The organism is Aequorivita aquimaris (assembly GCF_001573155.1).
In the GTDB taxonomy this organism is placed as follows: Bacteria; Bacteroidota; Bacteroidia; order Flavobacteriales; family Flavobacteriaceae; genus Aequorivita; species Aequorivita aquimaris.
Map to the genome: position 1 here is coordinate 1 of NZ_JRWG01000013.1, position 46,154 is coordinate 46,154.

General features: G+C 40.4%; 45 protein-coding genes and 3 pseudogenes. 32 read left to right on the forward strand and 16 right to left on the reverse strand.

Going from position 1 to position 46,154, the window contains the following annotated elements; genetic code table 11:
* Both LS48_RS13760 and LS48_RS13765 read right to left on the reverse strand, forming a co-directional pair.
* A partial coding sequence (locus tag LS48_RS13760; protein ID WP_498365782.1) for an FIDD domain-containing protein occupies window positions 1–1,817 on the reverse strand: 1,817 nt, incomplete at its 3' end.
* 34 nt (window positions 1,818–1,851) lie between these two features.
* Window positions 1,852–2,181: a hypothetical protein gene (locus LS48_RS13765; RefSeq protein ID WP_062623079.1), complete on the reverse strand. Its 330-nt coding sequence runs from the start codon at window positions 2,179–2,181 to the stop codon at window positions 1,852–1,854.
* Between the two features lie 141 nt (window positions 2,182–2,322).
* Here LS48_RS13765 and folE point away from each other — a divergent pair, with 141 nt between their 5' ends.
* The 5 genes from folE to LS48_RS13790 all read left to right on the forward strand — a co-directional run bounded on the left by folE (window position 2,323) and on the right by LS48_RS13790 (window position 6,315).
* Complete coding sequence (gene folE / locus LS48_RS13770) at window positions 2,323–3,000, forward strand: GTP cyclohydrolase I FolE (protein ID WP_062623080.1); 678 nt, start codon at window positions 2,323–2,325, stop codon at window positions 2,998–3,000.
* A gap of 43 nt (window positions 3,001–3,043) precedes the next feature.
* Entirely contained in the window at window positions 3,044–4,519 is a 1,476-nt protein-coding gene (gene cysS / locus LS48_RS13775) for a cysteine--tRNA ligase (protein WP_062623114.1), read from the forward strand.
* Window positions 4,520–4,526: 7 nt separating this feature from the next.
* Window positions 4,527–4,760 (forward strand): membrane protein insertion efficiency factor YidD, encoded by a 234-nt coding sequence (yidD, locus tag LS48_RS13780; RefSeq protein WP_045081139.1) that lies wholly within the window; start codon window positions 4,527–4,529, stop codon window positions 4,758–4,760.
* Between the two features lie 63 nt (window positions 4,761–4,823).
* The gene (gene lgt / locus LS48_RS13785) at window positions 4,824–5,759 is read left to right on the forward strand and encodes a prolipoprotein diacylglyceryl transferase (RefSeq protein WP_062623081.1); all 936 of its coding nucleotides are present in this window, start codon (window positions 4,824–4,826) and stop codon (window positions 5,757–5,759) included.
* A gap of 58 nt (window positions 5,760–5,817) precedes the next feature.
* Window positions 5,818–6,315, forward strand: coding sequence for a DUF192 domain-containing protein (locus LS48_RS13790; RefSeq protein WP_062623082.1), 498 nt, complete (start codon window positions 5,818–5,820; stop codon window positions 6,313–6,315).
* Between the two features lie 129 nt (window positions 6,316–6,444).
* Here LS48_RS13790 and secDF read toward each other — a convergent pair whose 3' ends face one another.
* The 5 genes from secDF to LS48_RS13815 form a co-directional block, all read right to left on the reverse strand.
* Window positions 6,445–9,483, reverse strand: coding sequence for a protein translocase subunit SecDF (gene secDF, locus LS48_RS13795; protein WP_062623083.1), 3,039 nt, complete (start codon window positions 9,481–9,483; stop codon window positions 6,445–6,447).
* Between the two features lie 177 nt (window positions 9,484–9,660).
* Window positions 9,661–10,212 carry a hypothetical protein gene (locus LS48_RS13800; protein ID WP_062623084.1) on the reverse strand — a complete coding sequence of 184 codons (552 nt, stop codon included), beginning with the start codon at window positions 10,210–10,212 and terminating at the stop codon, window positions 9,661–9,663.
* A gap of 130 nt (window positions 10,213–10,342) precedes the next feature.
* Window positions 10,343–11,197, reverse strand: coding sequence for a hypothetical protein (locus LS48_RS13805; protein WP_062623085.1), 855 nt, complete (start codon window positions 11,195–11,197; stop codon window positions 10,343–10,345).
* Between the two features lie 12 nt (window positions 11,198–11,209).
* Window positions 11,210–13,249, reverse strand: coding sequence for a TonB-dependent receptor plug domain-containing protein (locus tag LS48_RS13810; protein WP_062623086.1), 2,040 nt, complete (start codon window positions 13,247–13,249; stop codon window positions 11,210–11,212).
* An 82-nt stretch (window positions 13,250–13,331) separates the two neighbouring features.
* Complete coding sequence (locus LS48_RS13815) at window positions 13,332–13,709, reverse strand: hypothetical protein (protein ID WP_131807733.1); 378 nt, start codon at window positions 13,707–13,709, stop codon at window positions 13,332–13,334.
* A 292-nt stretch (window positions 13,710–14,001) separates the two neighbouring features.
* Between LS48_RS13815 and LS48_RS13820 the strand changes: the two genes are divergently transcribed.
* Window positions 14,002–16,554, forward strand: a complete 2,553-nt coding sequence (locus LS48_RS13820) for an adenosylcobalamin-dependent ribonucleoside-diphosphate reductase (RefSeq protein WP_062623088.1) — start codon at window positions 14,002–14,004, stop codon at window positions 16,552–16,554.
* Window positions 16,555–16,716: 162 nt separating this feature from the next.
* Here the strand turns inward: LS48_RS13820 and mdh are convergent, their stop codons facing one another.
* Together mdh and gyrB are read right to left on the reverse strand one after the other, a co-directional pair.
* Window positions 16,717–17,643 carry a malate dehydrogenase gene (gene mdh / locus LS48_RS13825; RefSeq protein WP_062623089.1) on the reverse strand — a complete coding sequence of 309 codons (927 nt, stop codon included), beginning with the start codon at window positions 17,641–17,643 and terminating at the stop codon, window positions 16,717–16,719.
* Window positions 17,644–17,843: 200 nt separating this feature from the next.
* Window positions 17,844–19,784, reverse strand: a complete 1,941-nt coding sequence (gyrB, locus tag LS48_RS13830; RefSeq protein WP_062623115.1) for a DNA topoisomerase (ATP-hydrolyzing) subunit B — start codon at window positions 19,782–19,784, stop codon at window positions 17,844–17,846.
* A gap of 289 nt (window positions 19,785–20,073) precedes the next feature.
* Here gyrB and LS48_RS13835 point away from each other — a divergent pair, with 289 nt between their 5' ends.
* Window positions 20,074–20,616, forward strand: a complete 543-nt coding sequence (locus tag LS48_RS13835) for a DUF2911 domain-containing protein (RefSeq protein WP_062623090.1) — start codon at window positions 20,074–20,076, stop codon at window positions 20,614–20,616.
* A gap of 79 nt (window positions 20,617–20,695) precedes the next feature.
* Here the strand turns inward: LS48_RS13835 and LS48_RS13840 are convergent, their stop codons facing one another.
* On the reverse strand, window positions 20,696–21,325 hold the full coding sequence (locus LS48_RS13840; RefSeq protein WP_062623091.1) for a 7-carboxy-7-deazaguanine synthase QueE: 630 nt from the start codon (window positions 21,323–21,325) through the stop codon (window positions 20,696–20,698).
* A 145-nt stretch (window positions 21,326–21,470) separates the two neighbouring features.
* Here LS48_RS13840 and LS48_RS13845 point away from each other — a divergent pair, with 145 nt between their 5' ends.
* The 8 genes from LS48_RS13845 to LS48_RS13880 all read left to right on the forward strand — a co-directional run bounded on the left by LS48_RS13845 (window position 21,471) and on the right by LS48_RS13880 (window position 26,650).
* A complete protein-coding gene (locus LS48_RS13845; protein ID WP_062623092.1) occupies window positions 21,471–23,000 on the forward strand; it encodes a helicase HerA-like domain-containing protein in 1,530 nt (509 codons plus the stop codon).
* A gap of 41 nt (window positions 23,001–23,041) precedes the next feature.
* Entirely contained in the window at window positions 23,042–23,608 is a 567-nt protein-coding gene (locus LS48_RS13850; RefSeq protein WP_062623093.1) for a hypothetical protein, read from the forward strand.
* Between the two features lie 92 nt (window positions 23,609–23,700).
* Window positions 23,701–23,886 carry a hypothetical protein gene (locus LS48_RS13855; RefSeq protein ID WP_062623116.1) on the forward strand — a complete coding sequence of 62 codons (186 nt, stop codon included), beginning with the start codon at window positions 23,701–23,703 and terminating at the stop codon, window positions 23,884–23,886.
* A gap of 58 nt (window positions 23,887–23,944) precedes the next feature.
* The gene (locus LS48_RS13860) at window positions 23,945–24,184 is read left to right on the forward strand and encodes a DUF7218 family protein (protein ID WP_062623094.1); all 240 of its coding nucleotides are present in this window, start codon (window positions 23,945–23,947) and stop codon (window positions 24,182–24,184) included.
* Window positions 24,184–24,612 (forward strand): VOC family protein, encoded by a 429-nt coding sequence (locus LS48_RS13865; RefSeq protein WP_062623095.1) that lies wholly within the window; start codon window positions 24,184–24,186, stop codon window positions 24,610–24,612. The genes LS48_RS13860 and LS48_RS13865 overlap by 1 nt, the downstream gene beginning before the upstream one ends.
* Complete coding sequence (locus LS48_RS13870) at window positions 24,609–25,649, forward strand: AI-2E family transporter (protein ID WP_062623096.1); 1,041 nt, start codon at window positions 24,609–24,611, stop codon at window positions 25,647–25,649. The genes LS48_RS13865 and LS48_RS13870 overlap by 4 nt, the downstream gene beginning before the upstream one ends.
* A 12-nt stretch (window positions 25,650–25,661) precedes the next feature.
* Window positions 25,662–26,147, forward strand: coding sequence for a thiol-disulfide oxidoreductase DCC family protein (locus LS48_RS13875; RefSeq protein WP_062623097.1), 486 nt, complete (start codon window positions 25,662–25,664; stop codon window positions 26,145–26,147).
* A 62-nt stretch (window positions 26,148–26,209) separates the two neighbouring features.
* On the forward strand, window positions 26,210–26,650 hold the full coding sequence (locus tag LS48_RS13880; RefSeq protein ID WP_062623098.1) for a YkvA family protein: 441 nt from the start codon (window positions 26,210–26,212) through the stop codon (window positions 26,648–26,650).
* Here LS48_RS13880 and LS48_RS13885 read toward each other — a convergent pair.
* From LS48_RS13885 to ffh, 3 genes are all read right to left on the reverse strand, one after another.
* Window positions 26,647–27,525 (reverse strand): bifunctional 5,10-methylenetetrahydrofolate dehydrogenase/5,10-methenyltetrahydrofolate cyclohydrolase, encoded by an 879-nt coding sequence (locus LS48_RS13885; protein WP_062623099.1) that lies wholly within the window; start codon window positions 27,523–27,525, stop codon window positions 26,647–26,649. The two genes, LS48_RS13880 and LS48_RS13885, sit on opposite strands and share 4 nt — an antisense overlap.
* Before the next feature lie 49 nt (window positions 27,526–27,574).
* Window positions 27,575–27,952, reverse strand: coding sequence for a four helix bundle protein (locus LS48_RS13890; RefSeq protein ID WP_045081088.1), 378 nt, complete (start codon window positions 27,950–27,952; stop codon window positions 27,575–27,577).
* A 98-nt stretch (window positions 27,953–28,050) separates the two neighbouring features.
* Window positions 28,051–29,379 (reverse strand): signal recognition particle protein, encoded by a 1,329-nt coding sequence (gene ffh, locus LS48_RS13895; protein WP_045081087.1) that lies wholly within the window; start codon window positions 29,377–29,379, stop codon window positions 28,051–28,053.
* Window positions 29,380–29,582: 203 nt separating this feature from the next.
* Here ffh and nhaA point away from each other — a divergent pair, with 203 nt between their 5' ends.
* The 14 genes from nhaA (at window position 29,583) to LS48_RS13965 (ending at window position 41,709) form a co-directional block, all read left to right on the forward strand.
* Entirely contained in the window at window positions 29,583–30,905 is a 1,323-nt protein-coding gene (gene nhaA / locus LS48_RS13900) for a Na+/H+ antiporter NhaA (RefSeq protein WP_062623100.1), read from the forward strand.
* A 226-nt stretch (window positions 30,906–31,131) separates the two neighbouring features.
* Window positions 31,132–32,874, forward strand: a complete 1,743-nt coding sequence (locus LS48_RS13905) for an FG-GAP-like repeat-containing protein (RefSeq protein ID WP_062623101.1) — start codon at window positions 31,132–31,134, stop codon at window positions 32,872–32,874.
* Window positions 32,875–32,978: 104 nt separating this feature from the next.
* A complete protein-coding gene (locus LS48_RS13910; RefSeq protein WP_062623117.1) occupies window positions 32,979–33,434 on the forward strand; it encodes a GNAT family N-acetyltransferase in 456 nt (151 codons plus the stop codon).
* A gap of 4 nt (window positions 33,435–33,438) precedes the next feature.
* A complete protein-coding gene (locus tag LS48_RS13915) occupies window positions 33,439–34,734 on the forward strand; it encodes an APC family permease (RefSeq protein ID WP_062623102.1) in 1,296 nt (431 codons plus the stop codon).
* A 76-nt stretch (window positions 34,735–34,810) separates the two neighbouring features.
* Window positions 34,811–35,140, forward strand: a complete 330-nt coding sequence (locus LS48_RS13920; RefSeq protein ID WP_062623103.1) for an ArsR/SmtB family transcription factor — start codon at window positions 34,811–34,813, stop codon at window positions 35,138–35,140.
* 42 nt (window positions 35,141–35,182) lie between these two features.
* Entirely contained in the window at window positions 35,183–36,070 is an 888-nt protein-coding gene (locus tag LS48_RS13925; protein ID WP_062623104.1) for an arsenite methyltransferase, read from the forward strand.
* 1 nt (window position 36,071) lies between these two features.
* Window positions 36,072–36,560, forward strand: coding sequence for a GNAT family N-acetyltransferase (locus LS48_RS13930; RefSeq protein WP_062623105.1), 489 nt, complete (start codon window positions 36,072–36,074; stop codon window positions 36,558–36,560).
* A gap of 14 nt (window positions 36,561–36,574) precedes the next feature.
* Window positions 36,575–37,192 carry an arsenate-mycothiol transferase ArsC gene (locus LS48_RS13935; RefSeq protein ID WP_062623106.1) on the forward strand — a complete coding sequence of 206 codons (618 nt, stop codon included), beginning with the start codon at window positions 36,575–36,577 and terminating at the stop codon, window positions 37,190–37,192.
* A gap of 3 nt (window positions 37,193–37,195) precedes the next feature.
* Entirely contained in the window at window positions 37,196–38,257 is a 1,062-nt protein-coding gene (gene arsB / locus LS48_RS13940; RefSeq protein ID WP_076692484.1) for an ACR3 family arsenite efflux transporter, read from the forward strand.
* Window positions 38,258–38,284: 27 nt separating this feature from the next.
* On the forward strand, window positions 38,285–38,653 hold the full coding sequence (locus LS48_RS13945) for a hypothetical protein (protein WP_062623107.1): 369 nt from the start codon (window positions 38,285–38,287) through the stop codon (window positions 38,651–38,653).
* Window positions 38,654–38,848: 195 nt separating this feature from the next.
* Window positions 38,849–39,505, forward strand: coding sequence for a hypothetical protein (locus tag LS48_RS13950; RefSeq protein WP_062623108.1), 657 nt, complete (start codon window positions 38,849–38,851; stop codon window positions 39,503–39,505).
* Window positions 39,506–39,654: 149 nt separating this feature from the next.
* On the forward strand, window positions 39,655–40,065 hold the full coding sequence (locus LS48_RS14995; RefSeq protein WP_117590234.1) for a tyrosine-type recombinase/integrase: 411 nt from the start codon (window positions 39,655–39,657) through the stop codon (window positions 40,063–40,065).
* Window positions 40,066–40,127: 62 nt separating this feature from the next.
* Window positions 40,128–41,411, forward strand: a complete 1,284-nt coding sequence (locus LS48_RS13960; RefSeq protein ID WP_131807734.1) for a hypothetical protein — start codon at window positions 40,128–40,130, stop codon at window positions 41,409–41,411.
* Window positions 41,401–41,709 carry a hypothetical protein gene (locus tag LS48_RS13965; protein WP_062623110.1) on the forward strand — a complete coding sequence of 103 codons (309 nt, stop codon included), beginning with the start codon at window positions 41,401–41,403 and terminating at the stop codon, window positions 41,707–41,709. Before LS48_RS13960 ends, LS48_RS13965 begins: the two co-directional genes overlap by 11 nt.
* Before the next feature lie 42 nt (window positions 41,710–41,751).
* Here LS48_RS13965 and LS48_RS13970 read toward each other — a convergent pair.
* Window positions 41,752–41,994, reverse strand: a pseudogene (locus LS48_RS13970) (transposase); the annotation flags it as partial.
* Window positions 41,995–42,344: 350 nt separating this feature from the next.
* Here LS48_RS13970 and LS48_RS13975 point away from each other — a divergent pair.
* Window positions 42,345–43,265: a hypothetical protein gene (locus tag LS48_RS13975; RefSeq protein ID WP_076692486.1), complete on the forward strand. Its 921-nt coding sequence runs from the start codon at window positions 42,345–42,347 to the stop codon at window positions 43,263–43,265.
* 152 nt (window positions 43,266–43,417) lie between these two features.
* Window positions 43,418–44,206 (forward strand): hypothetical protein, encoded by a 789-nt coding sequence (locus LS48_RS13980; RefSeq protein WP_131807735.1) that lies wholly within the window; start codon window positions 43,418–43,420, stop codon window positions 44,204–44,206.
* A gap of 29 nt (window positions 44,207–44,235) precedes the next feature.
* On the opposite strand, the pseudogene LS48_RS13985 reads toward LS48_RS13980, so the two are convergent.
* Window positions 44,236–44,478, reverse strand: a pseudogene (locus tag LS48_RS13985) (transposase); the annotation flags it as partial.
* 345 nt (window positions 44,479–44,823) lie between these two features.
* On the opposite strand from LS48_RS13985, the gene LS48_RS13990 reads away from it, so the two are divergent.
* Window positions 44,824–45,840, forward strand: coding sequence for a hypothetical protein (locus LS48_RS13990; RefSeq protein WP_062623113.1), 1,017 nt, complete (start codon window positions 44,824–44,826; stop codon window positions 45,838–45,840).
* 184 nt (window positions 45,841–46,024) lie between these two features.
* On the opposite strand, the pseudogene LS48_RS15785 reads toward LS48_RS13990, so the two are convergent.
* Window positions 46,025–46,154 (reverse strand): annotated as a pseudogene (locus tag LS48_RS15785) (transposase); the annotation flags it as partial.

Sequence of the window (46,154 nt, forward strand, 5' to 3'; positions counted from 1 at the left end):
ACGAAATAGGGGTTGGGATGGGCATTGACGCCATTGTCCGCATCGGCCTGGCTGCCATGGTAGGTAATGTTGTAGCCCGAGGAGGGCTCGCCGTCGAGCACCAGGGAGTTGAACTCCACCGCAAGGTCAACGAACTCCCCGCCATCCCCGTCGGAATCGCAGTAGCTCGCGTTCACGGGAACGATCCCAGCGATCGCGCGGCTGAAGTAGATGCGGAAGTCCGTAAGGTCGAAACAGCTCCCGCTGTTGTCCTCGATCCGCGCATAGATCGTCTGCGGCGAGGGGGGGACGATGATGTGCACCCCGCCGAGGATCTCGTTGACATCGTCAAAACTGTCCTGGTAGCTCTGGTAGTACTTTATCGTGAAAAGCGCCGGGTCCTGGGCACCAAGTATGTTCGCGTCGTTGTCCGTCAGGTTGAAGACACCCGCGGTAGTGCCGTAGTCGCACTGGTAAAGATCGACCGCAGGGTTCGCAATGGGCTGGGGTCCCAATATTAAATTAAACTGTGTGGTAGCAAAACATCCAGTACTAATATTATTTTGTACTCGGGCAAAAATGAAAATTGACCCAGTAACTATATAAGGCTGTGGCAATGCGTTAATACCAGCAATAGCATCAGCGGGATTATCGTGATAAGTGACAGTGTATTCCAAGGGATTTTGTCCGTTTAGAATTATAGTGTCAAACGTGGTATTAAGATTAATGGGTTCTTGACCATTTCCACCTATATCACATAATCTATGAGGGCTTGGAGGAGCAGTTGCCGTAGCTGACGCGAAAGTAATTTCAAAAGAATCAATAGCATAACAAGTGGCATTTGGCTCTTCTATTCTAACCCAAATGGTTTCAGAGGAACCAACTATTGGGTAAGCATTGGCTGGAACAATAGGATTTGTTCCGTCCATAGCCTCTAATTGACTATGGTGATAGGTAATATTAAATAAAGGATCCTGAGTACCCCGAACGTCATCATCATTTTCGGTCAAATCGAAAATACCCGGACTTGTACCATCATCGCATATATAAAGGTCTTGAGGAGGACTTGCAATTACGGGCTGCGGATAAAAAATTACATCAAAAAATTCTGAGTCGGTAACACCTAAAGGCAAGTAAATTTCGGCTTTGTAATTGCCAGTGGTTGTAACAGCTAAGGTTGGAGAGGTTTCAGCTGGTACAAAAGGAGAAAAAGTTCCAGATCCTATAGGGTTTTCAAAAAACCATTGATACCCTAGTGCATTTGGATTAGTAGCATCCAATATTTCAGTATCTCCATCACAGGCAACAGTTTGTACAATGGAACAATCAAAAGCATCTGGGTCTCCAAAAGTTAAATTAAAAATATCTGCCGTAGAACTAAACCTATCTACAACAATTATAACTTCATCGCCAGGGACCAAGCTCAAGAATTGAACCTGTCCATCACCTACTGCAGTTTCACAAAAGTCGGTTGCAGTAAGGTTTAATCCTGTATCATATTCGCCCGCGGCTGGGGCATCATAACTTGCTCTATCTGCAACGCCAAGATTATTACAATCGGCATTTACCCAAACCGCAAAATCGTAATCTACATTCCCTGTCGGTTCAATTTGAAAAGTAAAATTAGTAGCTTGAATAATAGCTAACCGAAACCAGATAGTACGCGTACCTTGCAGTGTTTGACAACCCGTATTAATAGTTATTGGGGAAGGGTCTACAGCATTGTTCTGCAAACCATCTTGACTGTCACAAATAGGGATCAAAATATCACAAACCTGTGCTTGTGCAGTGGACAATGTTATTAAGGAGAGTACAAGTAATAGTAATGTCTTTTTCATTGAGGGGATGTTAATTCAAATTGTAGGTTTTTAACTATATTTTACGGAAGGCGATTTTTTTCACTTCCACTTCATCGATCAAAAATCGTATTTCATAGGTTCCGTTTTCCAAAAAAGAAAAATCAGCTTTAACCATTTGAAGACCTTCATTTTTGCTTATTTCTTTTGTGGATACATCAATATCATTACGACTTATTATATATTTAATCGTACTCGCATCTGAAAATTCAAAATTTAAAAGTGCGCTAGAAGAAACCTCAGAAGGTTCCATTGAAATTGTTGAGCTATAATCTGTATTATTGTTTTCCTGCCCATAAACAAAGGAAACTAGTAGAAAGGCAATTAAAGTGAGGAGCTTTTTCATAGTGTTTTGAATAAATTTTTTGCGAAAATTAAGAAAATTTTATGAAAGTAGCTGGTTTAAAGCCTTAAAAATAAGAACTTCGACTTTTCACTACCAAAATGCTATTGCGTATCTTTGCAGGCTTATTACATAATTTATTAGATGGATTTAGAAAAACAACTAAAAGAGATTGAAGCAATGGGAAACGACCACATAGGCAGTTCCACCGAAACCCCTATGCGTACCGATGCTTTTGAGCTAAGTGATATTGAAAAAATTGCAAGTATCAAAAAAGATGTACAAAACATCATGCATACGTTAGGCCTCGATCTTAGTGATGATAGTTTAAAAGGAACACCTACCCGCGTGGCAAAAATGTTTGTACAAGAAATTTTTGGCGGGCTTCATCCAGACAGAAGACCCAAAGCCTCTACTTTTGAAAATAAATACAAGTACCAAGAAATGTTGGTAGAAAAAAACATTACCCTCTACTCCACTTGCGAACATCATTTGTTACCAATCGTTGGCAAAGCACATATTGCCTACATATCTAATGGCACTGTAGTGGGACTTTCAAAAATGAACCGGATTGTAGATTATTATGCCAAGAGGCCGCAAGTCCAGGAACGACTTACAATGCAAATAGTGAAAGAATTACAACAGGTTCTGGGCACTGAAGACGTAGCCTGTGTTATTGACGCCAAGCACCTTTGCGTCAATTCCCGTGGTATTCGGGATATTGACAGCAGTACCGTGACTAGCGAATTTGGCGGTGCTTTTAAAAACGTTGAAACACGTAGGGAGTTTTTGGATTACATAAAGCTTGACACAGAGTTTTAAAAGCCAATTCCAAAGGAAAATCTCTAACCTGAAACCCGAAAAATTGAAACAGCACGAACTTTTTATATACAATTCCCTTTCAAAAAAGAAAGAAAAATTCACTCCAATACATAAAGATGCAGTAGGAATGTACGTTTGCGGCCCTACCGTTTACAGCAATGTGCATTTGGGCAACTGTCGTACTTTTCTATCGTTTGATTTGGTTTTTCGGTATCTAAAACATTTGGGATACAAAGTACGATACGTGCGCAATATTACCGATGCTGGACATCTTGAAAATGATGGAGAGAGCGGTGATGACCCAATCCTTAAAAAAGCGCGAATCGAGCAATTGGAGCCTATGGAAGTGGTTCAAAAATATACGGTAGATTTCCATACCATTATGGCAAAATTCAACGCGTTGCCACCCAGTATAGAACCAACCGCTACAGGCCATATTTATGAGCAAATCCATATTGTTGAAAAAATTATTGAAGAAGGTCTTGCCTACGAAAAAAACGGCTCAGTTTATTTTGACGTTTTAAAATTCAACGAAACAAACAATTACGGAAAACTCAGCGGAAGGCAAATTGAAGATATGATTGCCAACACCCGCGAGCTAGCCGCACAGACCGACAAAAAGAACCCACAAGATTTTGCCCTTTGGAAAAAAGCCGAGCCCCAGCACATTATGCGCTGGCCATCGCCATGGGGGATGGGTTTTCCGGGGTGGCATTTGGAATGTACCGCAATGAGCACCAAATATTTGGGAAACAATTTTGATATACACGGCGGCGGAATGGACTTGAAATTTCCGCACCACGAATGCGAAATAGCGCAAGCGGAAGCCTGCAACCATACTTCGCCAGTAAATTATTGGATGCACGCCAATATGCTTACCCTTAATGGCAAAAAAATGTCCAAATCTACCAGAAACTTTATTCTTCCGATGGATATGTTTACGGGTGACAACGATATATTGAGCAAGCCATTTTCGCCAACGGTTACCAAATTCTTTATGTACCAGGCGCACTACCGAAGTATTCTCGATTTCAGCAGTGAGGCTTTGGAAGCTTCGGAAAAAGGATTTAACCGTTTGATGGATGCGCATAGAATGCTGAATGAAATTACTATATCAGAAAAAAGCACTCTAGATATAAAAAGCTGGGTTAAGGCTTGCTATGATGCAATGAATGACGATTTCAACAGCCCGATTTTAATAGCGCATCTTTTTGAAGCAGTAAAATTTGTAAATTCCCTAAAAGAGGAAAAAGAAACCATTTCGGCAGAAGATTTGGAATTGCTAAAACAAACAATAGACGACTTTCTTTTCGATGTTTTAGGGTTGGAAGATAATGTTTCAGAAAATTCACAGGATGGCGAAAAGCTTACCGCTGCGGTTGAGCTTCTTATACAATTGCGCAATACGGCCCGCGCCAATAAAGATTTCGCAATGAGCGATAAAATTCGCGATGAACTGGCCTCAAAAGGGATCCAGTTGAAGGACGGGAAGGACGGGACTACTTTTTCATTAAATTAATTTGGGTTTGAAAAAAATACTCACATATCCTTTCATTCTTTTGATCAAGGGATATCAAAATTTTATTTCACCCTTAACGCCCGACACTTGCCGCTACTCGCCTACCTGCTCACATTACGCGGTAGAGGCCTTACAGACCCACGGCCTACTGAAAGGCGGCTGGCTTGCGGCAAAACGTATTGCCAGTTGCAATCCTTGGGGTGGCTCGGGTTACGACCCCGTTCCCCCGAAAAAGAATTAATACTATGGCGCTCCATACTTTTTCGCTTTTGCTATCTTTACACAGCTTTTTAAAAACTCCAATATGCACTATCTAAGTTTTACCTGGAATCCTTCTGAAGGGATTGACCTTGGTTTTTTTATGATCCGTTACTACAGTTTAATGTTCGTCGTGGCATTTACACTGGGCTGGATTCTCACCAAAAAGATTTACGAACGCGAAAAACTACCGCAGGAAAAACTGGACAGCCTTTTTATTTATATGGTCGTGGCCGTATTGGTGGGTGCACGATTGGGTCATGTTATCTTTTACCAGCCCGAACTTTTTGTGCAGGATCCGCTTTCGGTCTTTTTGCCGATACAAACCGTGCCCGAATTTGAATTTACGGGCTTCCAAGGATTGGCAAGCCACGGAGCGGCGATTGCTATTGTGATAGCCATGTACTATTACAGTAAAAAAGTAATCCAAAAACCTATTTTATGGATTTTGGACCGCATCATCATTGCTGTGGCCGCAGGCGGTGTTTTTGTACGCATTGGCAATTTTATGAATTCCGAAATCATCGGGAAGCCATCGGGCGATTTTCCATTGGGTGTTCGTTTTGTGCATGAAGGCATCCGCAAGCAAGAAGCGGTGCAGGCCACGGGCATTCAGGACCCGGCAAAGGCTTATGACGCCATTGTGCACAACCCGCAATTTGCCGAACTGCTAAACAGCGTGCCTTTCAGGCACCCGGCGCAATTGTATGAAGCGGCCGGCTATGTAATTGTGTTTTTGGTATGCTGGTATCTGTATTGGAAAACCGAACGCAGAAAGCAGATTGGCTACATTTTCGGGGTGTTTTTGATACTACTTTTTATGGTTCGCTTTTTGGTTGAATTTGTAAAGGAAAGCCAGGGCGGGTTTGAGTCGTTACTAGGACTGCTCTCAACGGGACAGTGGCTAAGTGTTCCTTTTATAATTGCTGGTATTTATATCATGTGGAAAGCCTCAAAAAAACCAATTGTTGAATTAAATTAAGTATAAATTCACGAATACATTATTTTCTGAATTTGTGATGTATTAAATATTTTTTTAAATGAAAAAAATACTTATTTCCGCAGTAATTGCTGCATCCATTCTTTCATTTTATAATTGTAAAGACAAGACTTCTTCCGAAGAAAAAAGTCTTACCAAGGAAATTACTTTCACAAAAGAAGGCGAACTCCAGCTTATGAAGGCTGGCACCGATTCAATCATCGCATCGCTGGACATCGAAATTGCCGACGACGACTATCAAACCGAAACGGGTCTTATGTACCGCAACTCGCTGGGCAAGGATCAGGGCATGCTTTTCGTTTTTAAGGATGTGCAGCGCCGTTCTTTCTATATGAAGAATACAAAAATACCGCTGGATATTATTTATCTGAACGGCGATAAGGAAGTTGTGAACATCCAAAAGAACGCCAAACCGTTTGACGAAACTTCCCTTCCGTCCGAAGCTGCTTCGCAATACGTTTTGGAGGTGAATGCCGGCCTGACCGATGCGTGGAATCTAAAGAACGGCGACCGCATCCGCTTTTCAACTTCAAAATAAATCTCTTCATTTAAAACAATTAACACTTGGGGCCACGCCGCATACTGCCCCAAAGATTGTACTTTTTCGCATAAAAAAAGACCTTTCCAAAAAATGGAAAGGTCTTTTAATATTTCAGAAGAATGAGAACTAGGCTTCCAGCGCTGGCTCAGCTTCCTCTTTCTTATCAATCAGATCCTCAACTTTCTTACGTTTTACGGTATCGTACATAATTGGCGTAGCGATAAACAACGATGAATAAGTACCGACCAAAATACCCACGATAATCGCGAATAACAGCCCACGTATAGATTCTGCGCCCAAGAAGAACATACTCAACAATACGATAAGCGTGGTGAACGAGGTGTTCAACGTTCTACTTAAGGTACTGCTCAAGGCTACATCTATAATTCGGTTCATTTTCCATCCCGGGTGTTCCCCAAAGTATTCACGAATACGGTCGAACACGATAACGGTATCATTCAGCGAGTACCCGATTACCGTTAGAATGGCCGCAATAAACGCTTGGTCTATTTCCATACTGAAAGGCATAAATTTATAGGTAAGCGAGAATACACCCAAAACTATAACCACGTCGTGGAAAACTGCCGCAACAGCGCCCAAACTGAATTGCCATCTTCTAAAACGAAGCAAGATATATAGGAAAACTACAACCAACGAACCAAATACTGCCCAGAAGGAGTCTTTCTTAATATCGTCCGCAATGGTAGGACTTACTTTGTAATACTCCATTCTACCAATAGTTTTTCCTTGGCCGTCGCCCACAAAATCCTCGTAAGTCATTGTGGTTGGCATATCTTTTTTAACGGTTTCAAATAGCATTCTTTCAATTTCCTCATCTACTTCAGTCCCGGTTTCGTCAACCTTGTATTTAGTAGTAATCTTCAATTGGTTATCGCCACCATAGGTTTTTGCCTCGGCACTTCCAAAGGTTGCAATAAGGTTGTCCTGTATTTCCTGCGCATTCACATCCTTATTAAAACGCACAGTATAGGTACGTCCACCCACAAAGTCAACACCTTGGTTAAGACCATTTATGAAAAGTGATGAAACACTTATCAACAGCATGATGGCAGAAATTACGTAAGCCATTTTTCGTTTCTTTAGGAAAGAAACGTGAACATTTGTGAAAAGGTTCTTCGTAATTGAAGTAGAGCAAGGCAATGGTTTGCCATTTTTGGTATAGCTATCAATAAACAATCTTGTGATGAAGATTGCCGTAAACAAGGCTGTGGCAATACCAATCAATAAGGTGGTTGCGAAACCTTGAATAGGTCCGGTTCCGAAAACCAATAGTATCAAACCAGTAAGACCGGTGGTAATGTTTGCATCCAAAATGGAAGACAACGCATTGTTGAAACCATCTTTAATAGCGTCTTTTTGGGCTTTTCCTTTTGCAAGCTCTTCCTTGATCCGCTCAAAGATAAGTACGTTTGCATCCACGGACATACCGATGGTCAATACAATACCGGCAATACCTGGAAGGGTAAGCACGGCCCCAAGGCCCGCCAAAATTCCGAAGATAAACAGGATGTTTACCAATAAAGCAACGTCAGCAAAAAGCCCTGCTTTTCCGTAATAGCCAATCATCCACAACAACACCACGAAAAGAGCTATTACAAAGGACATTACCCCGCTATTAATAGCCTCATGACCTAATGTAGGACCTACTACTTCGCCCTGAATAATCTCAGCAGATGCAGGAAGTTTACCAGCACGCAATACGTTTGCTAAATCCTGACCCTGGTTTACGGTAAAGTCTCCAGAAATCTGGCTACGTCCACCAGCAATTGGTCCAGAGGTTACACCTGGTGCTGAATACACAATATTGTCCAGTACAATAGCAATCTGGCTTTGGTTTTCATAGGCATTGCCAGTCATTTGTTCCCAAACTTTGGCGCCCTGACCGTTCATTTGCATAGAAACTACCACGCGACTTAGATTGTCGTATTCCTGTCTTGCATCTACAACCACACTTCCTCCAAGGGGCGGAACATTGTCGCGGTTGCTCTTTAAAGCATAAAGTGCGGTCACCTCTTCATTTGACTGTGGTTCCACTTCTGGCAAGCCCCAAACAAATTTTGCAAAACGTAATTCATTTGGTAACAATGATTTTATTTGTGGGTTACGGAAATAACCGTTGATAGCAGCAGTATCCTTTAATCTGAAAGTAGCAATTACAGGGCTGCCTTGGTTACCCAAAGAAACCATTTTTGAAAGTATCGGGTTTGCCTTATTATCATCTACCAAAGAATCATTTACATCTTGCCCACCTAAAAGTTTGCTTACATCATCTTCTTCAGTTTTTGAGGTATCGGCAACAGTGCTTGTAGTATCGGTAATCTTTTCGGTTTCTGAGGCGTTCTTTGCCATTGCTATTTCACCTGCTTTGGCATCGGCAGCTTGAAGGAAACCTGCTATTTCCTCAAATTTATATACATCCCAGAACTCTAATTGGGCAGTACTTTGAAGCAATTTTTTAACCCTATCAACATCTTTAGCCCCAGGAAGCTCTACAAGTATTCTTGCAGATTGTCCCAAACGCTGAATGTTCGGCTGGGTTACTCCAAATTTATCAATACGCTTTCTCAAAACTTCGAAAGCGGAAGTAATGGATTCGTCAATTTTCTTAGAAATAATTGGCTTTACTTGATCATTGGTCATCCCCACATTGATCACGTCCTCCAAATTCTTGTTGAAGAAAATATCTGGCGAAGCAAGTTCATTCTCGCCCGGAAGCGCTTCAAAAGCCTTGAAGAAAGACTCTAAATAAGTGTCCTGACTATTCTTCTGTAGTTCCTTGGCATTCTCCAAAGCTTGGTTAAATGCAGGGTCTTTCGTGTTGTTCGCAAGTCCTTTAAGGATATCTTTTACAGAAACTTCAAGAATTACGTTAATTCCCCCTTTAAGGTCAAGTCCTTTGTTAAGTTCCTTCTCTTTGGCGGTTTTGTAGTCTATTCCTAAAAATACTGGATTGTTAGCAACAGAATCTAGGTAACGTGCTTCAGCATCGTCACGCTCGTGTGGTTCATTTTCAGAAAATTTGCTGTTAGCAAATTCCTTGGCGCTGTCTTCTACTTTGTTCGCAACAAACGTAAATGAAAGCTGGTAAATACTCACCAATCCAAAAAGGATAGCGAATACGGTAATCAGTCCTTTGTTTTGCATGTTTATATTTTTTGGTCAGATTTTTTTTAAAATCGGGCAAATATATGATTTGCTGTAATATCTGACAATTATAGGGGTTATTTTAAAATTAGTTTTGTGGCTTTGGGAATAAAGTGACCAAAGCCATTTTTTCAAAGTGTAAACTTTTCACCTTAAAAAATATCGTGAAGATTTGTTTTAAGATAAAGGGCCCGCCCTTACCTCTGGAATTTTGTGTGAAGTAGTGTCTATTAAAAGTGAAACATTGCGATAGTTTTTAAAAGCAACGTTTTCAAAACATTTTTTAAAAGTAAAATTGGCTTCGGGTACACCCAAAGACACAATAGGATTTAAATATTGGTCTGTTGCAGATTTTACTTCAACGGGCAAACCCTGAAGCCCCAAGTCTAGCCTTGAATCTTTTTGGATTTTAACAACATTTACTTTGTAGGTGTTGGGGAATTCTTTGGAAGGTATTTCTGAGGAATTTTTACTTCCGAAAGCCGTTTCGCCCAACTGAAAGTCAATTTGGCCCTCAAACAAGTTTTTGATAATCGCGATATCTTTCGCGCTGTAGTAGGTTACCCTTAGTTTGCCGTCTCGAATTTCAGATATTTGAAAGTCATCAACACCTATAGACCTTAATTGGTTCGTTATATTGGAAATAGCTTGTTTGGCATCAACTTCGCTTACGGAATTTGTATTAAATTCTACAACAATTTCCTGATTGGGCAGGGTTGATTGCTCCAAGCTTACTCCAAAAAAAGCAAGGGCTAATAATAATATAGGTATGTACCATCTCCAGTTCACCCGCCAAATATAAAAAAATAAAGACTGTATCGCTACAGTCTTTAAACAATATAAAAAACAATTGAAAATTTTAAAATTCCAATTCAAAATAAAGGCTGCTCTCCGGATTTCCTTCGTTCACGTCTTCACCTTTTAAAATTTCGCCGTTGGTGTTTATCAATTTCAGATTGATTTTCCAATAGCCGGTCATAGTCAAGGACAGCTTTCCATCATACATTTTTGTGGCCGAGGTATAGGTAAGGTCCACATTATTCGGCGAACTGTGGTTGCCCATTCCCGGCATTCTTGGATCCACCGTTATCCTATAATTTTCAACTATTGGAAAGCTCATCATAGATTCCATTTTATAAAGAACGGCTTGTAGATCGTTCACTGCAACTTTTGGGTCTTTTGGGTTAACATACGCCAAAATATACCGCGTATCGTCGCTGCCCATAAACACTTGTGTCTTTTTCAACCCATCAGCCGGTTGCGATACCGATACGCGCAGGGCCTCTTCCTTTTGCTGGCCGTTTAGGGAGTAATTAAAAACCACTTCCCAATATTCGGTATCGTTACTTGCCATCTGGAAAACAATGTGTCCTTTATAAACGGTGCTCTCTTCGGAATTGGTCAACATACTATGTGGTGCGGAATGCTCCATCGTTTCCATATGCATCATCGGCATCCAGGTTGGAGCTGCATTGGAAACGTACTTATCGTTTGCCATGTCTTTAATTCTAATGGAAATTTCATTGTAACCCACTTCCAGATTTTGTTTTTCCGAATAAATCTGAACGGTATGGTCTGTAGCCGGAATTTCATAAATCATGTTTAAACCTTCCACAGGGTTAACCGCTACCGGCGTGTTTTCATCATCACCCGAACAACTTACGAATGTGGCTGAAAGAAAAAGTAGTGCGAATATATATTTTAGTGTTTTCATAATTTTATTTTATTAATTGATTGAGTAAGAAATTGTTAAGTAAAAATTACGGCCCATCCGGGGAATGTTGTTCCAATCGGTATAGGTCGAATAATTGGTATCAAAAATGTTTTCAATCCCTGCTTTTAGGAAAAGGTCGTTATCATTTAAAAAGAAACGTTTTCCGAAGCTTGCCGAAAGTGTAGCATAAGCCGCACTTTTGGTTTCACCATAGGTAGGATTGTAATTAGTCTGCTCCCCAGCGCCATCAACCGATAGCGATGCGGAGAACTGGTTTTTATAGAAATCAATTGCACTTCGGTATGAGATTGGGCTTATAAGCGGCAAGTTTTCACCTTCATCATCCACGCCTCGGTGGTATGAAACTCTTCCCGTTAATTTAAATGCGTTCGAAATACTATATCTTCCCGAGAGCGAAGCGTTAAAAAGCTGCGCATAATCAAGATTGGTATAAATTTTCACGCCCTCGGCACCAATGGTCATCGTGCTGAGCGAGGAATCAACCTTTCCGATTATATAATTGAAAACGTGGAAGTAATTTGCTCCTGCGGTAATCTCAAAAATTGGTTTTTTATAGGTTACCGAAAGATTCGCATCAGCAGAGCCTTCAGTGTTCAAACCCGGGTCGCCAATGTAATCGTGGTTATCAAAACTGTTGAAAAGGTAAAACCCATATCCTTCCGAAACCGAAGGTGCGCGTTCGCCATAGGAAAGGCCGCCGTTAATATGAAAGTCACTCAGCATTTTGTGATATTGAGCAGAAAAACTTTTCAGGAAACGGGTATTGGTCCTGTCCATTTCGGGATAGAAAATTTTTAGACTGTTCAGTCCAAAATCATCGGCAACCATATTTGAATGGTACGCCAAACGTGTGGAAAGTTTTAAAGAAGCATTTTTCAGCGGAATATGGTCTTCGGCATAAAAACCAACATTTTTAGTACGCACGTCGGGCCACGTAAGCATGAACATCAACGGCTCGTTGCTGTTGGTTGGGTACATGGTCATTTCCGCGTAGCTTTTGTTGTAAAATCCATCCCACTTAAAAAAGAAGTGATGTTTTTCTTTGTTGAGTTTTGCCTGCGTATAAAATCCCGCGGTCTCGCTCCAGCCCGGCATATCCATATGTATTGGCACGTCGGGGCGTTGGGTATCGTCCATTACGTGCTTAATGGTATTGTAATACATTTTGGATTCCCAATTGCTGAAATTTCCAAACAACGTATCCTGATTAAAACTCACAGAAGCAATCACGGCACGCGCCAAGGAAACGTCCATCGTCAGGGCGGGATAGCCCACATCGTTTGCTTCATCGTATATTAAGGTAGCAGCAATTGATTTGTCCTCGGCAAGTTTATAGCCCGAATTTATTGAGAAGTTATACTTTTCAAACTGTGAAAATTTCACTTCTTCATCGCCACCGGCCTTGTAATTGTCAGCCTTGCGGAAAATTCCATCCAGATTGAAATAGAATTTTTCTTCGGAATAATTGAGCTCGCCTCCAAAAACGCGCATGGCATTGTTTGTTTCAAAAGCACTTTCCAAAGAACCCGACCATCCAGTTGATTTAAAATTGCTTTTGTCCAATTTCAAATTGATACCGCCGCCTATAGTATTCCCAAATGCAGTGCCCTGCTGGCCCGAAGCTATTTCCGCCTCCGAAAGATTGGAGACATCAACATAGGAAGTTATCGGGTCCATTTTATCGGTACACGCGCCAAATATCTGCATGCCGTCTATGGTTATTGCCAATCGTTCGGAGGCCATATCGTTCATTGTTGGCTCCCAGGCGTAGGCGCCACGCTTTACCATTTTGATACTGCGGGACGACTCCAAAAACTCGTCCAATGTGGACAATGGTTTGCGCTGTTTTTGATGGTCCAATTGTCTGCCTGCGGAAATAACCACCACTTCATTGAGTTGAATTAATTTCAGACTGTCCGCCGGGGTTTCCTGGGCATAGACTTGTGTGGTAAAACTGCCGCAAATAAGCGCACACCAAAGCCAGCCCATAAGCATTCCCTTTACGGGGAACACAGGTATAAATGCTTTCATTTTGAATATGTTTTGATAATTAAAAGAAGTATCTAACTGATTTTTTTTCGGAGAAAATTTCAGAAAGAATCGTTGCTGAAAATTATCCCAACTGCGGCGGATGTAGAATTTTTGAGATATAAAGGGAAGAATTCAAATTTGGCTTGTAGCCGATATTTTCAACTGAAATTAATTCGTCGGCCGAAGCAAAGCTATATTCCGCGATATTTTCAGAAATAATAAACTGCGGAATCTCAGTCTTGGATGTTTTATTATTGAACGGATTGTCATCCTCTGCCCCTGCTTCCTTTGCCAATTCCTTGGTGAGATGGCATTTCCCGTTACATTGCATTTCGGGCTTGTCTTTGTTCTCACAAAGCACGTTCACTATGTAATCATAATTTGCTACATATTCCACCACGGGCCACAAAGGTTTTGTGAACATGATTAGCGAAACGAGGATGAGGATTATGTTTTTCACAGCACAAAGATAGCACCCATACGGACTGTCAAAAAATGACTTTTATCACATTCCTTTAAATATATTTAAGACTAAGGTATCTGTAATAGTGAAAAATTTCCGACAAATCATTTTAATATTCAAAATTTGTCAACTTTTTGCTGTTGATAAATTTTTATAATTCTGATTATTAATATATTAACAATCCATTCTTGACAACTTTAAAAATTAAAATTATAATGGGATTGCTATTTTGCTATATTTACATACTTTAAAAATCCGAATTTAATTAACCAAAAATCTTTTCAAAAATATGCAAGTAAAAACCGCCATCCCCACTCCCCAAACCTACACACAGGATGAAGCTTTTGAAGCTTCGGTTGAATATTTCAAAGGTGACGATCTTGCTGCCCGCGTTTGGGTAAACAAGTACGCCCTAAAAGATTCTGAAGGCAATATTTATGAAAAAACGCCAAACGATATGCACCGCCGTATCGCAAAGGAAATTGCGCGTATCGAGCAGCGCTATGCCAACCCAATGACCGAGGAAGAAGTTTTTGAGGCTATCAAAGATTTCAAGTACATCGTGCCCCAAGGCAGCCCTATGGCGGGAATAGGCAATCCGTACCAGATTGCTTCACTATCAAATTGTTTCGTAATAGGAAACAACGGCGATTCCGATTCTTATGGAGGCATTATGAAAATTGACCAAGAACAGGTTCAATTGATGAAGCGTCGCGGCGGTGTGGGCCACGATCTTTCGCACATCCGCCCGAAAGGGTCTCCGGTGAAGAATTCAGCGTTGACCTCAACTGGGATTGTTCCGTTCATGGAGCGCTATTCAAACTCAACCCGCGAAGTGGCACAGGACGGCCGTCGTGGCGCGTTGATGCTTTCGGTGTCCATAAATCACCCCGATTCCGAAGATTTTATTGATGCGAAAATGGAGCAGGGAAAAGTTACCGGCGCCAACGTTTCCGTGCGAATGGACGATGCTTTTATGCAAGCCGTAAAAGATGGAAAAAGCTACATCCAGAAATACCCAATATTTAGCGAAGACCCAAAAAACACAAAGGAAATCGAAGCTGGAAAGCTTTGGAAAAAAATAGTGCACAACGCTTGGAAATCTGCCGAGCCGGGCATTCTTTTTTGGGATACCATTATTAAGGAGAGTGTGCCGGATTGTTATGCCGATTTGGGCTACAAAACCGTATCCACAAATCCATGTGGCGAAATCCCGCTTTGCCCTTACGATTCCTGCCGTTTGCTTGCAATAAACCTATTTTCGTATGTGGAAGAACCTTTCACCAAAAATGCTTCTTTCAATTTTGAGCTTTTCAAAAAACACATCGGTATCGCCCAAAGAATAATGGACGATATTATCGACCTGGAACTAGAAAAGGTGGATGCCATCATCGCAAAAATAGATGCCGATCCGCAGAGCGATGAAGTGAAAGCCGTAGAGAGAAATCTTTGGAAAAACATTCAAACAAAAGCAGAGGAAGGCCGCAGGACCGGGATTGGCATTACCGCCGAAGGCGATATGCTGGCCGCTTTGGGCATAAAGTACGGCAGCAAGGAAGGAATCGATTTCTCAGTTGAAATCCATAAAACCGTGGCTTTAGAAGCTTATCGCGCATCGGTTTATACCGCCAAGGAAAGAGGTGCCTTCAAAATATTTGATAGCGAAAGGGAAAAAAACAACCCATTTATTCTTCGCCTAAAGGATGCGGATGAAAAGCTGTACTACGATATGCTCGAATACGGCCGAAGAAATATCGCATTGTTAACAATCGCCCCAACGGGAACTACCAGTTTGATGACACAGACCACTTCGGGCATTGAGCCTGTTTTTCTTCCTGTTTACAAACGAAGAAGAAAAGTAAACCCGAACGATAAAAACGTACGCGTGGATTTTGTGGATGAAGTAGGCGACAGTTGGGAGGAATACGTGGTTTTCCACCACCGTTTTAAGCAGTGGATGGAAGCAAACAGCATAGACACCGAGAAAAATTACAGCCAGGAAGAACTGAACAAAATTGTGAAAAAGTCGCCGTATTATAAGGCAACTTCCAACGATGTGGACTGGATGAGCAAAGTGCGGATGCAGGGCGCGGTACAGAAATGGGTGGACCATTCCATTTCGGTAACCATCAATTTGCCGAACGATGCTACCGAAGAATTGGTTGGAAAACTGTATCTCGAAGCGTGGCAAGCAGGCTGCAAAGGCGTTACGGTTTATCGCGACGGCTCGCGTTCCGGGGTTTTGATTTCCAATGAGGAAAAGAAAGAGGAAGACAATGAAACGCTTACAGCTTTCCCAACCAAACGTCCGGAAATTTTGGAGGCAGACGTGGTACGTTTCCAAAACAGCAAAGACAAATGGATTGCCTTTATCGGCTTGATTGATGGAAAACCCTATGAAATTTTTACCGGTTTTGCAGATGACGAGGACGGAATTTTAATTCCGCGTTGGGTAAATGAAGGTGTTATTATAAAGAATAGAAACGAGGACGGAACTTCGCGTTACGATTTTCAATATAAAAACAAAAGAGGCTATAAAACCACTATTGAAGGGCTTTCACATAAATTCAACCCAGAGTTTTGGAACTACGCAAAATTGATTTCCAGCACCCTCCGCCACGGCATGCCGATAGAAAAAGTAGTGGATTTAATTAACAGTTTACAACTGGACAGTGAAAGTATCAACACCTGGAAAAATGGCGTTGCCCGTGCGTTGAAACGTTACGTTGCAGATGGAACCGAAGCCAAAAAGCAGAAATGTGAAAACTGTAATAGTACTTCGCTTATTTACCAAGAAGGCTGTTTGACCTGCAAGGATTGTGGGTCATCTAAGTGCGGGTAGAAAAAAGACTTAGGACCGCTATAAGACCTGCCTTTCGTGCCTTGGCAGGCAGGTGTAAGACTAAACCCCAAAGGTTTTCAAAACCTTTGGGGTTTTTATATGAAAAAACCTCACAGGTCTCGAAGACTTGTGAGGTTTAATTATATTAATCTTATTTTGGAATTAAAGTTCCAGCAAATCATTCGTTTTACGAACCCCTTCGGCACTTTCTTTCATATGTGCTTTTTCGGCATCGTTCAATTCAATCTCAACGATTTTTTCGATACCGTTTCGGCCCAAAATAACTGGAGCGCCTATGCAGATATCCTTCATTCCGTATTCACCGTCAAGCATTACCGAGCAAGGGAACATTTTCTTTTGGTCGCAGGCAATGGCCTGTACCAAAGCAGAAACTGCTGCGCCCGGAGCGTACCAAGCTGAAGTTCCCAAAAGTTTGGTAAGCGTTGCGCCGCCTACTTTAGTGTCTTCCATTACCTGGTTCATTCTTTCCTCTGAAATAAATTTTGTTACGGGAATACTGTTTCTAGTAGCCAAACGCGTTAAAGGAACCATTCCGGTATCGCTATGGCCACCGATTACCATTCCGTCCACGTCGCTAATGGGTGCACCCAAAGCTTCGGCCAAACGGTATTTGAAACGCGCACTGTCCAAGGCCCCGCCCATTCCTATGATTTTATTTTTGTCGAGCCCAGAGGTTTTATGCACTAAATAGGTCATAGTATCCATCGGGTTGCTCACTACGATTATAATAGTTTTAGGAGAGTGTTTTACAAGATTTGAGGAAACATCCTTCACAATTCCAGCGTTAATACCTATCAGTTCTTCACGCGTCATTCCTGGTTTACGCGGAATACCGCTAGTTATTACGCAAATATCGCTATCGGCAGTTTTTGAATAATCGTTGGTTACTCCTGTGATTTTGGTATCGAAACCGTTTAGGGAAGCGGTCTGCATCAAGTCCATCGCCTTTCCTTCGGCAAATCCTTCCTTGATGTCCAACAAAACTACTTCGCTTGCAAAATTCTTGATGGCAATGTACTCGGCACAGCTCGCGCCCACGGCACCTGCCCCTACAACTGTTACTTTCATATTATATGTTTATGGTTTATGGTTTGTGATTTATTGTTCTTCCGAAGAAAATCGGAGTGAATTTTCAATCTTTCAGAACCTTTCTGAAATGTTCCGCAAAAATACCAATATCTGCTTAAAATAATGGTAATAAAGGGTTAAAAACGAAAAAGCCCATTGCTGAAATTGTCGGCAATGGGCTTTTTATCTAAGTTGTTATATTAAGCATCAATATTCGCATAAACCGCATTCTTCTCAATAAAATCACGGCGTGGTGGAACCTCGTCTCCCATCAGCATAGAGAATATTCTGTCGGCTTCGGTACCATTATCGATGGTTACCTGACGCAGGGTGCGGAACTCAGGATTCATTGTTGTATCCCAAAGCTGCTCCGCGTTCATCTCTCCAAGACCTTTGTATCGTTGGATGGAAGCACTACCTCCAAACTCCTCGTTCAATCTGTCGCGCTCTTTATCGCTCCAAGCATACGCCTTCTTTGCGCCTTTCTTGAGCAAATATAACGGCGGAGTGGCGATGTAAACGCAGCCAGCTTCCACCAGTTCGCGCATATAACGGAAGAAGAAAGTCAAAATCAAGGTTGCAATGTGGCTACCATCCACATCGGCATCACACATAATCACTACTTTTTGATAGCGCAGTTTCTCGAGGTTCAGGGCTTTGCTATCCTCTTCAGTACCAATGGTTACACCCAGCGCGGTATAAATATTTCGGATTTCCTCGTTTTCAAAAACCTTGTGATGCATTGCTTTTTCTACGTTCAGAATTTTCCCGCGCAGCGGAAGGATAGCCTGAAAATTACGGTCGCGGCCCTGTTTTGCAGTACCACCCGCAGAATCTCCCTCCACGAGGAATACTTCACATTTTTCGGGGTCCTGCTCAGAGCAATCTGAAAGTTTCCCGGGCAGGCCGCCGCCGCTCATCACGGTTTTGCGCTGTACCATTTCGCGGGCTTTTCGTGCCGCGTGACGGGCCTGTGCCGCCAATATTACTTTTTGGACGATGGTTTTTGCATCGTTGGGATGCTCTTCCAAATAATTTTCAAGCATTTCAGAAACCGCTTGGCTTACTGCTGCCGTAACTTCACGGTTACCCAGTTTTGTCTTGGTCTGGCCCTCAAATTGAGGTTCCTGCACTTTCACCGAAATAATGGCCGTCAACCCCTCACGGAAATCATCGCCGGCAATTTCAAATTTCAGTTTATCGAGCATTCCGGAAGCATCTGCGTATTTTTTCAAAGTACGCGTCAATCCTGCGCGGAATCCCGAAAGGTGTGTTCCCCCCTCGTGAGTGTTGATGTTGTTTACGTATGAATGTAAATTTTCATTAAAGGAAGTATTATAAACCATAGCCACTTCCACAGGAATGTCGTTCTTTTCGCCTTCCATGGAAATTACTTCGGCAATTATAGGCTCGCGGTTTCCATCCAGAAAACGGATAAATTCCTTCAAGCCTTCCTGACTGTGGAATTTTTCAGTGGCAAATTCGCCATTTTCGTCCTTTTGCCTTTTATCGGTAAAGTAAATCGTGATTCCCTTATTCAAAAAAGAAAGTTCGCGCATTCTGCTGGCAAGCGTATCATAGCTGTATTCCAACGACTGCTGGAATATCTGCGGATCTGGCTTAAAGGTAACGATGGTACCGCGATAATCGGTCTCCCCAATAGATTTTACCGGATATAGCGCTTTACCGCGCTCATATTCCTGTTGCCATATTTTGCCATCGCGATGGACTGTGGCTGTCAAGTGCTCAGAAAGTGCGTTCACCACGGAAACACCTACACCGTGCAGACCTCCGGAAACCTTATAGGAATCTTTATCGAATTTACCCCCAGCTCCAATTTTGGTCATTACCACCTGAAGCGCAGAGACGCCTTCTTTTTTGTGAAGATCTACCGGTATTCCTCGGCCGTTATCTTTTACAGTTATAGAATTATCCTCGTTGATCCAAATTTCAATCGTGTCGCAATAGCCGCCCATGGCCTCGTCAATAGAGTTGTCTACCACTTCATAAACCAAGTGGTGCAAGCCACGCACTCCCACATCACCAATATACATTGATGGACGCATGCGCACATGCTCCATTCCCTCTAACGCTTGAATTTGGTCGGCGCCATAGCTGCCTTTTTTCTGTTCTTCGCTCATATAATAATTTGAATGATTTTCAGTTTTTTTCGTAACGAACAAATATAACCAAATCCCCAATAAAATTAAGGGTTTGCGCATTTTATAAGCGGTAAGTTATTAACAAATTACTGTGAAAAAAGCCCTCATTTAGGCCTGCGCGAAGACGATCTGGAATTTAGCGCAATAGTTGCGCACTAAATTTGGCGAAATTAGCGTTTTATGATTGTGTTTTATTGAATTTTGATGAAACTTTTTATTAAAAATTACGTCTAATTTTGAACATTTTATAAAATCTAAAATATTTCATATGAATAAAATATTTCTATTTGCTTGCCTTCTAACCGCATCGTTTACCTTCCAGACCGGCCAGGCGCAAAGCTTTCCGCAGATGGATGCTTCACCTATGGATTTGGTAATGGCCAGACCTGACAAGAACAGTCCGCCCTTGGCACGTGTTATCTATAGCCGACCCCAAAAAAAGGGACGCGATATTTTTGGCGATTTGGTTCCTTACGGGGAAGTGTGGCGAACTGGCGCCAATGAAGCCACCGAACTTACAATTTACACCCCCTTAAAATTCGGAAAGACTATTTTAAACCCAGGAACCTATACTTTGTACACAATCCCAGATGAAGATAATTGGACTGTCATTATAAATAGTGATACCAATGTTTGGGGCGCTTACAGCTATAAAAAAGAAAAAGATGTTGCTAGAATGGTTGTCCCTGTCAAAGACGCTGCGGCACCTATAGAATCACTCTCAATGATTTTTAGACCGGACAGCAATGGAACTACGCTTATGATAGGCTGGGACAACGAATATGTTGAAATTCCCTTTAAAAAAGTCTGACTAATTTTTTAAAGGGAATTTCAAAAAACAAATATCAAGCACCAAATTCCAATGGTTCACTTTTGGAATTTGGATTTTTTTACGGGATATTCAAGTATTTATGGGTTTGTAGCGAAACCTTCCATTTTGGGTTTTGCATCACGTAATCCACAATTAGCGGACTCATCTTTTCACGCTTGCTCCATTCTGGCTGCAAATAAAGAATACAATCTGGGCCTACTTTGGCAGCTTGTTCTTCCGCAAAACGGAAATCATCATTATTGAAAACAATTACTTTCAATTCATTTGCAGCTTTATAAACTTCTTCAGTGGGAAGTTTCATTTTTTTTGGCGAAAGGCAAATCCAATCCCAAATTCCGGTAAGTTTATAAGCACCGGAAGTTTCAATATGTGTCTGCATTCCCTTTTCTTTCAACATTTCGGTCAAGGGTTCCATATCCCAAGTAAGGGGCTCGCCTCCAGTAATTACAATGGTTTTTGAATATTTTGCGGCATTTTCAACAATTGCTTCAATGGCGGTTGGCGGGTGCAGTTCCGCATTCCAACTTTCCTTTACATCGCACCAATGGCAGCCCACATCGCAACCGCCCACACGAATAAAATATGCGGCAGTTCCTTTATGAAATCCTTCGCCTTGAATGGAGTAAAACTCTTCCATCAAGGGAAGCATTACTCCTTTATCCACTAATTGTTGTACTTCTTTTTTCATCGGTGCAAAATTACTCGAATTGAAGTTGAAAACTATAGTATTTCGGAAGCAAATTCCAAATAAAAATGTTCAACCTTACGGGAATTTGCTGCTTTAAAAATCTTGGTGGGCTATAATTTATTACTTTTGAGCAAAATTTAGTGTCATGGCAGACAAACAGGCTTTTTTTGATTATATCAATAACGGTTACACAACCAAGGGAGAGTTTATAAATCTTGGTGCGGCGATGCTCGATGGCGAAACCGTGAAGGACGCGTACGTAAAAGTTCCATTAAAAACCTTGAACCGTCACGGATTGATTGCGGGCGCCACCGGTACCGGAAAAACCAAAACACTCCAAATTATAGCTGAAAACCTTTCGGAAAAAGGTATTCCAGTACTTTTGATGGATATTAAAGGTGACCTTAGTGGAATTGCCGAACCCGGTACAAATAATGCCAAAATCGAGGAACGCCACTCGGCCATCGGTTTTCCGTATGAAGCAAAAAAATTTCCCGCAGAAATACTTACCCTCTCAGATCAGGAAGGCGTTCGCCTTCGTGCTACCGTGAGCGAGTTTGGCCCTGTATTGCTTTCGCGAATTCTCGATTTGAGTGATGTGCAAGCAGGCATTGTTTCCGTAATTTTTAAATATTGCGACGATAACAAAATGCCTTTGTTGGATTTAAAGGATTTCAAAAAAATACTGCAATACACTACCGATGAAGGCAAAGACGAATTTGCCGAGGAATACGGCCGTATTTCTTCATCTTCCACAGGCGCAATTCTTCGGAAGGTAGTAGAATTAGAACAACAAGGCGCCGATTTGTTTTTTGGGGAAAAATCCTTTGAAACGGACGATCTGCTTCGTATTGATGAAAACGGCAGAGGCTACATCAACATTATCCGTTTAACGGACATTCAAGACAGGCCCAAGCTTTTTTCAACTTTTATGTTAAGCCTTTTGGCTGAAATTTATGCAACCTTTCCGGAACAGGGCGATAGCGGCAGGCCGGAGTTGGTGATATTTATAGACGAAGCACATTTAATTTTCAATGAAGCCAGCAGCGCTTTGCTCAATCAAATTGAAAGTATTGTAAAATTGATACGTTCCAAAGGGGTGGGGCTTTACTTTGTAACCCAAAACCCAACCGATGTGCCCGATGCTGTTTTGAGCCAATTGGGTTTGAAAATACAGCATGCACTTCGTGCCTTTACAGCAAAAGACAGAAAAGCAATCAAATTAACTGCCGAGAACTATCCACTTTCAGACTATTATAAAACTGATGAGGTCTTGACAGCTTTGGGGATTGGCGAAGCATTGGTAAGCGCGCTGAACGAAAAAGGAATTCCAACGCCATTGGCACGCACGATGCTGCGAGCACCCATGAGCCGCATGGATGTTTTGACGGATGATGAACTGAAGGATTTATTGAAAACTTCAAAGTTAATCCCGAAATACAACGAAGTTATAGACCGCGAAAGTGCTTATGAAATGTTGACCGAAAAAATTGAAATAGCCAACAAGGAAGAAGCAAAGGAAAAAGCGGAAAAAGAAAAAGAAGCTGCAAGAAATAGCACCTCGAGCAGAAGTTCCTCCCGTCGAAGAAGCAGTTCAAACCCTTGGATAAAAACACTTTCCAGCCCAACTGTAATACGCAGTGTTTTGGGTATTTTGGGAAAATTGATGAAGTAATTCAGTAAAAACTTATAAATTCAAACAACTAAAAAACATAAATGAAAAAGACATTTTTAATAATTGGAATAGTTTCACTCGCCTTTGTTCAATGTGGAAAAGACAGCGATCCTTTTTTGATTAAGAATGGTTCCATCGGGAACTTAAATAAGGAAATAAAAATCAAACAGATTGACTCCATTTTTGCGGAAGATTCCATTGTAAAAATAAATTCATCGCCAAACGCTTTGGAAACACAAGGAGAAGTTGAGATTTATGAAAAAGGTGGTAAAAAACTTCTGTTGCTTTCGCCCGATAGTGAAAACGATCCTAGCTCAACCATAACAAATATTCAAGTTTTTGACGCCCGCTATAAAACCGAAAAAGGGTTAACTACCGCAAGTACTTTTAAAGACGTAAAAGCAAATTACACTATTGACAATATTGAAACCACTATTAATGCTGTTGTAATATTTCTAAAAGAAACCGATGTTTATTTAACCATTGACAAGAAAAGCCTTTCTGAAGAGCTTCGCTATAATATGGACCTTAAAGTTGAAGCCAGCCAAATTCCCGATAATGCTCCCATTAAATACTTTATGATTGGTTGGGAACCAGTTTCAGAATAAAAAAATTTCCTGCAAAGGTTTTGTTAAGGTTCATCTTTGAATGAATGAATTCTTTTAATTTTAATCAAATTAACCATCAAATTCAATTAATTATGATTAAGATTTTAGGTTTTATTTTAACCATTGCCGGCGGAATAGGACTGGTAATAGGAATACTTGGAGTATTCGGAAGCATGGAAGTTGGAATGAGTCCTTGGGCCATAGGAATATTGGGAATAGTATTCTTTTTTGCTGGCATAGGATTGCTCAAAAACAGAAAAGATACTGATCAAAATTAGATACTAATTACAAAAACCCTTTGTGTTTCAAAGGGTTTTTGCTTTAAAGCAAATTGTTATGCCAAACCCAAGAATTAAAAACGAAGAACAGTACCAAGCTTTGCGAGATAAGGGTTATAGCAAAGAAAAATCTGCCCGAATTGCAAATACGCCAGATTCCGGAAAAAAGGGCGGAAATGCCAAACCTTATGAGGAATGGACCAAAAAAGAACTTTATGCACAAGCAAAGAATGTGGGAATTGAAGGCCGTTCAAAAATGAATAAGAAGGAACTCATTCATGCCTTAAGAAATAATTAATGGCCAATACCATGCCACCCTTCCACCTTGCAATTCCTGTGGACAATCTAGAAGCTTCCAGAAAATTCTACAGAGACATACTAGAACTTACCGAAGGACGCAGCAGCGACCATTGGGTAGATTTTGACTTTTTCGGGCACCAGCTTGTTATTCATTTAAAAGAAATCAATTCTGAAGAAAAAGAAAGCAGCAACCCAGTAGATGGCAAGAATGTACCAATTCCACACTTTGGACTTGTACTGGATATGCAGACCTTTAAGGAATTTTCTGAGAAACTAATCCAAAAAAACCTTACCTTCATCATTGAACCATACATCCGTTTTAAAGGACAAGTGGGAGAACAAGCAACAATGTTTTTTAAAGATCCTGCCGGAAACGCGCTAGAGTTTAAAGCCTTTGCTGATATGACACAACTATTCGCCAAATGACCAAACACATTCCTGCACAAATAATCCGACAAATATTCGTCATCTTGCTCATTTTATTGATGGGCAGTCTCATTTTTCGGGAGCTTCTCCCCTATTTAACTGGGGTTTTGGGGGCTGTGACTATTTATGTTTTAATGCGTAAATGGATGGCGAAATTGGTGAACCAAAAAAAATGGAACCCTTCGCTTGCCGCTGCATTTTTGATGTTCCTTTCCTTCGTTGGAATTCTTATCCCCATTGCTGGAATTATTTTAATGCTTACCAACAAAATTGGGGATGCCGTCCAGAATTCTGCAGCAGTTATAAAAGCCCTTAAAGAACAACTTGCAAAAATTGAAGATACAGTTGGCTACGATCTTACATCACAAATAGACCCTTCAGCTATTACTGGCTGGCTTTCAGACAACCTTCAGAATTTAGCCGGGGGCACTTTCAATGTATTTATTGCGATTGGGCTAATGTACTTTATGCTTTATTACATGTTTACAAACCGAACCGATTTAAGGGATTCACTAAAAGAATATATCCCAATGCATCGAGGAAATTTAAAGGAGATCGGCATCGAAGCTCAAGCCATGGTTCGGTCAAATGCACTAGGTATTCCATTAGTGGCAGTTGCCCAAGGAATTGTTGCGCTGATTGGTTTTTTAATCTTTGGAATTGAAGACCCATTCTTTTGGTTCGTAATTGTCACCATCGGGAGTATGATCCCTTTTGTTGGAACCCTTGTGGGTATTCTTCCCGTGTTCGTACTCACACTTTCTACAGGACACAGTTTTCAGGCCTGGGGAATACTTATTTATGGCTTTGTAGTTGTGGGTTCAACAGATAATATTATTCGCCTCTATGTACTTAAAAAACTGGACAATGTGCATCCATTGGTTACTTTGATAGGGGTTATCGTGGGCGTTCCGTTATTCGGGTTTATTGGTTTAATATTTGGCCCCTTACTCATCAGTCTCTTTATGGTGATAGTCCGTATTTATAGGAAAGAATATGGAAAAGAAGATTCAGTCACTCAAGAGGAACGTTTGTAAACCCCAAAATAAATGTTTGCTAAAATCCTAAAAACGGATTTCCCTCCCAGTGAAAAACCTACTATGGTTTGGGACGGCGAATGTGGTTTTTGCAACTACTGGATAACTCGGTGGAAATCTAAAACCGAAAATCGTATTCATTATAAAACATTTCAAGAGGTTTCGGATAAATACCCTGATATTCCTTTAAAAGAATTCAAAAAAGCATCGCGGCTTATTGAAACCAATGGTCTCGTTTATAGCGGCCCAGATTCCGCCTATCGAAGTTTTCTATACTTCAAAAAACCCAATGTAAAATGGCATCGATGGTATTCAGAAAATCGATGGTTCAATTACCTCAGCGACCACATATATAATTACATAGCCAAGCACCGAAGCTTTATGTTTACGCTTACTAAAATTCTCTTCGGAAAAAACCCCAAAACCATTAAACCTTACTGGTTTCTAATACTTCTTTTTATTCTGATACTTATTTATTTGCTCAACAAATTTTTATAACAAAATTTTAAAAGTATTCATCATTCGATTGCTTATTTTTAAGTTACAAAAACGAATAAACTATGCTTTTCAGAAAAAAGAAAGATAAAAAACCTTCTAACATTGCTATGATGGATTCTAAAATTAACGAAGAATACATTGAGGAAAAAGTAACTAAAATAAGAGACGAAGATGTTGAATTAGTAATGGAAAATGAGGAGGCCATTTCCAAAAAACTGAGCAATGCCAGTCCTTTACGAAAATATGCCGAGCTCGGAAAAATTATGTTCGCAATGCTGAAAGACGTTAAAAAAGGCACTTATCCAAACGTGCCGTGGTTTACAATTGCCTCCATAGTGGTAGCGCTTTTATACGTTTTCAACCCTTTTGATTTGGTGCCAGATTTTATTCCGGGAGTTGGTTACATAGATGATTTGGCTGTACTGTCAATTGGCATGGGTTGGATCGAAACTGATCTTCACAAATATTTGGATTGGCGTTTGGCGGAAGGCGAAAAAGTTTAACCCTTTCGCTGTTCTCTTGCCAAAAGTGTGTTTTTAAGAAGCATAGCAATAGTCATTGGTCCAACACCACCTGGTACAGGTGTTATGAACGAAGCTTTTTTACTTACATTCTCAAAATCAACATCACCTGTAATCACATAGCCTTTGGGGTGGTCAGCGTCTTCTACCCTTGTTATACCCACATCGATAATCACTGCATCATCCTTAACCATTTCGGCCTTCAAGAAATTGGGAACTCCCAATGCTGAAATAATAATATCTGCTTGGGTGGTAATCTGTGCGATGTTTTTCGTGTTGCTGTGCGTAAGTGTAACGGTACTGTTTCCTGGCCACCCTTTGCGGCTCATTAAAATACTCATTGGACGGCCAACTATGTGGCTTCTTCCAATAACTACGGTGTGTTTTCCTTTGGTATCAACATCATAACGCTGCAATAACTCAAGAATTCCAAAAGGAGTGGCAGGAATAAATGTACTCATATCCAAAGCCATTTTTCCGAAGTTTTCAGGGTGAAATCCATCCACATCTTTTGAAGGATCTACGGTAAGCAACACTTTTTGGGTATCAATTTGTGGAGGCAATGGCAATTGCACGATAAAACCGTCTATATTGTCATCCTCGTTTAATTCCTTAATCTTTTTAAGTAATTCCAGCTCGCTTGTGGTGTGCGGCATTTTCACCAAAGTAGATTCAAAACCAACCCGTTCGCAAGCCTTAACCTTACTCCCAACGTAGGTGAGGCTCGCACCATCGTCGCCAACAATAATTGCGGCAAGGTGAGGCACTTTTTCACCATTGGCCTTCATTTTTTCAACTTCAGCAGCTATTTCGTTTTTTATGTCGTTGCTTATTTTTTTTCCGTCTAGTATTGTCATGTTCTTTAGTTTTCAGTCTCAGTCGCAGTTTTCAGTGGGGGAATTATAATTAAAGACCTTCTTCATCTACTCCGAACTTCCCTGGATTGTTTATCATAAAATTGATTAATTTCCCTATTTCAATATTTTCTTGAGTCAATTCCTTATAAAGATTTTCATTCAGGTATTCACAGGCAAAAGCATAATCCAGCCATACACTTGTTTCCGAATTCTCACCATCAGAATCGGTTAATTTGCTGATATAATGTCGCGGATATTTTCTTTTTCTATAAGCCTCTGCAATATTAGCGGAAACAGAACGTGAACTTCGCCGTATTTGGTCTGTTAATGAATAGGTTTCTTCTTTTGGAAATGATTTTGAAACATTATAGATAGCCATCCCCAAATCGAATGATTTTTGATAAGCTATCAATTTTTTAAAATCCATATCTAATATCTGTACTATAACTAAATCTGAGACTGAGACTGAGACTGAGACTGAGACTGAGACTGAGACTGAGACTGAGACTGAGACTGTAAACTAAATCAACGCATCTTCCCCATAGCCTGCATCATCTTGCGTCCGCCGCCGCCTTGCATCATCTTCATCATCTTGCTCATTTGGTCGAACTGTTTTAGCAATTGGTTTACCTGCTGAACGCTGGTGCCGCTTCCTTTAGCGATTCGTTTTTTTCGGCTTCCGTTTATAATTGCCGGCTCGGTTCTTTCTTTTGGAGTCATTGAGTGGATAATGGCTTCAATTCCCTTAAAAGCATCGTCATCGATATCAACATCTTTCAAGGCTTTTCCTGCTCCGGGAATCATTCCCACCAAATCCTTCATGCTTCCCATTTTCTTAACCTGCTGAATTTGGTTTAGGAAATCGTCAAAACCGAATTGGTTCTTCGCAATTTTCTTTTGAAGTTTTCTGGCTTCCTCTTCGTCAAACTGCTCCTGCGCACGTTCCACAAGCGAAACAACGTCGCCCATCCCTAAAATACGGTCGGCCATACGCGCGGGGTGAAACACATCAATGGCGTCCATCTTTTCACCGGTACCGATAAACTTGATAGGTTTATCTACAACACTCTTAATAGAGATGGCAGCACCACCACGGGTATCACCATCGAGTTTTGTGAGTACAACGCCGTCAAAATTCAATCTTTCGTTAAAGGTCTTTGCCGTGTTTACCGCATCCTGTCCGGTCATCGCATCGACAACGAAAAGGGTTTCCTGTGGGTTGATGGCTTTATGGACGTTTGCAATTTCCGTCATCATCGCCTCGTCTATCGCAAGACGACCGGCAGTATCCACAATTACGACATTAAAGCCATTTTGCTTGGCGTGGGCAATTGCGTTCTGTGCAATTTGGACCGGATTTTTATTTTCGGGTTCGCTGTAAACCTCAACGCCTATTTGGTCTCCCACAACGTGCAATTGGTTAATTGCCGCAGGACGGTATATATCACAGGCTACCAAAAGCGGTTTTTTTGTTTTTTTGGTTTTAAGATAATTGGCAAGTTTTCCAGAGAAAGTAGTTTTACCACTACCCTGCAATCCAGACATTAAAATTACCGTCGGGGAGCCACTTAAATTAATGCCAGCGGTTTCGCCACCCATCAGTTCGGTAAGTTCGTCCTTTACCAATTTCACCATCAATTGACCGGGCTGCAAGGTGGTAAGTACGTTTTGGCCCAGGGCCTTTTCCTTTACGGTATTGGTGAATTCCTTTGCGGTTTTAAAGTTGACGTCGGCATCTAAAAGGGCACGGCGCACTTCCTTTAAGGTTTCGGCTACGTTTACTTCAGTAATGCTGCCGTGACCTTTCAGTACGTGCAGCGCTTTGTCCAGTTTATCGCTTAAATTATCGAACATATTCTTGCTTTCTTTTTGAGAGTTGCAAAGGTAAAAAAAAGTTGGCAGTATTCAGTTGCAGTATTCAGTATTCGGTACCCTGCAATTCGTCATATAGTTTTCTGTAGATTTGCTGTCTCCGTTTTTTTTAAATGAAATTTTAAAAAACAAACAACAAAAAATATTTATACGGCTTTTGTATATTGCCAACTCGCAGAAAACTTATGATAAAAGAAAAAATACTCTCACCTTTTCAGAAATTCGTCAACCTTCAGAGCTCTACCGGTATATTGCTTTTGGCAACCACTATCATTGCACTGGTCTGGGCAAATTCGGCCTTTTCGGAGAGTTATCAATCTTTTTGGAAATATGAAATCGGCATTGTTACGGACAGCTTTGAACTGGTAAAACCTTTGATACTTTGGGTAAATGACGGATTGATGTCTATTTTCTTTTTCTTAATCGGGCTGGAAATAAAACGCGAATTTTTAATCGGAGAGTTAAATTCCACCAAAAAGGTAATGTTTCCACTATTTGGAGCTTTGGGCGGCATTGCCCTGCCTGTAATTCTATACTTAGTCCTCAACCAAAATCCGGACACCCTAAAAGGTTGGGGAATACCCATGGCTACTGATATTGCCTTTGCCCTGGCTGTATTGAAAGTACTTGGAAACAGAGTTCCCACCAGTTTAAAAATCTTCCTCACCGCCTTTGCGATTGTGGACGATTTGGGGGCGGTGCTGGTAATTGCCATTTTTTACAGTGGAGAGCTAAATTTGGTCATGTTGGGCGGCGCCTTGGGGCTTCTGGCCCTCATTTACATTTTAAGCTATAGAGGTTTATACTCCGAATTTGTAACCATTATTGCCGGATTTATCGTGTGGTTATTTTTTTTAAAAGCGGGCCTCCATCCTACCCTGGCGGGAATCCTAATGGCATTTGCGGTTCCGGTTCGTCAGAAAATAAGCACTGATGAATTTACCGACCAATTGGACAGTATTGTAAAAAACATAAAGGAAAGCACCATTCTGCAAAAACCCGTTCTTTCTGGCGAACAGCTCGAACTGATTGACGATTTGGAGGATTGGTCTGATAAGTACCGATCGCCGTTGCAGCATTTGGAACACAAACTGCACAACTGGGTGGCATATTTGGTGATCCCTATTTTCGCACTTGCCAATGCCGGAGTGGCCATCAACGGTGAAGGTGGGCTGGAAACGGCTTTGGTCGTGAACATTATGATCTGTTTGATTTTGGGGAAAAGCATCGGGATTTCAACCGTTATCTTTGCGGCGCGGAAGTTAAAGCTAATAGAAGTGCCTTCAGATATTACAAACAGACAGATAATCGGGGTTTCATTTTTGGCGGGAATCGGATTTACTATGGCCATCTTTATTGCCGGTCTTGCCTTTAACAGTAGCCCGGAATATATAGATTCCGCTAAAATAGGAATCTTGATCGGCTCGTTTATTTCTGCCATTCTTGGATATGGAATCCTTCGTTTTAACTCAGTAAAAGGAAAGTTCGGCCCTGCTCCGAAAGCTTAATAAAATCATTATTTAAATTATTTTAGGAAAGCCCTGTCTTCCCCGCGCCCTCCACTGCCACGATGCGATGTGGAGGGAAATTGATCATTTAAAACAGTTTACTGGCCTTTCAAAACAATAATTGGTCATTCACCGCATAATCGAATATTTCCAAACCGTTTCGAATTAATTTCACTTCCTTAAACAGCTTTCACAACCAAAATTTAAGCTATAATTCGAATTTATTATGACGAAACCATTACTATTATGCAGCCTTTGCCTCCTTTTATTTTTCACCGAAAAAACTAGGGCACAATCCTTTGAGGAAACCACTTTTGAAGATATTACCACCACGCCTTCGGCCTCGCGAAGCGCCAATTTTATTGATGTGAACGGCGATGGATGGGATGATATATTTTTCACCAACGGACCCGCCGCGGGGCAAAACAATATGCTTTATTTAAACAATGGCGATGGCAGTTTTACCACCGTAAATGCAGACGATATTGTTTTAGACAACGACCGCTCAGACGGTGCCAGCTTTGCCGATGTTGACAACGATGGCGATTTGGATGCCGTGGTGGTCACTTACGGCAGAAATGGTACGGGGAAGAAAAATTATTTCTACCGAAACAATGGCAACGGCACTTTTACATACGAACCCGATAATGCCATTGGAATTCCGTTGACCTATTCTGAAATGGCAAATTGGATAGACCTCAACAACGATCAGTATTTGGATGCCTATATTACCAACAGTGTGGTTTCCACCCGAAATCTTTATTTTGAAAATCAGGGCAATGGCTCTTTTGAAGCGGTAACCGGTCTGTCAATTACCAGTGAAACGCTTGCTTCGCGCTCCATAAATTGGATAGATTACGACGGCGATGGCGACAGCGATTTGTTTATTGCGAATGAAAACGATGCCAACAATTCCCTTTTCAGAAATGATGGACCTGATAATTTCACACAAATCACCAATCTGGCCATCACACAAAACGGAAGGAATTCCGCCGGCAGCTCGTGGGCCGATGTGGACAACGACGGCGATTTCGATCTTTTTGTGGCAAATTGGGACGGACAAAGCAACCAACTTTTTCTCAACGAAAATGGAACTTTTGTAGAACAGACAAGTTCTGCCATTGCGCTCGAAATTGGAAGTTCATTTGGTTCCGCCTTTGCCGATGTTGATAACGATGGCGATTTGGATTTGTTGGTTTGCAACGCCTATTTTCCGGGCCAAATTACAAATTCACTCTTTATAAATGACGGAAACGGTGTTTTTACCAAGGACACTAACAGTGCGCTGGCAAACCATCAGGGCAATACGTTTGGCTGTGCTTTCGGCGATTACAACAACGACGGGTGGCTGGACGTTATTTTGGCGAATACCTTAAATGAAAACCAGGCCAATTCTCTTTTCAAAAATACTGGCAGTGGAAACAATTGGATAAAGATTCGTTGTGTTGGCGATCCGTCCAACGGTTCTGCGGTGGGCGCCAAAGTGCGGGTTCGGGCGAACATTAATGGAAACGAAGTATGGCAAATCCGACAAATTGAAGCCGCCAGTGGCTATTGCAGCCAAAACAGTTTTACTAATCATTTTGGATTGGGCAACGCTACAAATGTGTCTGAAATTAGGGTTGAATGGCCTTCGGGCACGGTGGAAACTTTTACCGATATTGAAGAAAACAACACCTATTTGGTCGTGGAAGGCAATGGCATTCAGTTGGGCACCACTACTCAAATTAAATATGGCTACGTAATTTATCCCGTGCCTGCAGAGGATATTTTGGTAGTAAATTTTCCAAAGGATGATATAAATTCAAAAGTTGAGATTTTTGATTTAAATGCTAGAAAAGTAAAAGAAGGCACAAACAACAATGCAGTTTCCATTGAAATGGATATTAGTCATTTAAATGCGGGAACCTATATTTTGAAAATCACCAATAACAACCAAGTCACCTCACAAAAAATAATTATTAAATAGAAACCTACTGTTCCTAAGTGTTGGTTTGTTAGTGAGCGTGTTGGATTTCCACTATGGAAATTCAGCACGTTTTGGTATCTTCACTTCACCAAAAACCAAAATTGATGAAACTTTTACGCACAGATTCCAACAACCCAGATTTTGTTGAATTGGTAAAACAGCTGGACGCAGATCTTGCCATTCGCGATGGCGATGACCATGCGTTTTACGATCAATTCAATAAATTGGACGCTATAAAACACACTGTTGTGGCCTATAATGAAGCCAATCATGCAGTGGGTTGCGGTGCCATCAAGCAGTTTGAAACAGGAACTATGGAAGTAAAGCGAATGTTTGTTCCGCTTGAAGAACGCGGAAAAGGAATTGCGGGGGAAATTTTAAAAGAACTGGAAATCTGGGCAAAGGAATTGGGCAACGACAAATGTATTTTAGAAACCGGAATAAAACAGCCGGAGGCCATTTCGCTATATAAAAAAAGTGGCTATAGATTTATTGATAATTATGGCCAATATGCCGGGGTGGAGAACAGTGTTTGTTTTGAAAAGTTATTGAAACATTAAAAGCATGAAAAAATCCAAAGACGCCATAAAACTGAAAGACGCCGTTGCCATCGGTATCGGCGGGATGGTGGGCGGAGGGATTTTTGCAGTTTTGGGGCTTGCGGTCTCGCTCTCCAAAGGCGGTACTCCCGTAGCATTTTTAATGGCAGGTATTATTGCCCTTTTTACCGCATACAGCTACTCAAAGCTGTCGCTTGTCTTTCCCGACCGTGGCGGTACGGTTAAATTTGTAAACGAAGGTTTTGGTCGGGGTATTTTTAGCGGGGGAATCAATAATGTGCTCTGGGTGAGCTATATAATCATGCTTTCGCTTTATGCCAGCGCCTTTGGCTCGTATGCGCCCAACCTTGTTTCCATTACCGGGTCAAAAGCGATGGACACACATATTTTCGTATCGGGGGTTGTATTGTTGGCAACGCTGATAAACTACTATAGTCTAAAAGTGGTGGGCGAAATTGAAAGCCTTGCGGTTTTCGTAAAACTCTTTATTTTATTGGCTTTTACGGGGATTGGAATCTACGGCCTCTTTAGCAGCGCCAATATTGACCAACTAAATCCCGCCAATTGGGAAAGTCCGTTGCAACTACTTACGGGCGGGATGGTAATTTTTGTGGCCTATGAAGGTTTTGAGCTTATTGCCAATGCCGTTCCCGACCTAAAAAACCCAGAAAAAAATGTTGCGCGCGCCTATTTTATATCGGTTGGGTTTGTGGTTTTGCTATATATACTTATTGCCATGGTAACCGTCGGTTCCTTGAGTTTTGATAAGATTGCAACCGCCAAGGATTACGTTTTGGCCGCGGCCTCCAAACCTATGATCGGGCAGATTGGTTTTACCGTAATGACTATTGCCGCACTTATTTCAACCTTTTCTGCAATAAACGCAAGCCTGTATGGCGGGAGCCGGGTAAGCTATGAACTTGCCGAGGATGACGAACTGCCCCACGCCTTTACAGATCAGTTTTGGAACAAGCCCATTGGCCTATTAATTACCGTGGTGCTCACCCTGCTTACCGCCAATTTTTTAAACCTTGAGAGTATATCCACTTCGGGCAGTGCCGGCTTCCTGCTAATATTTGCCGTGGTAAATTATGTAAGTTTTAAAAAGGCCAAAAAGATAGATGCGAGCAAAACCATCAGTTTGATGGGCGCCATACTTTCAGCCGTTGCCTTTATAGTCCTGATAATCCAGCAATCTACCTCAAACTTATTGGGTGTGTCCATTTCGTTGGGAATCATCTGTATTTGCTTTGTTATGGAGTGGATTTACAAAAGGAAAATTTCAAATAAGGATTCATAAAATTTCATTTTTATAAAAAATTTCTTTGTGCTTTTATTCTTTAATCGTAATATTGCAATGAACTTATATAGCAATTATGGGAATCACAAAAACTGAAATATTTACCGAGCAACAAAATGAAATTGCAACCTTTGCCAAAGCTTTTGGGCACCCGGCGCGCGTGGCCATTCTTCAGCATTTATTCAAAATAAACGCTTGTATCTGTGGCGATTTGGTGGAAGAAATCGGTTTGGCGCAACCTACAATTTCACAACATTTAAAGGAACTAAAAAACCTCGGCCTAATTAAAGGAAGTATTGAGGGCACTAGCATTTGCTATTGCATAGCTACAGAAAATTGGATCAAAATGAAGAAAGTAATGATGCAGTTTTTGGATCAGGATATTTCCAATGAAAGCTGTTGCTAAAAAAGTTTAAACTGAAACACAAACCAAAAATTTCAAAAAAAAATGAAAAACGAACAAGAATTAAAAGATATCGTAAAAGACCGATACGCCAAAATAGCCGAACAGGGCAAGGCTGAAAACGCTGCCTCCTGCTGCGGTGCAACAACGCCTTCAAATAAGGTTTATAATATAATGATGGATGACTACTCAGAAACGGGCGGTTATGTAGAGGATGCAGATTTAGGGTTGGGCTGTGGCCTTCCTACGCAATTCGCGAAAATCAAAAAAGGCGATACCGTTATCGATTTAGGTTCGGGCGCGGGTAATGATTGCTTCGTGGCAAGACACGAAACGGGGGCCGAAGGCAAAGTTATCGGAATCGATTTTACGCCGATAATGATAGAAAAAGCCCGTGCAAACGCGGAGAAATTGGGCTTTAATAATGTGGAATTCCGTGAAGGAGATATAGATGCGATGCCAGTAAGTAACAACGTTGCGGACGTAATAGTGAGCAATTGTGTTTTAAACTTGGTACCGAACAAACAAAAGGTAATCGGCGAGATTTTCAGGGTATTGAAACCGGGCGGGCATTTTAGTATTTCCGATATCGTTTTGGTTGGAAACCTTCCAGATGCCCTTAAAGAAGACGTCGAAATGTATGCCGGCTGCGTGGCGGGAGCAATCCAAAAAACGGAATACTTACAATTTATAGAAGATGCGGGGTTTCAGAATATTCAAATTCAAAAGGAAAAACCGATCGTAATCCCGAATGATATTCTTGAAAAGTATCTTTCCGAGGAAGAAGTGAAAACCTTCAACAATGCAGGAACAGGTATTTTCAGTGTTACAGTCTATGCTGAAAAACCGGGAACAAAGCCTGAAAAACCGAAAAGACAATTGGCTGAAATAAATGATGAGCCCTGCTGCTCCCCGGACGGTAATTGTTGCTAGTATGAATCTGATTGAAATTTCAGAAGAAAACTATCCCGAAGTCGCCCGAATTTATGGCGAAGGCCTGCAAACAGGCACTGCAACTTTTGAAACCACCATCCCCAGTTGGGAAAAATGGGACAGCGGGCATCTTCCCTTTGGAAGAATAATCGCAGTTGAAGATAACAACTATTTGGGTTGGGCCGCCCTCTCCCCTGTTTCCAGTCGCTGTGTTTACGGTGGCGTTGCCGAAGTGAGCGTATATGTTGCGGAAACGGCAAGAGGAAAGGGTGCAGGAGCATTTATTCTGAAGAATTTAATAGAAATTAGTGAGGCCAACAATATCTGGACGTTGCAATCGGGAATATTCCGTGACAATGTAGCCAGCCATAAATTGCATATAAAATGTGGCTTCCGCGAAGTAGGCTACAAAGAAAAAGTAGGTCAACTTCGCGGTGTCTGGAAAGACAATGTGCTTTTGGAGCGACGCAGTAAAATAGTAGGTGTATAATACACACAAATAAAATGAAGTTATTAAAACCTATCCAAGAATATATAGAAACCTTAGGCACAACAAGTCTTTCCGAAGAAAGAAAAACCGTTCTGCAACCTCTTATTGATTATATAAATTCAAAAAAGAAGGAAGAAAAACCAATCCAGCTTAACTTCATCTGCACACACAACTCCCGCAGAAGCCATTTGGCGCAGATTTGGGCGCAGACCATGGCGGAATACTTCGGAATAAAAAGTATTAAGTGCTATTCCGGCGGAACGGAAGCTACAGCCGTTTACCCAATGGTGGTGGAGACTTTGGAAAACACGGGCTTTGAAATTTCGAAAGAAGGAGATAGCAAAAACCCTGTTTATAGCATAAAATATGCTTTGGAAAAATCGCCGATTATTGCTTTTTCAAAGAAATATGATGACGAGGCTAACCCCGCAGCAGATTTTGCCGCAATTATGACCTGTTCCCAGGCAGATGAAGGCTGTCCTTTTGTGGCTGGTTCGGAAAAACGGATTGCAATAATGTACGAAGACCCAAAAATCTCGGACGGTACACCTCAGCAAAAAGAAGTGTATTTGGAACGCAGTATCCAGATCGCGACCGAGATGAAATTTATTTTTTCACAAATCATTTCATAAAAATTGGCTTCAACTAAAAAATTAAGTTTTCTCGACAGTTATCTCACGCTTTGGATTTTTATTGCGATGGCGCTGGGTGTTGGCATCGGTTATTTTGCGCCCAATTTTCCGGAGTTTCTGAATTCCTTTAATAGTGGCAGCACAAACATTCCCATAGCCATTGGTTTGATATTAATGATGTATCCGCCCTTGGCAAAGGTAAATTACGCACTATTGCCAAAGGTTTTCCGAAATACAAAAATTCTTTCCATTTCGCTTGTTCTCAATTGGATTATTGGCCCTGTGTTGATGTTTATTCTGGCAATTATCTTTTTAAGCGACTATCCGGAATATATGGTCGGACTTATTTTGATTGGTCTGGCGCGTTGCATCGCCATGGTTTTGGTTTGGAACGACCTGGCCGAAGGTAGCAGTGTATACGGTGCCGGTTTGGTTGCGCTGAACAGTATTTTTCAAGTGTTTGCCTATAGTTTTTACGCTTGGCTTTTTATTACGGTGCTTCCGCCCTATTTTGGGTTTGAAGGGGCCATTGTGAATATTTCCATAGCGACAATAGCAGAAAGTGTTGCCATTTATTTGGGGATTCCGTTTGTAATGGGAATATTTAGCAGACTTATTTTAGTGAAACTTAAAGGCGAAGTATGGTACAATCAGAAATTTATTCCCGCAATTTCTCCCATAACCCTGATTGCGCTTTTGTTTACCATTGTAGTCATGTTTTCCCTAAAAGGTGAATTGATTGTGCAAATACCAATGGATGTTTTGATTATCGCCGTGCCCTTGCTTATTTATTTTGCATTGATGTTCCTTATTGGATTTTTCGTTACAAAAGCGATGGGGACAACCTACGATAAAACTGCAGCAGTTGCTTTTACGGCGGCCGGCAACAATTTTGAATTGGCCATTGCAGTAGCCATTGTCGTTTTTGGATTAAATTCCGGGCAAGCTTTTACGGGGGTAATTGGCCCATTGGTAGAAGTTCCAGCTTTAATTTTATTGGTGCGGGTTTCTTTTTGGCTACGGAAGAAATATTTCACAAAAGAAACACTTAAACCACATTCCTGATTTAAGTTTTGAATTTGAGTGAAAAAAATGTTTTATTTTGGCTTAATGAATCCAAAACTAAAAGCCAAAATAATCAGGTTCAGTTTTTTGCTGAATGCCTTTATCTTTTTTATTGGCGGACTGGGCCTAGTGGAGGATGGCAAGACTGGGCTGGCAATGCTTCAATTTGTAACAGCGGTTTTTAACCTATTTATGGTACTGGGCAAACTTTCCCCAAAAAAATACTTAAGACTGAACTACACTATACTCGGCCTCAATATACTTGTGGCGGCAAGTACGGCTTTTGATTATTATGTGATGGGGAAGGGAAAAATTACCTATGTCTGGTTTTTTGCAGCCGCTATGTACGCTATTGCCCTCGGAGTACAAATAGTAAAACAGCGGCGCGCCGTATAAAGGATGTGGGTCCTGGGACGGGCAAACTGGAGGCACACAGGAAGTATCTATGGGGTATATATGAAGTATAGTCGGCATGGAGTCGGCATAAGTCGGCTTACGGTCGGCTTGCAGTCGGCATAGGGTCGGCTTGAAACACTTGTTTTTGAGAGAAAATGTTTCTAAATTTATATTAGAAACCAACAAGCGGTAATTATGGGAGGATTTAACTACGAAAATAATAAAAAAAATCCCCGGATTTACAAGAACAGCGAAGAATTAACATTGTGTAGCGTATTTGTCAAGGAATTCAAGATTTCGCTACATCCTATTCTTTGCCATTTAAATGACGGCAGCCTGCACCAACGCCTGATGCAATTATTCCTGAAAATCAAGGCGCTTGATAAAGATTCCGTCCCCGGATCCAGAAATGTAGGGCAAGGGTTAAAAACGCTAAAGGGACAGCAGTTACTACGGGAATTCGTATTTACGCCGAAGGCAGGCATACGGCAGCATTTTGGAAATCCGAGGATCGACGCCTTGGATTTTTCATTGGAGTGGGCAAGATTCAACCCGGCTGATGCCAAATTTCCCAAAGGCGCCACCCACTTTGAGCTATTCTATTGCCTGCTTGTTTACGATGCAGCTACCAATACCTTTGTTACTTATGAGGCTCCTATCCTTAGGAGATCCAAGGAGGATCGGTCTGAAAGATTAGTGCAAACACTTGAGGGGGGACCCACAAAAGAGGAAGGACTACAGTATATACCTGTTTTGGGATTACGGTTTATGGAGGTCCTGGGGGAAGAGGAATATGCGAATTTTGGCAAGGATGCGGTTGGGATTGAGGTTTTAGGGGTATATATGAGTTGAAGGGGTGAGTTTTAAATACCAAATTCCAAATCACAAATTCCAAATCACAAATAATTTTAAATACTCAATATTTCAATACAGTATAGGAGGTTGCGAGGGGGAGATGTTTTGCGTTTAAGGGAAGGGATATTTGAAGGGATGATGGCTACATTTTTATAAAAGACAGTAAGGGCAAGCGCGACCGGCATACGGTATTGAGCCCTGTGCTCCTGGTACTCTTGCGACAATATTACAAGCAATTTAAACCCGCTTACTGGTTGTTTGAAGGCCAGGATGGGGGGCAGTATTCTTCCAAAAGTATACAGAGTATTTTTAGAAGTGCGGTGAAAGCCACCAATTCAAATCCGTGGAGCACGCCGCACACGCTTCGGCACAGTTTTGCCACCCACCTTATGGAGCGTGGCGTAAACATACGATACATCCAGAGCGCCCTGGGTCATGCCAGCACGAAGACCACCGAGGTTTACACCCGTGTTTTGGGAATAAACAGTAAAACATTAAAGAGCCCCTTGGATACCTTGTATGAATCGGTTACATTTGATAAATCACAGAACATATGACATGCGCACATGTGTGATATAGCAGCAATAGGCATGTCGTATATACACATGTTGGCAAACATATGAAAACAAACTACATTCTTTACCTATTAATTTTGTGCTTTACGACGATAAGCTGTGATAATTTATCTGAAAAAGAAAAAAAAGCTCAAGAATATATGGCTCAAATTGCCACTAATACAAACAAAATGATGAAGCTACCAGCAAAAGTTGATGACTACACTTTTGCGGAGAAAGTTAAATTTGATAGAAATACAAACACAATCATTTATAGTTATGTAATCGACAAAGAAGATTATGGCTCTGACACGCAATTTCATAACACTTTTAAACAGATAGAAAGTGAACAAATAAATAGAGCAAAAGAAAATCAAGGTAAAAATCCAAATTATCAAACATTAGGAATTATTATAAGGTCAATTTATAAAAACAAAGAAAATGACATTTTATATAGTTTTGATATAACCCCAAAAGACTACATAAAAACTGAACTTAAACAGTCGAATACCAAGAATGACAAGGATTTAGCCAACTTATTTTCAGATAACGCTTTTCAATTAGAGTTTAATCAAGGTGTAAATTTTACATTTGGAGAAAAATTAAATCAAGCCAAAAAATGGGATTATGTAACGAAAGATTCAACAGAAACGACAACTTTAAACTTAAAAACCGATATTGGAAATCCATTTGGAGAGATAGTAGAAAAAAACGAAATAACTGTTGAGATAGTTTTAAAATATAAAACTGGTACAGTTAAATTTCAATCAAAAAAATATCGTGATTACCTTACAGTTTCAGAAAAATTAAAAGACTTTAATGTAACTAACTTTTTTGAAAACAAATCAACAAGTTTAGAGGAGTTGCAAAAATACGCAGATTATCTTGACGTAATTAAAACTTATGTGGTTGAGGACAAATCAAACAAAAAGGAGGTTGAACAAAATGAAAAAGACAAAAAATCAATACAACAACTTACATACAAATATTCTGATAAAGACTTAAAAAATCTTGAAAAATCGCTTGAAGAATTTGAAATCTATTTTGACAATAGCGAACAATTCAATTACTTTATTGATTTAACTAAAGACCAAATCAGTCCAAATTTGATTAATTCAAAAAGTAATTTCTGTTTAAGATTATTTAACGACTTTGAACAAATTGAAGATAGTAACGATATAAAACAAATTCCAACTATCAATAAATTTAAGGTAGAAAATGCAGAGGTAAACATTTATTTTACTGCATCTAACACAAATGGCTTTGATTTTAATGATAAAGTAAAAACAATTAATATTAAGGAAAAATGGAACAACCATTTTGTAAATAATAACATCTATGAAAAATAAACCATTAATCCTTCTCGAAGTTCTTGAAAAGTTTAAAAACAAAAAAGGAGAATTATTTGAAGTAGTTAAGCCAAAAAACATATTGCTTGAAATTATTGATAAAGAACAAAATTCGGACTTTTACTTTAACATCGTGGATTATAAAATAAGCGAAAAGTTTGAAATACAAATTGACAGAAAACCTCAAAGTAAAAGGCAGACAAAAAACTATCAGGAATGGATTGAAGCTTCTGAACTCGAAACTAAATTTAACGATTGGACAAAGCTATTAGAGGAATACGAAAAACTAAAAGAATAAATACGTTTGCCAACAAAGATCTGAGTTGAAAAACAAATCTTTTTAGTTCAATTTGGATACAAATTTCTCATCATAGGGCAAACCGCTTTTTGCGATTGCAAATGCCTGTTTCAGCAGTTTGTTAGCCACCGCAATAAGTGCCAGTTTTTTGCTCTTTCCCTTTGCCGCAATGCGTTCATAGATCTCCCTACAGGCTTTGTTGTGCTTGTACGCCGAGAATGCGCACAGGAAGAGAAGGTTCCTGAGTTTCTGGTTGCCCACCTTTGATATTCTGCTCTTGCCCCTCGCTGGTGCGCGATTGCATTGCGTTCCTCGCTGGATTGCATCGCGTTCCATCCAGATTGTTCTTCAACTGCTAAAGACTCGTTCAACCCTCCCTATTTATAAATTCACTTACATGCACGAGCAGGTCCACGGCTTAAAGCTTTTTTCCCTATATTTGATTTCTCCCCACTTAATTTGCGTCTTATTACGGTTTTCCGTACTGCAAAAGCTTTACTTTTAAATTTATATTTGGAATCAATAACTTGCGCACATGTGCGGGATAACAGCAATAACAGTTTAAAAACATGCGTATATACACATGTTAGCGGCAAGCTGTCCGAAACCAACAACTAACATCAAACCAAAAAATTATGAAACAACCTGAAATTTTGAAAGGACATTTCCAACTGACTTTTTGGACGTGTATTTTGTCACTTTTCTCAGCATCAACGCTATTTGCCCAGTCATTTGAAGAGCTTAACCATCTGGAAGGCAACAAAACAAAAACTTATTATAGCAACGGCTCAAAAGAACAAGCTGAAACAATGGCAAAACGTTGCGACAATGTTATCTCATTTTACAAATCGCTTATCAACTTTGAGCCAACCGTTACTTTATTGGTTTTATCGCCAGACGACTGGAGTAAATACACCAAGTTTCCGGTTTATGGAATGCCTCATTATGATGATGTCAAAACCCTTATTGTCGCATCGGAAGACAACGATTTTTGGAAAAGTTTCATTCCACCGTTAGACCAGCTTCCAAAAGAACTTGCTCAACAAATTTCCAAAACATATTCTGACAAAAACAATTCATTGTCAATGCGTGACTTTTTCGATTTGTTGGCTATTCACGAATTAGGACACGCATTTCACGAACAAGGCGGACTTACTATGCAACGCAAATGGATGGGAGAATTGTTTGCCAACATTCTACTTCATACTTACATAGCAGAAAAAGAACCCGAATTGTTACCTGCTCTTACAGTTTTTCCACAAATGGTTGTATCGTCAACAAATAAAAGTGAATTGAAATTTACCACATTAAATGAACTTGAAAACAATTATGACTTGATTGGTCAAAAATACCCCAAAAACTATGGATGGTATCAATGCCGTTGGCACAAAGCCGCAGGTGAAATCTATGATTCGGGAAAAACAAAGGCGTTTAAAAAACTATGGCTGGCATTGAAGAAACAGAATGAATTGTTAGATGATGCTGCTTTTGAAAAATTATTGTCAAAAAAAGTGCATAAAAGTGCTGCAAACGTTCAACTGAAATGGGACGAATAAAAGCCAGCCGCTAACAAGGTATTGCCAAAAGCGGGGCTGAACGGCTTCGATTGGACATTTGTGCAAGGTTCAACAGTTGTAATTCTATTGAACTTTTGTGCTAAAATTCCCCGCCTTCGGCAATACCCAAAACGTTATGGGCAAGGTAAAAAATGACAACACAGAAAATAAATAACGTTAAACAAACAATTGGATTTTTCTCAATGACCATAGCTTGGGCATTGATGAATATTCTGAATTCAATTTACCTTGTTTCAGAAGATGGAAAAGCAGACGACAGCGGAGTTATTATTTTTTGGTCGGGACTTTTCATAACAATTGCTTGGGCTATTTTTATTATTTGGCCATTAAATCGACTTGAACATTCAAAAAAATTATTCAAACCCCAAATATTTATTTTAGTATCGACAGTTTATGGAGCATTGACATATTCAATAATTGTAGGTGGAATTTTTAGAAGTTTTGAATTAGTTACAATGTTTTTACCTCAGGCAATTCTAGTCGGGTTTTTCTTCGGACTTGCCTACTCGGTTTTAATAAAGAACCAAAAACTAATCGAATTACTTAACCAAAGACCATTAACAAAGACAATCTTCTTTCTATCGCCAGTAATAATTCTAGGATTTTTTTTGTGGTTTTTACCGCTTGTCGCACCAAACTTGGTTTACCGTTATATGACTGATGAAATCCGACAGAAAATTGTGGTTAAGACAATACCAAAATTCAAAGTAGGAGACGAAATCGAGCCTTTGAAAAAGGCGTTACCAGGATATTTTGACCACATAGAGAATGGTTCAGGAAATATGTCAGCAACTATGGAAGATTTTGCATTTGTGATTCAAGTAAACTGCGGAAAAATAATAAGACTCGAATATGGACAAAGCCAGTTCGATATTGACGGAACGATTTACGGAAAATTACAAGAAAAACCCTGCCCATAACAAAGATCTGAGTTGAAAAACAAATCTTTTTAGTTCAATTTGGATACAAATTTCTCATCATAGGGCAAACCGCTTTTTGCGATTGCAAATGCCTGTTTCAGCAGTTTGTTAGCCACCGCAATAAGTGCCAGTTTTTTGCTCTTTCCCTTTGCCACAATGCGTTCATAGATCTCCCTACAGGCTTTGTTGTGCTTGCACGCCGAGAATGCGCACAGGAATAGAAGGTTCCTGAGTTTCTGGTTGCCCACCTTTGATATTCTGCTCTTGCCCCTCGCTGGTGCGCGATTGCATTGCGTTCCTTGCTGGATTGCATCGCGTTCCATCCAGATGGTTCTTCAACTGCTAAAGACTCGTTCAACCCTCCCTATTTATAAATTCACTTACATGCACGAGCAGGCCCACGGCTTAAAGCTTTTTTCCCTATATTTGATTTCTCCCCACTTAATTTGCTTCATCTTACGGTTTTCCGTACTGCAAAAGCTTTACTTTTAAATTTATATTTGGAATCATTAACTTGCGCACATGTGCGGGATAACAGCAATAACAGTTTAAAAAACATGCGTATATACACATGTTAGGCAACATTTGAAACAAAATTTTCGAATTTAATTTAAACTATGGCAGAATTATCAGAAGATATTTTAATGGCAACTTTTGCTGGAATGGCAAGAGGAAATGATGACTTGGTTTATTTTGACAAGGAAAAAATAGACGTTCTCTCATATGTAAACGGATATTTATCTTCAATGTTAGGTGACCAATCAGAATCAAATAGGTTACTTGCAAAACGAATTTCAACTGGAGACACAACTGATTACATTGATGAAAGTCGATATATTTTAATTGATAGACTTTCAGCAACCGAGTTTTTGACGGAATATAAAATTCAGTCAAATGGGCAAGAACCTTTTTATTCATTTCCAGAACTTTTCAGCAAAGAAGTTTTAAAGGACTTTTCCTACGATAATCAAATAACGATTAATGATTTGACTTTTAGCAACCACATTCAGCAAAAATTTCATAAAATATTTGGAGAAAATTATCAGTCAAGAGTGAATGAATTAAAAGATAATTACACAAACTTGTTTGAAACCACTTGCGATAAAATATCCAAAAAGTGGATTAACAATAAAATATTTAACAGAAAAGATATGAACGAAAATGAACTTTGCGACAAAATCGCACAAACTTTAAAAAATCAAATTGAGAATGAATTTGACACTAAAGTATTTGAATGTGGCTTTTACAGTAAAAATTCAACAGAATTTAGAGAATTACAACCATTGGGAGCAATTCCACCAGACAATGCAGAGCATATTTTTTATTTTTTGGTTCCTTTAGATGATGCTGATAATATAATTTTTAACAACTATTATGAACTTTTTCAAGCCACTCAAAGTGGATTAATGTTCTCACCATCAGGCAGAAGAGCAACATACGAATTTCAAGAAAATTTGCGAGAAGATATTGAATTGGTAAATTTCATTTCAAGAGCAATAGAAAATCACGTTTATCCAATCGGCTCAAAAAGGGTTACAAATTATAAACCGACTGACAATATTGTAAAAAATGCAGAAAAAATTGAAGATTTAAGGTATCGTTTTTTTCGATTTTATTTACCAAGAATGACTTAATAAAAAACGTTGCCTAACAATGGTAACCGTTGCACAACCCCTTAATTTTTTTAACCTGAACCAATATAAGCCGTTTTAAGCGGCTTTGTTTTTTTGATTGGACTTGAGAATGAGCCAAATTTGGTGCTTTTAAAAAAAGCCATGCTACATTCTGAAGCACTATTTTTGGCAAAAAATACAAAACAAGGCTTTCCGCCCCGCTCTTTGCGCGTTTTTGGATAAACTTGAGGTATTTTTTGAGGTTGTAGGCCGTCGCCGAGAGGTGCATGCATTTGTTGGCCTGTTTGATGCCAATGGTATTGACCTTGCGAAGC

Coding starts and splice junctions, on each gene's coding strand:
- LS48_RS13765 (WP_062623079.1), bottom strand. CDS start 2,181: ATGAAAAAGCTCCTCACTTTAATTGCCTTTCTACTAGTTTCCTTTGTT.
- folE (WP_062623080.1), top strand. CDS start 2,323: ATGGATTTAGAAAAACAACTAAAAGAGATTGAAGCAATGGGAAACGAC.
- lgt (WP_062623081.1), top strand. CDS start 4,824: ATGCACTATCTAAGTTTTACCTGGAATCCTTCTGAAGGGATTGACCTT.
- LS48_RS13790 (WP_062623082.1), top strand. CDS start 5,818: ATGAAAAAAATACTTATTTCCGCAGTAATTGCTGCATCCATTCTTTCA.
- secDF (WP_062623083.1), bottom strand. CDS start 9,483: ATGCAAAACAAAGGACTGATTACCGTATTCGCTATCCTTTTTGGATTG.
- LS48_RS13805 (WP_062623085.1), bottom strand. CDS start 11,197: ATGAAAACACTAAAATATATATTCGCACTACTTTTTCTTTCAGCCACA.
- LS48_RS13810 (WP_062623086.1), bottom strand. CDS start 13,249: ATGAAAGCATTTATACCTGTGTTCCCCGTAAAGGGAATGCTTATGGGC.
- LS48_RS13820 (WP_062623088.1), top strand. CDS start 14,002: ATGCAAGTAAAAACCGCCATCCCCACTCCCCAAACCTACACACAGGAT.
- mdh (WP_062623089.1), bottom strand. CDS start 17,643: ATGAAAGTAACAGTTGTAGGGGCAGGTGCCGTGGGCGCGAGCTGTGCC.
- gyrB (WP_062623115.1), bottom strand. CDS start 19,784: ATGAGCGAAGAACAGAAAAAAGGCAGCTATGGCGCCGACCAAATTCAA.
- LS48_RS13835 (WP_062623090.1), top strand. CDS start 20,074: ATGAATAAAATATTTCTATTTGCTTGCCTTCTAACCGCATCGTTTACC.
- LS48_RS13840 (WP_062623091.1), bottom strand. CDS start 21,325: ATGAAAAAAGAAGTACAACAATTAGTGGATAAAGGAGTAATGCTTCCC.
- LS48_RS13845 (WP_062623092.1), top strand. CDS start 21,471: ATGGCAGACAAACAGGCTTTTTTTGATTATATCAATAACGGTTACACA.
- LS48_RS13850 (WP_062623093.1), top strand. CDS start 23,042: ATGAAAAAGACATTTTTAATAATTGGAATAGTTTCACTCGCCTTTGTT.
- LS48_RS13855 (WP_062623116.1), top strand. CDS start 23,701: ATGATTAAGATTTTAGGTTTTATTTTAACCATTGCCGGCGGAATAGGA.
- LS48_RS13860 (WP_062623094.1), top strand. CDS start 23,945: ATGCCAAACCCAAGAATTAAAAACGAAGAACAGTACCAAGCTTTGCGA.
- LS48_RS13865 (WP_062623095.1), top strand. CDS start 24,184: ATGGCCAATACCATGCCACCCTTCCACCTTGCAATTCCTGTGGACAAT.
- LS48_RS13870 (WP_062623096.1), top strand. CDS start 24,609: ATGACCAAACACATTCCTGCACAAATAATCCGACAAATATTCGTCATC.
- LS48_RS13875 (WP_062623097.1), top strand. CDS start 25,662: ATGTTTGCTAAAATCCTAAAAACGGATTTCCCTCCCAGTGAAAAACCT.
- LS48_RS13880 (WP_062623098.1), top strand. CDS start 26,210: ATGCTTTTCAGAAAAAAGAAAGATAAAAAACCTTCTAACATTGCTATG.
- LS48_RS13885 (WP_062623099.1), bottom strand. CDS start 27,525: ATGACAATACTAGACGGAAAAAAAATAAGCAACGACATAAAAAACGAA.
- LS48_RS13890 (WP_045081088.1), bottom strand. CDS start 27,952: ATGGATTTTAAAAAATTGATAGCTTATCAAAAATCATTCGATTTGGGG.
- ffh (WP_045081087.1), bottom strand. CDS start 29,379: ATGTTCGATAATTTAAGCGATAAACTGGACAAAGCGCTGCACGTACTG.
- nhaA (WP_062623100.1), top strand. CDS start 29,583: ATGATAAAAGAAAAAATACTCTCACCTTTTCAGAAATTCGTCAACCTT.
- LS48_RS13905 (WP_062623101.1), top strand. CDS start 31,132: ATGACGAAACCATTACTATTATGCAGCCTTTGCCTCCTTTTATTTTTC.
- LS48_RS13910 (WP_062623117.1), top strand. CDS start 32,979: ATGAAACTTTTACGCACAGATTCCAACAACCCAGATTTTGTTGAATTG.
- LS48_RS13915 (WP_062623102.1), top strand. CDS start 33,439: ATGAAAAAATCCAAAGACGCCATAAAACTGAAAGACGCCGTTGCCATC.
- LS48_RS13920 (WP_062623103.1), top strand. CDS start 34,811: ATGGGAATCACAAAAACTGAAATATTTACCGAGCAACAAAATGAAATT.
- LS48_RS13925 (WP_062623104.1), top strand. CDS start 35,183: ATGAAAAACGAACAAGAATTAAAAGATATCGTAAAAGACCGATACGCC.
- LS48_RS13930 (WP_062623105.1), top strand. CDS start 36,072: ATGAATCTGATTGAAATTTCAGAAGAAAACTATCCCGAAGTCGCCCGA.
- LS48_RS13935 (WP_062623106.1), top strand. CDS start 36,575: ATGAAGTTATTAAAACCTATCCAAGAATATATAGAAACCTTAGGCACA.
- LS48_RS13945 (WP_062623107.1), top strand. CDS start 38,285: ATGTTTTATTTTGGCTTAATGAATCCAAAACTAAAAGCCAAAATAATC.
- LS48_RS13950 (WP_062623108.1), top strand. CDS start 38,849: ATGGGAGGATTTAACTACGAAAATAATAAAAAAAATCCCCGGATTTAC.
- LS48_RS13960 (WP_131807734.1), top strand. CDS start 40,128: ATGAAAACAAACTACATTCTTTACCTATTAATTTTGTGCTTTACGACG.
- LS48_RS13965 (WP_062623110.1), top strand. CDS start 41,401: ATGAAAAATAAACCATTAATCCTTCTCGAAGTTCTTGAAAAGTTTAAA.
- LS48_RS13975 (WP_076692486.1), top strand. CDS start 42,345: ATGAAACAACCTGAAATTTTGAAAGGACATTTCCAACTGACTTTTTGG.
- LS48_RS13980 (WP_131807735.1), top strand. CDS start 43,418: ATGACAACACAGAAAATAAATAACGTTAAACAAACAATTGGATTTTTC.
- LS48_RS13990 (WP_062623113.1), top strand. CDS start 44,824: ATGGCAGAATTATCAGAAGATATTTTAATGGCAACTTTTGCTGGAATG.